This window comes from Cellulomonas sp. GbtcB1, assembly GCF_019091725.1.
In the GTDB taxonomy this organism is placed as follows: Bacteria; Actinomycetota; Actinomycetes; order Actinomycetales; family Cellulomonadaceae; genus Cellulomonas.
Genome location: NZ_JAGXJG010000034.1, coordinates 1 through 44100 on the forward strand (window position 1 = coordinate 1; position 44100 = coordinate 44100).

Here is a 44100-nt window from a genome sequence, read left to right on the forward strand (position 1 = left end):
CGGCGCGGCGGCGGCCGGGGCCGACGGCGCGGGGGCGGCGGGGGTCGCCGACGGAGCCGGCGCGGCGGCCGGGGCGTTGGCGGGCCGGCTCGCGGCGGGCTTCGCGCCGCCACCGGCGGGGTAGGTGTCCCGCAGCTTGCGGACCACCGGGGGCTCGATCGTCGAGGACGCCGAGCGCACGAACTCACCGAGCTCGTTCAGCTTGGTCATGAGGGACTTGCTGTCGACTCCGAGCTCCTTGGCGAGCTCGTAGACGCGGACCTTGGCCACATCTCTCCCTGTCTCGGTCCGCCCGGACAGGGTCGGACCGTCGTTAGTGCTGGGTACTCATCGCTGGGTACTCATCGGTGCGTGCTCATCGGGCAGCCATCGGCTCTTCGACCCGCTTTCCCTGTTCGACGGTGCACATGCCACCCCGGCGGGTTGCCCGGGCGGCGACGGTCCTCCTCACACGACCCCGAGGTGCTCCCGCACCGCGGACGTGTCCAGCGGCCCCGCGACACGCAGGGCCCGCGGGAACGCACGACGGCGCTCGGCGAGCTCGAGGCAGTGAGGATCGGGGTGCAGCCAGGCACCCCGGCCCGGCAGCGCCCGGCGCACGTCGACCACGACCGCGGGGTCTCCCGCGTCCGTCGTCGCCGCGACCACGCGCAGCAGGACCGACCTCGGACCGGCGTTCCGGCACCCCACGCACGTGCGCACCGGGCCCACGACGACCTCCGCAACGTCGTCCGCTGCGTGGGTGTCGGGGTGGCGCCTGCTCGGCGAGGAGAGCCGGGCCACCGGCCCAGCCGACCTCAGTCTAGCGCGCGACGTCACCCGACTCGACCGGCGGCGCTTCCGTCACCGTCGGCCGAGGGCGAACCCGCGGTCTCGGGCGTCCCCTCGTGGCCGCCGTCGGCGCCCTGCGCGTCGGACCGGATGTCGATGCGCCAGCCCGTCAGCTTCGCGGCGAGGCGGGCGTTCTGGCCCTCCTTGCCGATCGCGAGCGACAGCTGGTAGTCCGGCACGACGACGCGCGCGGCGCGGGCGGCCGGGTCCACGACCGTGACGGACAGCACGCGCGCCGGAGACAACGCGTGCGCGACCATCTCCGCCGGGTCGTCCGAGTGGTCGACGATGTCGATCTTCTCGCCGTGCAGCTCGGCCATCACGGCGCGCACGCGGGCACCGAGCGGGCCGATGCACGCGCCCTTCGCGCCGAGGCCCTGCACGCGGGACCGCACGGCCATCTTGGTGCGGTGCCCCGCCTCGCGCGCCAGCGCGGTGATCTCCACGTGGCCGTCGGCGATCTCCGGGACCTCGAGCTCGAACAGCTTGCGGACCAGGTTCGGGTGCGTGCGGGACAGCGTGATCTGCGGGCCCTTCGAGCCGCGCGACACGTCGAGCACCAGCGCGCGGATCCGCTCGCCGTGCACGTACTTCTCCGTCGGCACCTGCTCGTGCGCGGGCAGCACGGCCTCCGTGCCGCCCACGTCGACGAGCACGACGCGCGGGTCGCGACCCTGCTGGATGACGCCGCCGAGGACCTCGCCCTCCTTGCCGCGGAACTGTCCGAGCACCTGGTCGTCCTCGGCGTCGCGCAGCCGCTGCACGATCACCTGGCGCGCGGTCGCGGTCGCGATCCGCCCGAAGCCGGCCGGGGTGTCGTCGAACTCCGGGCCCAGCGAGGTGGTGGTCGGCGGGACCGCGGTCACCGTGCCGTCCTCGTCCTCCGCCGGCTCCGGGGCGTCCGGCGCGGGCACCACGGTGCGCTCGCGCGCCCACACGGTGACGTGGCCGGACCGGCGGTCGAGCTCGACCCGCGCGTCGGCGTGCGCGTCCGGCGTCCGGTGGTACGCGGACAGGAGCGCCTGCTCGATGGCCGAGACGAGCACGTCCAGGCTGATCTCGCGCTCGCGCTCGATGAGCCGCAGCGCCTGCATGTCGATGTCCACGATCAGTCCTCCCGGCCCTGCGGCCCGTCGGGGGCGGAGTCGCCGCCCCGTGCGTCGTCCTTGTCCCGGACCAGCTCCACCTCGACGCGGCCCTCGCGGACCCGCGCCAGGGGCAGCCGGACGGGCTCGCCGATCTTGGCCGGCCGGCCCTTGACGCCCGGCGTCTCGGGCGTCACGACCACCGCGTCCTCCGCGTCGGTCGCCCCGCGCTCGACGTCCACGAGGCGGCCGGTCAGCGACCCGCCGTCCTCCAGGCGGAGCACCACGAGGCGGCCGATGGCCCGCGCGTAGTGCCGACGGGCGACGAGCGGCGCGGTGGCCCCGCGGCTCGACACCTCGAGGGTGTACCGGTCGGGCAGGCCGTCCAGGTCGTCGAGCGCCGCGGAGACGGCGCGGGACACGTCGGCGACGCCGTCCAGGTCGACCTGCTCCTCGACGTCCTCGGGCGCGTCGAGCACGACACGCACCACGGCCTGGCCGCCCTCGCGGCCCAGCTCGACGTCCTCCAGCCACAGGCCGGCGGCGGTCACCACCGGCTCGATGGTCTCCCGGATGCGCTGCGCGCTGGCGGGCGCGGGCATGTTGACCTCCTGTGTCGGTCCTCGGCGGGGTGCGGCCTCGTCGCGCGCACGCCGACACCGGGGACGTCGACGCTGTGTGGTTGTCGGTCCTGCACGGTGGAGCGGCGCGCGGCGGACCGCGTGCTGCCACCAGGGTACTGACTCCCGGGCGCCGCACCCGCCGGACGGGGCCCGGACCGGGTGCGACGTGCGCGACACCGGCCCGGGTGGGGACCTCGGGTCCGGTGCGGGACCGGGTGGCCGTGGCAGGATCGCCCGCGATGCCCCGCACCGCCTCGCGCCGCCCGTCGCGCCCCGCACCGCACCCCGCGCCCGCCCGGTCTCGGCGCGCCCGCGCCCTCGCCGGGGTGCTCGCGCTCGGCACCGCGGCGCTGCTGGCGGGCTGCGGCCTGCGCCTCGAGACCGACCCGCCCGCCGAGCCGGTGCCGGACGCCACGGAGCAGGTGCGGCGGGACGCCGTGGACGACGCCCTCGCGCTCGCCGCGGCCGCCGAGGCCGCCACCGCGGGCGCCGACGAGGGCGTCGGGGCTGTGCTGGGCCTGGTCGCGTCGACGTCGGAGGTCCAGGTCGAGGCCCTGGGCGGGGTGTACGAGTCGGGGCTCGCCGAGGACCCCGACGCGACCCCCTCCCCCACGCCGTCCGCCACCGACCCGGCCGCCACGCCCGCCGACGTCCTGGCGCTGCTCGGCGGCGCCGCGTCCGAGGCCCGCGCCGACGCCCGCGCCACCGACGACCCGGGCCTGGCCCGGCTGCTCGCGTCCGTCGCCGCGTCCCGCGCCCAGCTGACCGACCGGCTCGCCGCCGCGCTCGGCACCGAGGCGCCCGCGGTCGACGCCGAGCCCGAGGGCGGCTTCACCGCCGGCGGGTCCGCGGACGGGTCGGGGTCGGGCGACGGGTCGGCGGCGCTGCCGTCGGCGTCCGCGTCCGGGTCGGCGACCCCCGCCCCCTCGCCCACCGCGACGGGCCCCGCCGACGCGCTCGGCGCGGACCTCGACCGCGCCGACGCCCTCGCGCTCGTGCTCGCGGAGGACCAGGCGGGCTACGGCTTCGAGGTCGCCGCCGCCCGGCTGTCCGACGACGCCCGTGCGCAGGCGCGGTCCGCCGCCGCCGCGCACCGGGCCGCGGCGACCACGTGGGCCGAGGCGGTCGGCGTCGCCGGCACCGCCGAGGACCCCCGCCGCGTGGCGTACGAGCTCGGCGGCGACCTGTCGTCCGCCGAGGCCGTGCGGACGTTCGCCGCCGGGCTGCTCACCGACCTGGCCGCGGTACACGCCGACGCCGTGCTCGACACCGGGGCGTCGACGGCCGACCGCACCGCGGCGGTCGACGGCCTGCGCACCTCGGCCGCGGAGTCGCTCTCCTGGGGCGCGACCCCGACGGCCCTCCCGGGCCTGCCGGCCGACGACCCCACGGCGTCCCCGACGCCGACCCCGCCCGCGGGCTGACCCCCGGGGTCGCGCTGTCCCGGCGGGCGTCGCGCAAGCGCGGCGCCTACGCCTTCCGGCCCCGCCACCGCAGATCGGCGTGGGCGGGGCCGGAAGGCGTAGGCCGCCGCCCGGAGTAGGCCGCGTCGCGCGCCCCGGGACGCCTCGCGCTTCACGCGGCGACGGCCCCGCCCCTGCCGTCGGCAGGGGCGGGGCCGTCGTGGCCGGCTCGTCACCGCGCCAGCAGCGCGTCCACCAGCTCCGCCACGCGGTCCGCGGCCTCGGCGACCGGGACCTGCTCGGCCTGCGGCCCGCCCTCGACGACCACGCGCGGCCGCACCTCGACCAGCCCGTCCGCGAGCCCGCGGCCCACGACGACGGTCAAGGGCACGCCCAGGAGCTCGGCGTCGGCGAACTTCACGCCGGGCGAGACCTTGAACCGGTCGTCGTACAGCACCTCGATGCCGCGCGCGTCCAGGGTCTGCGCCAGGGACTCCGCGGCCTCGAACACCGTGGCGTCCTTGCCGGTCGCGACGATCTGCACGTGCGCCGGGGCCACGCCCGCGGGCCAGGCGAGGCCGCGGTCGTCGTGGTTCGCCTCGGCCAGCGCCGCGAGCACCCGGGACACGCCGATGCCGTACGAGCCCATCGTGACGACCTGGGACTTGCCGTTCTGGTCGAGCACGGTCAGGCCGAGCGCCTGCGCGTACTTGCGGCCCAGCTGGAAGATGTGGCCGATCTCGATGCCGCGCGCGAGCTCCAGCGGGCCGGAGCCGTCGGGGGCCTCGTCGCCGGCGCGCACCTCGGCCGCCTCGACGGTGCCGTCCGCGGTGAAGTCGCGGCCGGCCACGAGGTCGAACACGTGCTTGCCGGGCTCGTTCGCGCCGGTGATCCAGCGGGTGCCGGGGACGACGCGCGGGTCCAGCAGGTACCGCACCGCGGTGCGGCCCTCGGCGTCGGCGGCCAGCCCCTCGCGGTTCGGGCCGAGCGCGAGCGGGCCGATGTAGCCCTTGACCAGCTCGGGGTGCGCGGCGAAGTCGGCCTCGACGGCCGGCTCGACCTCGGCCGGGGCCACGGCGGCCTCGAGGCGCTTGAGGTCGACCTCGCGGTCGCCGGGCAGGCCGACGACGAGCAGCTCGCGCTCGCCGGTCGGCTGCACCAGGGCGAGCACGACGTTCTTCAGCGTGTCCGAGGCCGCCCAGGGGCGGTCGGCGCGGGGGAACCGCTCGTTCGACACCGCGACCAGCGAGTCGATCGTCGGGGTGTCCGGGGTGTCCTCGACGTGCGCGGCGGGGGCGTCGTCGTACGGCAGGGCCGGCGGCGCGACCGTCGTGACGGCCTCGACGTTGGCCGCGTAGCCGCCCGGCGAGCGCACGAACGTGTCCTCGCCGATCGCCGTCGGGTTGAGGAACTCCTCGGACCGGGAGCCGCCCATCGCGCCGGACGTCGCCGCCACGATCACGTACTCCAGCCCGAGCCGCTCGAACACCCGCTGGTACGCGGCGCGCTGCGCGGCGTACGACGCGTCCAGCCCCGCGTCGTCCACGTCGAAGGAGTAGGCGTCCTTCATGATGAACTCGCGCCCGCGGATCAGGCCGGCCCGCGGGCGGGCCTCGTCGCGGTACTTGGTCTGGATCTGGAACAGCGTCAGCGGCAGGTCCTTGTACGACGAGTACAGGTCCTTGACCAGGAGCGTGAACATCTCCTCGTGCGTCGGCGCGAGCAGGTAGTCGTTCTCGCGGCGGTCCTGCAGCCGGAACAGGTTCGGGCCGTACTCGGTCCACCGGCCGGTCGCCTCGTAGGGCTCGCGCGGCAGCAGTGCCGGGAAGTGCACCTCCTGCGCGCCCGCGGCCGCCATCTCCTCGCGCACGACCTGCTCGACCTTGCCCAGCACCCGCAGGCCCAGCGGCAGCCAGGTGTAGATGCCCGGGGCGGCGCGGCGGATGTAGCCGGCGCGGACGAGCAGCTTGTGGCTGGCCACCTCCGCGTCGGCCGGGTCCTCGCGCAGGGTGCGGACGAAGAGCGTGGACAGGCGTAGCAGCATGGGCCGCAGCCTAGTGGGCGTGCCGGGTGTCGGACGCCTGGGCCACCATGGGTGGCATGCCCGAGCTGCCCGAGGTCGAGTCGCTGGCCGACTTCCTGCGCGAGCGCGCCGTGGGGCGCACCGTCGCGGGGGTCGAGGTCGGGGCGATCAGCGCCCTCAAGACGTTCCGCCCCGCGCCCACCGACCTCGCCGGCGGCACCGTCGTGTCCGCCGGCCGGCACGGCAAGTGGCTCGACCTCGGCGTCGCGCCGCCGGCCGCGGGCGGCGGCCTCGGCGAGCCCCTGCACCTGGTGTTCCACCTCGCGCGCGCGGGCTGGCTGCGCTGGTCCGAGCAGCTGCCCGCGACGCCGGTCCGCCCCGGGAAGTCGCCGCTCGCGCTGCGGGTCCGGCTGGACGACGGGTCGGGCTTCGACCTCACCGAGGCGGGCACGCGCAAGCGGCTCGCGGTGCACGTGGTCGCCGACCCGGCCGAGGTGCCGCAGGTCGCCACGCTCGGCGTCGAGCCGCTGTCCGAGGGGTTCACGCCCGAGCGGCTCGGGGAGCTCGTGGCCGCGCGCAACCAGCAGGTCAAGGGGCTGCTGCGCGACCAGGGCACGATCGCCGGCATCGGCAACGCCTACTCGGACGAGATCCTGCTCGTCGCCCGCACCAGCCCGTTCGCGCTCACCCGGTCGTTCGACGCCGACGCCGTCGCCCGGCTGCACGCCGCCACGGTCGGCGTGCTGCGGGAGGCCGTCGCGACCGCCGCCGGGCGGCCCGCCGCCGAGCTCAAGGACGCCAAGCGCCGTGGCATGCGGGTGCACGGCCGCACGGGCGAGCCCTGCCCCGGCTGGGACGGCGTCCCCTGCGGGGACACCGTGCACGAGGTGTCGTTCGCCGACTCGTCGCTGCAGTACTGCCCGACCTGCCAGACCGGCGGCAAGCCGCTGGCCGACCGGCGGATGTCCCGGCTGCTGCGCTGAGGCGGGCTTCACACGTCCCGCACAGGATCCCTCCGAGGGCTCTCCGCGCTCGCCGAGCGGCCCCCGCGCGACCCTCCCTAACGTGGGAGCCATGCCCGAGACCACGCCCAGGGGCGACCGCCCCGTCCGGCACAGCCGCGCCGTGCAGCGCCCCGCCCGGCACGTCCGCCGCGCCCGAGGGGGCGTCGGCCGCCGCGTCGCCCGCGTCGCCGCCGCGACCGCCGGCGTGCTCGCGCTGGGCGGCACCACCGGTGCCGTCGCGCTGTACGCCCAGGTGCAGGGCAGCATCGACGCCGCCGACGTGGACCAGTTCCTGGGCGACGACCGGCCGACGGCCCCCGCGGAGGAGGACCCCGTCGACGGCTACGCCGGTCGGCCGCTCAACATCCTGGTGATGGGTACCGACCTCCGGGACGGCGAGAACGCCGAGATCGCCGGCGACGTCGACGGCATGCGCTCGGACACCACGATGCTCGTGCACCTCTCGGCCGACCGGAGCCGGGTGGACGTCGTCTCGATCCCGCGCGACTCCCTGGTCGACATCCCGTCCTGCACGCTCGAGGACGGCAGCACCACCGACCCGCAGTCGGACGCGATGTTCAACGACGCGTTCCACATCGGCGGCGGCGACACCGAGAACCTCGCCGCGGCGGCGGCCTGCACGCGGCGCACCTTCGAGCAGAACAGCGGGCTGCGCACCGACGAGAGCATCGTCGTGAAGATGGACGGCGTCCGGGACGTCATCGACGCGCTCGGCGGCGTGCCCATGGACCTGCCGGAGGCGATGGACTCCCCCAAGGCCGGGCTGCACGTCCCCGCCGGCCCGCAGACCTTCGACGGCACCACCGCGCTGCAGTTCCTCCGCGCCCGCACCGGGACCGGCAACGGGCTCGAGATGGGCTCGGACCTGGCGCGCATCGAGCGGCAGCAGCAGCTCGTCGACGCGCTGGCCGCCCAGGTGCAGGGCGCGGGGCTGCTCTCCGACCCGACGACGCTCATGCCGGTGCTCACCTCCGTCACGCGGTCGCTGTCGATCAGCGAGGGCCTGGCGGACGTCCGCGACCTCGCCGGCCTGGCGCTGACGCTGCGCGACGTCGACCCGGCCACGCTGCAGCCGGTGACCGTGCCGGTCGCCGAGGCGCCGCAGGACCGGTACCGCGTGGTGTGGACGTCGCAGGCGCAGGACCTCTGGGACCGGCTGGCGGCCGACCAGCCGCTGACGGACGCGGCGGGCACCCCGACGGCGGGCGCGACCACGACCACCGGCGCCTGACGCCGGGCCGGGCGCCTAGAACAGCACCGTCGCGTACGTGCCCACACGGCGGAAGCCCACCGCGCGGTACGCCGCGAGCGCCCGCTCGTTGTAGTGGTTCGCGTACAGCGACACCGTCGGCGCCACGTCCCGCCGGGTCGCGGCCACCACCGCCGCCATCCCGGCCTCGGACAGCCGCTCGCCGCGCCGTGTGGGCTCGACCCAGACGCCCTGCACCTGGGCCACCCCGCCGGCGACGGCGCCCAGCTCGGCCTTGAAGACCACCTGCGGCGCCCCGTCCTCGCCGGGGTCGATCCGGACGAACGACCGGCCCTCGCGCACGAGCGAGCGCACCCGGGCCTCGTACGCCCCGCCGGTCCCGCCGATCGGCGAGTAGCCGACCTCCTCGGTGAACATCCGCACGCAGGCCGGCAGGACCAGGTCGTACTCCTCCGGCACCGAGCGCCGCACCGCAGGGTCGGGTGCGACCACCGGGTCGCCGTCGATCACCATCGACGGCTGCTCGGCGCGGACCTCCCGGACCACGCCCCACGCGGGCGCCAGCCGCTCCCAGAGCGGCAGCACCGCCTCGGCGTCCCCGACCACCGACGAGCACCGCCGCCCCTGGGCCCGGCCCATCGCCGCGAACGCGTCGAGCGCCGCCACCCGTACCGCGGGGTCCGGGACGACGGGCACCAGGTTGGCGCCGGCCCAGGCGAGCGCGACGAGCGCGCCGTCGACCTCGTACCCCCACAGCTGTCCGCCGGAGCGGCGCAGCCCGACGACCGCCGCCTGCTCGAGCCGGGTGGTCGCGAGCACCGCCGCCACCGGGTCCTGCGCGCACAGCGCGAGCGCGCGCGGCAGGTCCGCGTCGGCCAGCACCCGCGCACCGTCGGCGCCCGCCGGCGGCCGCCCCGCCGCCAGGTCCTCCCAGAGCCCCCGCACCGGCGTCAGCCCACCGTCACCACGGGGCCGCCGGGACCGTCGCCGGCCGGCTCCATGCCCTCGGCGATCCGCATCGCCTCGTCGATGAGCGTCTCGACGATCGCCGACTCCGGGACCGTGCGCACGACCTCGCCGCGCACGAAGATCTGCCCCTTGCCGTTGCCCGACGCCACGCCGAGGTCCGCCTCGCGCGCCTCGCCCGGGCCGTTCACCACGCAGCCCATCACGGCGACCCGCAGCGGCACCTCGAGGCCCTCCAGGCCGGCGGTGACGCGCTCGGCCAGCGTGTACACGTCCACCTGCGCGCGCCCGCACGACGGGCAGGACACGATCTCGAGCTTGCGCGGCCGGAGGTTCAGCGACTGGAGGATCTGGATCCCGACCTTGACCTCCTCGACCGGAGGCGCCGACAGCGAGACCCGGATCGTGTCGCCGATGCCCTTGCTCAGCAGCGCGCCGAAGGCCGTCGCCGACTTGATCGTGCCCTGGAACGCCGGGCCGGCCTCGGTCACGCCGAGGTGCAGCGGCCAGTCGCCGCGCTCGGACAGCAGCTCGTAGGCGCGCACCATCACGACCGGGTCGTTGTGCTTCACCGAGATCTTGAAGTCGTGGAAGTCGTGCTCCTCGAACAGCGACGCCTCCCACACGGCCGACTCGACCAGGGCCTCCGGCGTCGCCTTGCCATACTTCGCGAGCAGCCGCGGGTCGAGCGAGCCGGCGTTGACGCCGATCCGCAGCGACACCCCGGCGTCCTGCGCGGCGCGGGCGATCTCCTTGACCTGGTCGTCGAACTTCCGGATGTTGCCCGGGTTGACCCGCACCGCCGCGCAGCCGGCGTCGATCGCGGCGAACACGTATCGCGGCTGGAAGTGGATGTCGGCGACCACGGGGATCTGCGACTTGCGCGCGATCGCCGGCAGCGCGTCCGCGTCGTCCTGGGTCGGCACCGCCACGCGGACGATGTCGCAGCCCGCCGCGGTCAGCTCGGCGATCTGCTGAAGGGTCGCGTTCACGTCGGAGGTCAGGGTCGTCGTCATCGACTGCACGCTGACCGGGGCGTCGCCCCCGACCTCGACCTTGCCCACGCGGATCTTCCGGGTCGGGCGGCGCGGGGCCAGCACCGGCGGAGGAGCCTCCGGCATGCCCAGGCTGATGGGGGTGCTCACGGGGCCATCATCGCACCGCGGGGCCGCACCGCGCCCGAGCAGGGCCGGCCGGTCGCCGCTCAGCCGAACGTGATCGGCGCGACGATGTCCGCGTAGGCCAGGAGCAGGCCCATCCCGCCCAGGACGACGAACACCGCGAGCGCCACGGGCTGCAGCCGGGCGGCGTCCGCGGGCCGCGGCCGGGGCAGCTTCCGCAGCCGGGCGACCTGGCGCTTGAGGCCCTCCCAGAGCGCCGCCGCGACGTGCCCGCCGTCCAGCGGGACGAGCGGGATGAGGTTGAACACGAACAGCGCGATGTTCAGCGACGCGAGCAGGCTGAGCATCCCGGACACCCGCTCCGCGACCCCGACGCCCGTCGCGTCCGACGAGGCGACCTCGCCGGCCAGCCGCGCCACGCCGACCGGGCCGAGCACGCCCTCGGCGCTCCGCTCCCCGTCCCCGAACGCGCTCTCCGCGATGCCGACCAGGTTCGCCGGCAGCGTGACGACGGCCCGCATGGTCTGCCACACGGCGTCGCCGTTCAGCTCCACCACCTCGGACACCGGCTGCCGCTGCAGCTCCGTCCCGGGGCTCACGCCGAGGAACCCGACCGGGCGCGTCACCGGGTCGCCGTCGTCGTCGAGGACGGCCTGCCCGGCGTCGTCCGTCACCGGCCGCTCGGCGACCACCGGGGTCACCGTGAGCTCGACGCGCTCGCCGTCGCGCTCGACGACGACCGGCACGGCCTGGTCGCCCGAGCCGCGGATCAGGCCGCTGAGCTGGTCCCAGGACGTGATCGCCACGCCGTCGTACGACACCACGGTGTCGCCGGGCTGCAGGCCGGCCTCCGCGCCCGGGGCAGCAGGGTCGTCGGCCGAGCACTCCGTCGCGGTCGACCCCGCCGGGAGCACGCACTGGCTCACCGAGGACAGCGTCGTGCTCGCGCCCTGCACGCCGATGCCGACCAGCACGACCGCCAGCAGCACCACGGCGATGATCAGGTTCATCACCGGGCCGCCGAGCATGACCACGAGCTTCTTCGGCGTCGAGAGCCGGTAGAACGCCCGGTGGTCCTCCCCCGGGCGGATCTCCTCCGCGCTGGCCTCGCGGGCGTCGGCGGCGATCCGGCTGAAGAACCCGCGCACCGGCGGGTTCCCCACCGCGTCGGGCGTCGGGTACATGCCGATCAGGCGGACGTAGCCGCCGAGCGGGATGGCCTTGACCCCGTACTCCGTCTCGCCCTTCGTCCGGGACCACAGGGTCGGGCCGAAGCCGACCATGTACTGGCTCACGCGCACGCCGAACTTCTTGGCCGGCACCATGTGCCCGACCTCGTGCAGCGCGATGGACACGAGGATGCCCACCACGAGCACCACGACGCCGATCGCGTAGGCCATGCGGGGGTCTCCGTTCAGTGCGGCGACCCGCCGAGCGGGTCGGCTCGGCGGGGGTGGGACGAACCCCCATCCTGCCCCGGATTCCTGGGGGCGGGCTGGACGTCGGCCGTGCCGGGGTCCGCGTCGTGGTCCGGGTCGCCGTCGACGACGACTCGGTCCCGGCCCGCGCGCTTGGCCCGGTACATCAGCGCGTCGACGCGGCCGAGCGCGGCGGCCGGCTCCTCGCCCGCCCGCAGGGCGGTGACCCCGAGGCTCGCCGTCACGTCCACCGGCGCCTGCCCCCGCACCGCGCCCGGGACCGCCGCACGCAGCCGCTCGGCCAGCGCCCGCGCGTCGTCGGCCCCCGTCCCGGGCGCGACGACGAGGAACTCCTCGCCGCCCAGCCGGGCGACCAGGTCGCCGGACCGCACGTGCTGCTCCAGCGCCCGCGCCACCGCCACCAGCACGCGGTCGCCGACGGCGTGGCCGTGCACGTCGTTCACTGCCTTGAACCGGTCCAGGTCCAGGTAGACCAGCGCCACGTCCAGCCCCGACCCGACGACCCGCGCCTGGTACGCCAGCTCGTCCTCGAGCCGACGGCGGTTCGCCGCGCCGGTCAGCGGGTCGCGGTAGGCCATCTCCCGCATGGACGCCGCCTCCGCGCTGGCGTGCTCGGCGACCTGGAACGCCCGGGCGGCGTGCTCCTTCGTGCGGGACAGCACCCAGACCATCGCCGCCAGCACGGCCAGGTACACCGCGTACCGCGCCAGGTCGACCGCGTGCCCGCGCGCGTCGCCGTCGGACGGGCCGAGCGCGAGAGCGACCCAGCCGACCGCGAGCGTCGCGAGGACCACCGCGGCCGCGTGCAGCGCCGCGAACCGGGTCGGGAACACCAGGTAGCCGATCACCACGAACAGCGCGAGGCCCATGAACGTCGTCGGGAACAGCGCGTCCCAGCCCCCGCCCCCGGCCGAGCCCAGCCTGCTGCCCATCGTCACGAGCCACAGCGCGTCCAGCCCGAGCAGCACGACCCGCGACACCGGCACCGTGGCCGCGGGGCGCCGCAGCACCAGCCAGGCGAACAGCAGCACGACGACCAGCAGCACCGGCGACGCCGCCCGCAGCAGCACGTCGTCCCAGCGCAGCACCGCCACCGCGACGACCGACACCGCACCGAACAGCAGGCAGACCAGCAGCACCCGCCGGATGAGACCCAGCGTCGGGTCGCCGGACCGCCGGGCGACCGGCAGGTCCCGCGGCGGCGGTGCGGGTGCGGACATCGCTCCTCGTTCCGGGCGGCCCGGTGCTGCCGGGGAGGGACTCGTCGTGGCACGGTACCCCGCAGGTCGCGGGCCGGAGGGGTGCAGGGGCCCGGTCACCCGCCGGATCACCCGTCCGGCGACCGCCTTGCGCCGCCGGGGGCGAACCGTGACGATCGGTCCGACGCCCGACGACCCCGGGAGGTGGCGTGGAGGACGTGCACGAGGTGGGGCCCGGCCACGACGGCTCCGCCCTCGTCCTGCGGTGGAGCACCGGGGGCGACCCGTCGGCGCGGTCCCTGTGGTTCGACCAGGCCGAGGCGGTGGACCCCCGCCCGCCGCGCGAACCGCTCGACGGGGACACCACCGCCGACGTCGTCGTCGTGGGCGCGGGGCTCACCGGGCTGTGGACCGCGTACTACCTCCTCGAGGCGGACCCCGCCCTCGACGTCCTCGTGGTCGAGCGGGACGTCGCCGGGGCCGGGGCCAGCGGGCGGACCGGCGGCTGGTACGGCGCCGGACCCGCGTCCGCCGCCGCCCGGGTCGCCGCCGCGCACGGGCCCGAGGCGGCCCTCAGCGCGCGTGCCGCCCTGCGCGACGCGGTCGTCGAGGTGGGCGGCGTCGCCGCGGCCGAGCAGATCGACGCCGACGTGGCGGTCGGCGGCCTGCTCACCGTCGCGCGCACGCCCGCGCAGCTGGCGCGGATCACCGCCGACGCCCGGGCCGCCCGGGCCTGGGGCGACGAGGTGGACCTGCTCGGGCCGGACGACGTGGCCCGCCTCGTGCAGGCGCCCGGGGCGCTCGGCGGCGCCCTCGCGCCCGACGTGGGCCGGCTCCAGCCCGTGGCGCTCGTCCGGGGGCTCGTCGACGTGCTGACCGCGCACGGCGCCCGCGTCGCGGAGGGCACCCGGGCGCTGCGGCTCTCCCCCGGCGCCGTCGTCACGGACCAGGGCACGGTGCGCGCGCCCCTCGTCGTCCGGGCCACCGGCGACGGGGCCCCGGCGGGCGCCCGGCACGCCGTCGCCACCGCGCCGCTCGGCGAGGACGTGTGGGCGGCGCTGGGCCTGCGGCGCGGGGTCGTGCTCGCCGACGCCGGCCACCGACCCGTCCGGGCCCTGCGGACCGCCGACGACCGGCTCGTGCTCAGCCTGCGGAGCGCGCGCACCCCCGCCGCCCCGTCCGGCCAGGACCTCGCCGCCGTGCTGCGGCTGCAGCGGGCGCTGGCGGGGCTGCTGCCCCTCGGCGCCGAGGCGCCGACCACCCACGCGTGGGGCGCAGCGCTCGCCGGCGGGCCGCTGCCGGCGCTCGGGTTCGACGCCGACGCGGGGCTCGCCTGGGCGGACGGCGGCGGGGACGACGGCGTCGCCGCGGGGAACCTCGCGGGGCGGACGCTGGCGGAGCTGCTGACCGGGGGCGACGGGGCGCTGACGCGGCTGCCGTGGGTGGTGCGCGGTCCGGCGGGCCGCGGGACGGGCGGCCTCAGGTCGGGCGGCCTGGACGGCGCGGCCGCGCGGCGGCTCACGGACCGGGTCGCGGGGGCGCTCCGGGACGGCGCGGCAGCCCTGGCCGACCGGGAGGAGCGCGTCACGGGCCGCCCGAGCCGGCTCACCGGTCTCGCGGGCGAGGGCTGACCCGGCGCGCGCGACCCGGCGACCCCGCCGACCTGACAGCGCCACCCGCCCCGCCCGCCCGCACCGAGTTCGGTACCCCCAGCCGAGTTCGGTGGGCGCCGGCACCGAACTCGGGGAGAACCACCGAACCCGCCGCGCACCACCGAACTCGTCGCGCCCGCCCCGGCGACCGCCGGAGGTCAGGCCGCCGCGACCCGCTCCCGGGCGCGGGCGCGGGCCCAGTCCTCCGCCGCCTGCACGTCCGCGACGTCGCGCACCGGGCCGCCGTCGTGCGCGGCCAGCACCTCCTCCACGGTCTGCACGATGCCGAGGAACCCGAGCCGTCCGGCCAGGAACGCCGCGACGGCCTCCTCGTTGGCCGCGTTGTACACCGCCGGGTGCGTGGCCGACGCGGCGACCGCGGCCCGGGCGAGCGCCACGGCACCGAACGTGTCCTCGTCCAGCGGCTCGAACTCCCACCGGCCGGACCGCGTCCAGTCGACGGGCGCCGCGGCGTCCGGCAGCCGGTCCGGCCAGGCCAGCCCGAGGGCGATGGGCAGCCGCATGTCGGGCGGGGACGCCTGCGCGATCGTCGACCCGTCCGCGAACTCCACCATCGAGTGCACGACCGACTGCGGGTGCACGACCACCTGGATGTCGGCCACCGGCACGTCGAACAGCAGGTGCGCCTCGATGAGCTCGAGCCCCTTGTTGACCAGGGTCGCCGAGTTGATCGTGACGACCGGACCCATCGACCACGTCGGGTGCGCGAGCGCCTGCTCGGGGGTCACGTCGGCGAGCTCGGCCCGGGTGCGGCCGCGGAACGGGCCGCCGGACGCGGTGAGCACCAGCCGCCGGACCTCGGACCGCCGCCCGCCGCGCAGGCACTGCGCGATCGCGGAGTGCTCCGAGTCGACCGGGACCACCTGCCCGGGGCGCTGGACCGCTGCCCGCACGAGCGGCCCGCCGGCCACCAGCGACTCCTTGTTCGCCAGGGCCAGCACGCTGCCGGAGCCGAGCGCGGCCAGGGTGGGCCCGAGCCCGACGGACCCGGTGATTCCGTTGAGCACGACGTCGGCGCCGCGGGCGGCGAGCTGGGACGCCGCGTCCGGACCGGTCAGCACCTCGACGCCGACCTGGCGGAGCCCCGCCTCGGCGGAGGCGCGCACCACCTCCGCGAACACGGTCCCCGCGGCGTCCGGGTCGGCGACGGCGACCGTCTGCGCGCCGAGCGCCACCGCCTGCCGCGCCAGCGCGACGGGGTCCGAGCCCCCGGCGCTGATCCCGGTGACCCGGAACCGCTCCGGGTTCCGCGTGATGACGTCGGCGGCCTGGGTGCCGATCGATCCGGTGGAGCCGAGCAGGACGACGGTGCGCGCGTTCATCCGCCCCATCCTGCCCGAGCGGGACTCACTCCGCGGCGAGCAGCACGTCCACGGCGCGCTCCAGGAACGCGTCGACCGGTCCCTCGGCGTACGCGCGGGCGCCCTTGCGGCGGGTGAACACCGCGGAGCGCACCTCCTGCGCGGTCAGCGGCGCGTTGGTGTCGAAGTACGCGACGAGGCGGTCGCACAGCGCGTCGACCTCGGCCGCGTCGTACCCGGGCTGGCGGCCCTTCGGGTGCCCGAACCGCTCGCCCTCCGGGCGGGTCAGCCGGCCGTACAGCGAGCGCGCCTGCTCGGCGAGCGTCTCCATCCAGGCCTGGCGCCCGCGGTCGGCGATGAAGTCGGCGCGGGACCGCGCGACGAACGCGGCCTCGAGCCGGTCGAGCGCGGCGTCGACGGCGGTGGTGGAGTAGCCGTGCCGGACGAGGTCGAACGCGACGGTCCGCACGTCACGGCTGGACAGCGCGCCGGCGGGGCCCTGCTCGTAGACCGTCCGGGCGTGGGTGAAGAAGTCGTCGACCTCCTCGGGGTGGTACCCCGTCCGCATCCCGGTGACCCGCCGGAACATGGCGCCGCCGCTCATCAGTCCTCCTCAGCCGCCAGCTGGCCGCACGCACCGTCGATGTCGGACCCACGGGTGTCCCGGACGGTGGTCGGGATGCCGTGTGCGCGCAAGCGTGCCACGAACTCCTGCTCGACCGCGGGATCGCTCGCCGTCCACTTCGAACCGGGCGTCGGGTTCAGCGGGATGGGGTTGCAGTGCACCCAGCCGCGGCCCCGCCGGTTGAGCTCGGTGCCCAGCAGGTCGGCGCGCCACGCCTGGTCGTTGATGTCGCGCATCAGCGCGTACTCGATGGACACCCGCCGGCCGGTCGCCTGGAAGTACTCGTAGGCGGCGTCGATGGTCTCCGCGACGCTCCACCGGGTGTTGATCGGCACGAGCTCGTTGCGCAGCTCGTCGTCGGGGGCGTGCAGCGACAGCGCGAGCGTCACCGGGATGCCCTCCTTCGCGAGCTTGCGCATCGCGGGCACCAGGCCGACGGTCGAGACCGTGATGTTGCGGGCCGACATGCCCAGGCCGTCCGGGACCGGGGCGATCATGCGCCGCACCGTCTCCATGACGGTCTTGTAGTTCGCGAGCGGCTCGCCCATGCCCATGAACACGACGTTCGACAGCCGGGTGGGCCCGCCGGGGACCTCGCCCGCCTCGAGCGCGGCGGCCGCGGCGCGCACCTGCTCGACGACCTCGGCCGTCGACAGGTTGCGGGTCAGCCCGAGCTGGCCGGTGGCGCAGAACGGGCAGGCCATGCCGCAGCCCGCCTGGCTGGACACGCAGAGCGTGGACCGGTGCGCGTACCGCATGAGCACGGACTCGACCTTGGCGCCGTCGAACAGGTGCCACAGGGTCTTGACCGTGGTGCCGCCGTCGGCCTGCATGGTCCGCGCGGCGGTGAGCAGCTGCGGGAACAGGGCCTCCACCAGCTTGTCGCGGCTCGCGGCCGGCAGGTCGGTCATCGCGGCGGGGTCGACCGTCAGGTGGCTGAAGTAGTGCGTCGCGAGCTGCTTCGCGCGCAGCGGCTTCTCGCCGAGCGCGGTCACGGCCTCGACGCGCTCCTCGGGCGTCAGGTCGACGAAGTGCTTCGGCGGCTTGCCGCGGGCCCCGCGGGTCGGGGCCGACAGGTTGAGTGCGACGGGCGTGGCGCTCACGCGGTCCTCCTCGGGGGTGTCGTGGTCAGGGTGTCGGGTGGTGCTGGGTGCGGGCTGGGAGCCGGTCGGGCCCCGGCCGTGCGGCGTCAGGCGCCGGCGACGGGCTGGAGCGCCTCGAGCAGCAGGTAGACCACCGGGGCGGCCAGCAGCATCGAGTCGATCCGGTCCAGGATGCCGCCGTGGCCCGGCAGCAGGGTGCCCATGTCCTTGAGCTCGAGGTCGCGCTTGATGAGCGACTCCCCCAGGTCGCCCAGCGTCGCGACCGCGACGGTGGCCACGCCCAGCAGCGCGCCCACGGCGGGGTCCCCGTCGAACATGAGGTGCACGCCCAGGACGCCGACCACCGAGGCCAGCACGACCGAGCCGAGCAGGCCCTCCCAGGTCTTCTTGGGGCTGACCGACGGCGCCAGCGGGTGCCGGCCGATCAGCACGCCGACGACGTAGCCGCCGGTGTCGTTCGCGACGCAGAGCAGGATGAACAGCGCCACCCGCATCGCGCCGTCCTCGGCCGCCAGCATCAGCATGACGAAGCCGGCCATGAGCGGCAGGTACGCCGCCGCGAACACGCCCGACGTCGCGTCCCGCACCGCCCGCGGGCCGCTGCCGTCGAGCACCCGCCAGACGACGATGCCCCCGACGGTCAGCACGAACGCGACGAACAGGGCCTCCATCCCCGCGACGTACGCGGAGACGAGGATGCCGACGTCGCCGACGAGGAGCGGCAGCACGGGGATGTGCACGCCGCGCCGGGCGAACGCCTGCGCGAGCTCCCAGAGGCCGGCGCCCACCGCGGCGACCGCGATGAGCCCGAAGGCCTCGCGGCGGATGAACAGCGACGCCGCGACGAGGACCAGCAGCCCGAGGCCGACGGCGACGGCGACGGGCAGGTCACGCCCGGCACGCGAGGTGCCGGGCGCCGGGGCGACGGCGGGGTGGGACGACATCAGACCTCGAGCAGCTCGCTCTCCTTGGAGGAGAGGAGCTGGTCGACCAGGTCGACGTGCCGCTTCGTGACGGCCTCCAGCTCCTTCTCCGCGCGCACGACCTCGTCCTCGCCGGCCTCCCCGTCCTTGACCAGGCGGTCCAGCTCGTCCTTGGCGCGGCGGCGCACGTTGCGCACCGAGATGCGGGCGTCCTCGGCCTTGGTCTTGGCGAGCTTGACGAACTCCTTGCGACGCTCGGTGGTCAGCGCGGGCAGGGTCACGCGGATGACGTTGCCGTCGTTGGTCGGGTTCACGCCCAGGTCCGAGTCGCGCAGCGCCTTCTCGATCCCCTGCATCGACGACTTGTCGAACGGGGAGATGAGGATCGTGCGCGCCTCGGTGACGTTGAACGACGCCAGCTGCTGCAGCGGCGTCGGGCTGCCGTAGTAGTCGACCGTGATCTTGTTGAACATCGCCGCGTTGGCACGACCCGTGCGGATCGCGGCGAAGTCCTCCTTGGCGACCTCGACGGCCTTGTCCATCTTCTCCTCGGCCTCGAGGAGGATCTCGTCGATCACGGTTGCTCCTTCAGTCATGGTCGTGCTGGTGGCGTGCTGCCAGTCGGGGCGCCGGCGACGACGCGGTCAGTCCTCGGTGACCAGCGTCCCGATCTTCTCACCCCGGAGCACCCGGGTGACGTTGCCCGGCTCCTCCAGCCCGAACACCCGCATGCGCACGCCGTTGTCGCGGCACATCGACAGCGCGGTCGAGTCCATGACGCCGAGCTCCTGCACGATCGCCTCGGTGTACGTCAGGTGGTCGAGCTTCGTGGCCGTGGGGTCCGTGCGCGGGTCCGCGGTGTAGACCCCGTCGACGCCGTTCTTGCCCATGAGCACCTCGTCGCAGTGCGTCTCGAGGGCGCGCTGCACGCAGACGGTGTCGGTCGAGAAGTACGGCATGCCGGCGCCGGCGCCGAAGATCACGACGCGACCCTTCTCCATGTGCCGGATGGCGCGCAGCGGGATGTACGGCTCGGCGACCTGGCCCATCGTGATGGCGGTCTGCACGCGCGTGTCCACGCCGGCCTGCTCCAGGAAGTCCTGCAGCGCCAGGCAGTTCATGACCGTGCCCAGCATGCCCATGTAGTCCGCGCGGGCCCGGTCCAGGCCGTTCTGGGCCAGCTCGGCCCCGCGGAAGAAGTTGCCGCCGCCGCACACGATGGCGACCTGCACGCCGTCGGCGACCGCGGCCGCGATCTCGGCGGCCACGCGGCGCACCACGCCGGCGTCCAGGCCGATCGCCCCGCCCCCGAACGCCTCGCCCGACAGCTTCAGCAGCACCCGCCGCGGATCGGTCTCGGTCATGGGGTACCTCCAGGGTGTCGGCGGGGTGCTGCGGGGATCTCGCGCCGGTGGCCCCGGCCCATCAGGGCCGGGGCCACCGGGTGTGGCGTCGTCAGGCGCCGACGCGGAACCGCACGAAGCCGGTCACCGTGCCGCCGACCTCGGCGAGCACCTGGGCGATCGACTTCTTCGAGTCCTTCGCGAACGGCTGGTCCAGGAGGACGACGTCCTTGAAGTAGCCGGTCAGGCGGCCCTCGACGATCTTCGGCAGCGCGGCCTCGGGCTTGCCCTCGTTGCGGGCGGTCTCCTCGGCGATGCGGCGCTCGTTCTCGACCGTCTCGGCCGGGACCTCGTCGCGGGTCAGGTAGGCCGGCGAGAACGCGGCGATGTGCGTCGCGATGTCGCGGGCCACCTCGGCGCCCTTGGCGTCGGTCGCGATGAGCACGCCGACCTGCGGGGGGAGGTCCTTGTTCACCTTGTGCAGGTAGACCGAGACCTTCTCGCCGGCGACGCGGGCCACGCGGCGCACGACGACCTTCTCGCCGAGCACGGCGGCCGTCTCGTCGACGACCTCCTGCAGCGACTTGCCGTCGACGTCGGCCGAGAGCAGCGCGTCGGCGTCGCGGGCGCCGGAGGCGACCGCGGTGGCGAGCACCTTCTCCGACAGGGTGATGAACGTGGCGTTCTTGGCGACGAAGTCCGTCTCCGAGTTCACCTCGACGATCACGCCGACCTCGTCCTCGCCGTCGCCGGCGGTGACGACCTCGGCCGCGACCAGGCCGTCGGAGGCCGAGCGGCCCTCACGCTTGGAGACGCCCTTCAGGCCCTTGACGCGGATGATCTCGAGCGCCTTGTCGGCGTCGCCCTCCGCCTCCTCGAGCGCCTTCTTGACGTCCATCATGCCCGCGCCGGTCTTCTCGCGGAGCGCCTTGATGTCGGCCATGGAGTAGTTGGCCATCTGTTCCGTCCTTCTCGTCAGTACGTGCGATCGGCGGACCGGGTCACTTGGACTCGGCGTCGCCCTCGGACTCGGCGGCGGTCTCCGTGGCGGCGGCCTCGGCAGCGGCCTCGACGGCCGGAGCGGCGTCCTGACCCGGGGTGGCAGCACCCTCGGCGGCGCCGGCCTCGCCCGCGGCGGCCTCGTCGGCGGTCGCCTGCGTGGCGGCCAGCGACTCCTCGGCACCGGCCAGGAGCTCGCGCTCCCACTCGGCCAGCGGCTCGGACTCGGCCGACGCGGCCTCGGCGCCACCCTGGCGGCCCGAGTGGCGCTGCAGCGTGCCCTCGGCGGCCGCGTCCGCGATCACGCGGGTCAGCAGCTGCACGGCGCGGATCGCGTCGTCGTTGCCCGGGATCGGGTAGTCGACGACGTCCGGGTCGCAGTTGGTGTCGAGGATCGCGACGATCGGGATGCCCAGCTTGCGCGCCTCGTCGACGGCCAGGTGCTCCTTGTTGGTGTCGACGATCCACACCGCGGACGGGGTCCGGGTCATGTCGCGGATGCCGCCCAGCGTCTTCGCGAGCTTGTCCTTCTCGCGACGCATGATGAGGAGCTCCTTCTTCGTGTACGCGCTCCCCGCGACGTCGTCGAAGTCGATGAGCTCGAGCTCCTTGAGGCGCTGCAGGCGCTTGTTCACCGTCTGGAAGTTGGTGAGCATGCCGCCCAGCCAGCGCTGGTTGACGTAGGGCATCCCGACGCGGGCGGCCTGCTCGGCCACCGGCTCCTGGGCCTGCTTCTTCGTGCCGACGAACAGGATGGTGCCGCCGTGGGCGACCGTCTCCTTGACGAAGTCGTACGCGCGGTCGATGTAGGACAGCGACTGCTGCAGGTCGACGATGTAGATGCCGTTGCGCTCGGTGAAGATGAAGCGCTTCATCTTGGGGTTCCAGCGGCGGGTCTGGTGCCCGAAGTGGACACCGCTCTCGAGCAGCTGGCGCATGGTCACGACGGCCATGGTGGTCCTTCCGCGCGCCCGCGTCGGGGGCGCGCACAGTGATCGCGGGCCCGCCTCGGCTGGCCCGCTCGTCCGGTTGTCGGCGCCTCCCGGTCGGGATGCACCCCTGGCGCCACGCCCTTGCCGACACCGGGCCCCTGGGGGTCCCGGACCGCTGCCGGCGCCGGCCCTCCGCACGCACCTCTGCCGCCGGGGCGGTGGGGGTGTGTGCGTCGGTGATGACGCGCGATGTCGACCGGCACGTACCGGTCGCAGGAAGAAGTCTACCGGACGGGCACCAGGGCCCGGACCGGTGCGGGCACGCGACCGCGTGACGTGCGCGACGTCGCGCGACGGGGGCGTGGCGCGCAGGGGGCGGACGCCACCCGCGCCGGGCCTCGACCGGAGCGGTACCGCGCCCCGAGCGGGCACCGAACCCGCCACAGGGGCCACGACCGTGTCGCGTCCCCAAGCCGCCGGCGGGTGGCCCCGCGCGCGGGTCGCCGGTTCCCGGACGCTCGGGACGTGCCCGTCGCCCCTCTCCCCCGCCGCGTCCTCGCCGCCGTCGTGCTGCTTGCGCTCGTCGCCGCGCAGCTGCCGCTCGCCCGCGCCGTGCTCGGGCCGGGCCCGCCGCGAGGGGTCGGCGCGACCCACGCCGACGCGTGGCGGGCGCCGGTCGAGCCGGTCGCGGTCGTCGAGCCTTTCGACGGCCCGGCGGTGCCGTGGGCCGCGGGCCACCGCGGCGTCGACCTCGACGCGCCCGTCGGCACGCCCGTGCTGGCGCCGCGCGCCGGGGTGGTGGCGTTCGCCGGGGTCGTGGTCGACCGGCCCGTGCTGACGGTCAGGCACGACGACGGGCTGCGCAGCTCCGTCGAGCCGGTCACCGCGACCGTCGCGGTGGGCGACCGCGTGGCGGCGGGGTCGGTGGTCGGCACCGTCAGCTCCGACCGCAGCCACTGCGAGCCGGCCTGCCTGCACTGGGGCGTGCGCGACGGCGACGTCTACCTCGACCCGATGCTGCTGCTCCGGGGCGGGCCGGTCGTCCTGCTCGCCCGCGGCGGGTCAGCCGCGGTCGGCCTCCGTCAGCCGCGCGCGCAGGCGCAGCATCGCGGCGGTGTGCATCTGCGAGATGCGCGACTCCGTCACCCCGAGGACGCGACCGATCTCAGCCAGGGTCATGCCCTCGTAGTAGTAGAGGACCAGCACGAGCTTCTCCCGCTCGCCGAGCTGGTCGATCGCCCGGGCCAGCAGGAACTTCGTCTCCTGGGCCTCGAAGGAGTTCTCGGGGTCCGGCGTGCGGTCGTCGCCGAGGGTGTCGAGCAGCGACAGCCGGTCGCCGCGGTCCTCCCCCGCGCCGAGCAGCTCGTCCAGCGCCGCCACGTTCACCGTCGACAGCTGCGTGAACAGCGCCCGGAGCTCGCGGATGTCCATCTGCAGCCGCGCGGCCACCTCGGACTCGGTGGGGACCCGGTGCAGGCTGCTCTCGAGCTCGGAGTACGCGCGGTCCACCGCGCGGGCCTTGGTCCGCACCGAGCGCGGGATCCAGTCCATCGCGCGCAGCTCGTCGATGATCGCCCCGCGGATGCGGGCGCTCGCGTACGTCTCGAACTTGACCGACCGACCGGGCTCGTACTTCTCGATCGCGTCGATCAGGCCGAACATGCCGTAGGACACCAGGTCGGCCTGCTCGACCATCGCCGGCAGCCGCATGCCCACGCGACCGGCCACGGCGGTGACCAGCGGGGCGTAGTGCAGGATCAGCCGCTCGCGCACCAGGCGGTCGCCGCCCGCCTTGAACAGCTGCCAGTCCAGGGCGACCGGGTCCGCCCCCGCACCCGCGAGCGCCTCGAGGTCGTCCAGCTCCGGGTCGTCGACCGCGGTCAGCGTGACGACCGCCTCGAGGTCGACGTCCTCGAGCTCGGCCTCCGCGACCTCGGCGGCGACGGCGACCGCGCCGGCGGCGTCCAGCTCGAGCTCGTCGGTGCCCAGCGACTGCTGCCGCGGGATCACCCCGAGGGGCGCGGACGGCGCACCCGGCGCACGGCGCGACGAGGCAGCCAGCGGGACGGTGTCCTCAGCCGGAACTGACATGGGCCTCTCCATCTCGGACGTCATGCGCGGGGGTGAGCCTGCTCGAAGGACGCGCGGAGGCGGTCCGCGGTCACGTGGGTGTAGCGCTGGGTGGTGGCGAGGCTCGCGTGCCCCAGCACCTCTTGCACGCTGCGGAGGTCGGAGCCGCCCTCCAGCAGGTGCGTCGCGGCCGAGTGCCGGAGCGCGTGGGGGGCCACGTCGCTCACCCCGGCGGCGGCCGACACGTCGTGCACCGCCCGGCGCAGCTGGCGCTGGTCCGCACGGGCGCCGCGGCGGCCGAGCAGGAGCGCCGGGCCGGAGGTCTCCGTGGCGAGCGCCGGCCGGCCGCGGGCCAGCCAGGCCTCGACCGCCTCGACCGCCAGCTCCCCGACCGGGACGACGCGCTGCTTGTCGCCCTTGCCGGTGAGGCGCATCGTGCGCGTCGCCAGGTCCAGGTCGTCGACGTTCGCGCCGCACAGCTCGCCGACGCGCGCACCGGTCGCGTACAGCAGCTCGAGCGCCGCCCAGTCCCGCAGGTGCACCGGGTCGCCGTCGTCCGCCCGCACCCGGGCGGTGTCGAGCAGCGCGGCGGCCGCGCCCTGGTCGAGCACGGTCGGCAGGTGCGACGCCGGGCGGGCGCTCGCCAGACGCAGCGCCGGGTCCTGCGCGACGCGGCCGGTCCGCGCCGCCCAGGCGTAGAACGTGCGGGCGGCGGCGCCGCGCCGGGCCAGCGTGGCGCGGCTGCGCTCGGCGGTCGCCATCGAGGCGAGCCAGCCGCGCAGGACCGTGAGGTCGACGGCGAGCAGGTCGGCCACGCCCTGGCGCCGCGCGTACCCCGCGAGGTGCTCCAGGTCGCCGAGGTAGGCCCGCACGGTGTTGTCGGAGAGGCCGCGCTGGGTGCGCAGGTGGAGCGCGAACGCGTCGGTCACCGGGGATGTCCCCCGGCCCGGTCCCGCTGCAGCCCCCGTGTGCACGGCACTACGGTCACCTGTCACACCTCCGGGCGACAAGCGGTCTGTGGCGCGTTTCACCCACCCCTGTACGAATCACGGTCAAATGTCCGATTCCACGACGCAATTTCCTACCGTTCGGCAGCGGTTCCGGGGCGATCGCGTCCACCTGTCGGACACCGGGCGGCGGCCCGGGATGTGCGCCGGGTGGGTGAATGCGTTTTCCCACGCGCGAGATCGCCGGAGCGCAGCCGCGGCCTGCTGACGAGGGGCCGCACGGGTGAACCGCGGACGCCCCGAAGGCCGCGACCGCGAGAACGCACGCATCACCGACCGAATGTGTGGTTTTACTTCCCGGTCGCGCCCGCGCGGCTCGGCACGCCGGTGCGAGCACCACCGCTCCGTGCCGCGGCCGGACGGCGCACCGAGACGGCGCCACCCCACGGCGGGTCACCGCCCCGGCGCCAGCGCCCGGCCACCTCGCGGCCGCTCACCACCCCGGCGCCACCGCCCAGCCACCTCGATCGCGTCCCCCGCGAGCTCGAGCAGGCCGAGCGCCGCGATCGCCTCGCCCTCGCCGAGGCCGGCGCGCCGGGCGACCTCCGCCACGGTGCGGGCCCGCCGGCGGTCGAGCGCGTCCAGGGTGCGGGCTGCGGGGCTGTCCGACCGGTCGGCGGGACCCGGTGGCCGACCCGCGCCCGAGGGTTCCAACACCGACCCCGACCCCGACACCGACCCCGACCCCGACGCCACGCCGCCGTCCGCCTCGCCGCCCGGGTCGGGCGGGTCGATCAGCTCGACGACCTCCGCCGCGTCGGTCACGCACACGGCCGCCCCGTCCCGCAGCAGCCGGTGGCACCCGGCGGACGCGACGGACGTCACGGGGCCGGGCACGGCGCCGACGGGACGCAGCAGCTCGCCCGCGCGCGCGGCGGTGCTCAGCGCCCCGCTGCGCCACGCGGCCTCGACGACCACGGTCACCCTCGCGAGCGCCGCGATGACGCGGTTGCGCTGGAGGAACCGGGCGCGGCTCGGCGGCGTGCCGGGCGGGCTCTCGGCGACGAGGGCACCCCCGGCGTCGACGATCCGCTCCAGGACGGCGAGGTTGCCCGCCGGCGACGGGCGGTCGATGCCACCCGCGAGGAGGGCGACCGTCCGCCCACCCACCGCCAGGGCGCCGCGGTGGGCGGCGACGTCGACGCCGAACGCCCCGCCCGAGACCACGGTGACGCCGCGGTCGGCCAGCCCGGCGCCGAGGTCGCCCGCGACGCGCTCGCCGTAGGCCGTAGCCGCCCGGGCCCCGACGACGGCCGCCGACCGCGCCGCCGCGCCAGCGAGCTCGGGGTCGCCGCGGAGCCAGAGGCAGAGCGGCGCGGCGGGGCCGAGGTCGTCGAGCGCGCGCGGCCAGGCCGGGTCGCCCGGCACCAGGAGGGCACCGCCCCGCGCCGCGAGCTCGTCCAGCGCCGGTCGCGGGTCCAGGTCCGCCAGCCGCGGAGCCCACCGGGGAACCGCCCGTCCGAGCACGCGGTGGGTGCCCGCCGGCCAGGGGTCGGCGGCACCCGCACCGACCGGTCCGGGTCCCGCGCCGGTCTCGACCGAGGCGGGTGTCCCGGCGTCGGCGCGCGCCAGGTCGCGCAGCCGGCGCGCAGCCTCCGTCGGGGTCGCTGTCACCGCCCAGAGCGCCCAGGCGAGCGCCGCCGGGGCGCCCAGGGCCGCCACGACGGCACCCGCCGTGGTGTCGCCGGGCTCCGCGACGATGCTCCACGCGGCCCGTGCCCACGCCTCGCCGCCCCGCTCGGCGGCCGCACCCTCCCCCGCGCTCATGCCCCCTGCCCCCGGGTCCGCAGCGCGACGGCCCGTCCGACGTCGTCCGTCGAGGGGGCCGCGCGGCCCGCGAGGTCAGCGACGGTCCAGGCCAGGCGCAGCACCCGGTCGGCGCCGCGGAGCGTGAGCGTGCCCCGGTCGATCCCCCGGTCGACGAGACCGAGCAGCGCGCGGCCCGGTCCCAGCCGGTCACGAAGCACCCGCCCCGGCACGTCGCCGTTGAGCCGCCAGGGCGTCCCCGCCCACCGGCCGGCCTGGGCGGTCCGGGCGGCGGCCACGCGCGCGGCGACGGTGGCGGTGCTCTCCGCGGGTTCGCCGAGCTCGGCCCTCCGGACCGCGGGGACCTCGACCTGGACGTCGACGCGGTCGAGCAGCGGCCCGGAGATCTTGCCGAAGTACCGCCGCCGCTCGAGCGAGCGGCAGGTGCAGGCGATCCCGGTGCCGACGGCCCGCCCGCACGGGCAGGGGTTGGCCGCGAGGACGAGCTGGAACCGCGCCGGGTACCGGGCGGCGCCGGCCGCGCGGTGCACGACGACCTCGCCGTGCTCGAGCGGCTGCCGGAGCGTCTGCAGGACGGCCGTCGGGAACTCGGGGGCCTCGTCGAGGAACAGCACCCCGCGGTGCGCCCGGGATGCCGCGCCCGGCCGCGGCATCCCGGAGCCGCCGCCGACGATGCTGGCGGGCGTCGCGGTGTGGTGCGGGTCCTCGAAGGGCGGCCGGTGCAGCAGCCCGCCGTCGGGGTCGAACGTGCCGGCCACCGAGTGCACCGCGGTGACCTCGACGGCCTCGGCCTCGTCCAGGTCGGGCAGCAGCCCCGGCAGCCGGGAGGCCAGCATGGTCTTGCCCGCCCCGGGCGGCCCCACGAGCAGCAGGTGGTGCCCTCCGGCCGCGGCGATCTCGACGGCCGCACGGGCCTCGCCCTGCCCGAGCACGTCGGCGAGGTCCCCGGACGGCGTGCGGTGCGCCCCGCCGACCCGTGCGGGCGGGACGGCCGGCACGTCCGGGACGGCGACGGCCCCGCCGTACCGCCGGACGACCTCCGCGAGGCTGCGGCAGGCGACGACCCGCGCGCCCGGGACCAGGGCGGCCTCGGGCGCGTCGGCCTCCGGGACGACGACGTCGGGGTGCCCGGCGGCGACGGCGGCGGCGACGGCCGGCAGGACGCCCCGCACCGGGCGGAGGCGCCCGTCGAGGCCCAGCTCGCCGAGGTGCACGACGCCCGCGGCCCGCGGCGCCTCCAGGAGCTCGGCCGCGGCGAGCACGGCGACGGCGACCGCGAGGTCGAACCCCGGCCCCGACTTGGGCAGCGCGGCGGGCGACAGGTTGACCGTGATGCGGCGGTTCGGCCAGGTGAGGCCGGTCGACCCGACGGCCGCCCGCACGCGGTCCCGCGCCTCGGCGAGCGAGGCGTCCGGCAGCCCGACCAGCGCGAAGGCGGGCAGCGACGACGCGAGGTGCGCCTCGACCTCGACGAGGTGCCCGGTGAGCCCGACGAGCCCGACGGCCCGGGTGCGCCCGAGCGCCATCAGCCGATGCCCGTGAGGTGCTCGGCGCGGGGCGGGCGCCCGTCGCGCAGCTCGACGGCCACGAGGTCGAGCCGGATCGAGCCGGCATGCACGTCGTGCTCTGCGAGCCAGGCGCCGAGCAGCACGCGCAGCCGCTGCACCTTCCGCGGTGTCACGGCCTCGTGCGGCGTCCCGTAGGTCGCCGTCCGGCGCGTCTTCACCTCGACGCCGACGACGGCGTCCTCGTCGGGGTCGAGGGCCACCAGGTCGAGCTCGCCGCCCGGCCCGAACCAGTTCCGGTCGAGGACCGTCCAGCCCTCGTTCTCCAGCAGCCGCGCCGCCAGGTCCTCACCCAGCCGGCCCGTCTCGTTCCGCGTGCGCATCGGCACCACCTCCGGCACCGAGGCTGCCGGGGCCGGGAGGCGACCCGCCGCCCCGCCCCGGCGGTGCTGGGGACGACGCGCGCAGCCGCGCCTGTGGAGGACTCGGTGCCCGCCCCACGAGCGGGAGGGCTACCGCCCGAAGCCACCACCCGAGCCGAGATCCAGGTCGGCCTTGACCAGCTCCTCGACGTTGACGTCCTTGAACGTCACCACGCGCACCGACTTCACGAACCGCGCGGAGCGGTAGACGTCCCACACCCACGCGTCGGCGAGCGTCAGCTCGAAGTACACCTCGCCCGCGGCGGAGCGGACCTGCAGGTCCACGTGGTTCGCCAGGTAGAACCGACGCTCGGTCTCGACGACGTACGAGAAGAGGCCGACGGCATCGCGGTACTCGCGGTACAGCGCGAGCTCCATCTCGGTCTCGTAGTTCTCCAGGTCCTCGGCGCTCACCGACCCATCATCCCCCATCCGGGCACATCGGCCCGCAACCGGCGCACGCGCCGGGCCGCGACGTCAGCCCGCGACGTCGAGCGTCAGCGGCTCGCCGGCGAGCAGCGCGTCGTCGAGCGCGGCGGCGCCCGGCACGCCCGCGACGGCGTCCGCGCGCACCCCCGCGCCCGCCTCGACGCCCGGCAGCCGCCAGGACGTCCGGTGGTGCGGCGTGGGCCCGAGCCGGCGCAGGGCCGCCAGGTGCTCGGGCGCGGAGTAGCCCTTGTTCTCGGCCCACCCGTACTCGGGGTGGTCGTCGTGCAGCCGGGTCATGATCGCGTCGCGCTCGGTCTTCGCGAGGATGCTCGCGGCGGCGACGGCGGCGCACCGGAGGTCCGCCTTGACGATGGTCCGCACGGGCGGCACGACGTCGAGCACGGCCGGCGGCCCGATCAGCGCGTCCTGCGCCGGGGTCGTCACGTAGTCGTGGTTGCCGTCGAGCAGCAGGGCGCCCGGTGCGGTCTCGAGCCCCGCGAGGGCGCGGTGCGCGGCGAGGCGCAGGGCCGCGATGATGCCGTACGCGTCGATCTCGGCGGGCTCGGCGTGCCCGACCGACCAGCAGGCTGCCCAGCGGCGGATGAGCGGGGCGAGCCGCTCGCGCTCGGCGGAGCTCAGCAGCTTGGAGTCCCGAACGCCCTGCGGCACGGCGCGGCTCTCCGCGGTCACCACGACGACGCCGACGGTCACGGGGCCGCTGAGGCTGCCGCGCCCGACCTCGTCGGCGCACGCGAGGGCCGGGACGCCGTCCCGGATGATCTGGCGCTCCACCCGGAGCGTCGGCGCGGCCCGGTTCCAGGCGGTGCGCGCCCGTCCGGCGGCGGTCACGACGGGTCCGGGACGTCGGCGAACACGTCGCCCGGGTTGCGCAGCAGCCCGATCCGGTCGAGGGGCCACAGCTTGACGAACGCGGTGCCGACGACGTCGTCGATCGGCACGGAGCCGCCGCCGGGGTCGCCGAGGTGGAACCGCGAGTCCGCGGACTGCTGCCGGTTGTCGCCCATGACCCAGACGGACCCGGAGGGCACCACGACGTCGAACGCGATGTGGCTCGGGCTGGCGCCGGGCGCGAGGTACTCGGACTCGTCGACCGGCTCGCCGTTGACGGTGAGCGGCGAGCCGTCGCCCGTCGAGGCGACCCGGTCCCCGGGCAGGCCGATGACGCGCTTGATGAGGTGGTCCTCGGACTGCTGCGGCATGAGGCCGATCGCGATGAGGGCGTCCTGGACGACGTTCGTCTCCGGGACGGTCTGCTGGTCCAGCCAGCCGCCGGGGTCCGAGAACACGACGATGTCGCCCCGGTGGATGTCGAGCGGCCCGGGCGCGAGCTTGCTCACGAGCACGCGGTCGCCCTCGAGCAGCGTGTCGTGCATCGACGCGCTCGGGATGAAGAAGGCCTGCGCGAGGAACGTCTTGACCAGCCACGACAGCACGATCGCGCTGACGAGGATGATCGCGGTCTCCCGCAGGAAGGAGGTGACGGGTCCGCGCCGTCGCTCCTCGGACCTGCCGCCCGCCTCGTGGCCGGCAGGTGCTGCGTGCTGGTCCGTCACCGGATCACTCTCCCACGTCGTCGGACCCGCGCCCACACCCACGCGCCGGTGCGCACCGAACCTCCCCGGCACGACCGACGGGCGGCCACCCCCGTGAGGGGTGACCGCCCGTCGGCGTGCTGCGGAGGTCTCAGGCCTGCTTGGCCGGGACCGCGTCGCGCTTCTCCTTGATCTTGGCCTTCTTGCCGCGGAGGTTGCGCAGGTAGTACAGCTTCGCGCGACGGACGTCACCGCGGGTGAAGACCTCGATGGACTCCAGGGTCGGGGAGTGCACCGGGAAGGTGCGCTCGACGCCGACGCCGAACGAGACCTTGCGGACCGTGAAGGTCTCGCGGATGCCGTCGCCCTGGCGGGCGATCACGACGCCCTGGAAGACCTGGACGCGGGAGCGGTTGCCCTCGACGACCTTGACGTTCACCTTCAGCGTGTCGCCGGGGCGGAAGTCGGGGACGTCGGTGCGCAGCGAAGCCGCGTCGATCGAGTCGAGGATGTGGGACATCGTGTGTCGCTTTCCCGCCGTGCCACAGGTCACGCGCGTCATCGTCGGCGCCTGGGGCGCCGGGTGGCATGAGGTGCGGTGCGCGGCCGATCGCTCGGCGGGCCGTGGTCGCCTCCCCTGTGGCAGAGGCGGGGCCGTCGGGCACCGACCGTCAAGTGTGCCACAGGCGAGGCCCCGCGGTCGAAACCGGGCCGCTACTCCCCCGCCGGCACCGGCCCGTCGTCGCCCACGGCCCACCCGAGGTCGGTCAGCACCGCCCGGTCGGCCTTGTCGAGGTCGCCCGGCGCGAGCCGCGCGAGCAGGTCCGGCCGGCGCGCGGCGGTGCGGGTGAGCGCCTGGTCGCGGCGCCAGCGCTCGACGCGGCCGTGGTGCCCGGACAGCAGCACCTCGGGGACCTCGAGGTCCCGCCAGGCTGGCGGCTTCGTGTACACGGGGTACTCGAGCAGCCCCGCGGCGCCGTGCGACTCCTCGACGAGCGAGTGCGGGTTGCCGACGACGCCGGGCAGCAGCCGGACGACGGCCTCGACGAGCACCATCGCCGCGACCTCGCCGCCGTTGAGCACGTAGTCCCCGATGGAGTACTCGCTGACCCGCACGCCCGGCCTGGACGTGTAGTGCGCCGCGACCCGGGCGTCGATGCCCTCGTACCGCCCGCAGGCGATCACGAGGTGGGCGTCGGCGGCCCACGCCTCCGCGTGCCGCTGGGTGAGCGGGGCACCGGACGGGGTCGGCAGCAGCAGGTGGCTGCCCTCGGTCACCAGGTCGTCGAGGGCCGCGCCCCAGACGTCGGGCTTCATCACCATGCCGGCACCGCCGCCGAACGGGGTGTCGTCGACGGTGCGGTGCCGGTCGGTGGTCCAGTCGCGCAGGTCGTGCACGCGCAGGTCGACCAGGCCGCTCGTGCGGGCCTTGCCCACCAGGGACAGGCCGAGCGGGCTCAGGTAGTCCGGGAAGATCGAGACGATGTCGATGCGCACGTCAGTCGTCGTCCCCCGTCGCGTCGCCGCGCGTCTCGTCGCTGACCACGAGGTTCGCCGCGTCCGACGCCAGCAGCCCGCCGGGCGGGTCCAGCACGACCCGGCCTCCGGGGACGTCCACGACCGGCACGATCGCGCGCACGAACGGCACCAGCGTCCGCGCGCCGTCGGGCTCCCGCAGCACCAGGGCGTCCTGCGCCGGCAGGTGCTCCAGACCGACGACCTCGCCGAGCAGCCGGCCGTCGACGTGCTCGGCGCGCAGCCCGGCGAGCTCGTGCGGGTACCAGGCGTCCTCGTCGTCGTCGGCGGTGCTCGCGTCGTCCGCGACCTCCACGACCAGGTCGACGCCCCGCAGCGCCTCGGCCGCGGTGCGGTCGGGCGCCTCCGCGAACGTGACGTACCAGCGCCCCTGCTGCTCGCGGGTGCGCGCGACCGTCAGGGGGCCGCGGTCGGCGGGCTCCGTCGCGAGCACCGCACCGGCCGCGAGGCGCGCCGCGGGGTCGTCGGTGCGCACGTCGAGGGCGACCTCGCCGCGCAGGCCGTGCGCGCGGCCGATCCGGGCGACCGTCAGCAGCATGGGGTTCCTCTCGGGGGGTCCGGCTCCGGGCCGGACCAGCGTACGGGTGCGGGCACGACGCAGGCCCGGCCCCTGCTCGGGACCGGGCCTGTGCCGGTGTCTCACCGGCCGGCGCGAGGCCGACCGGGTGCGCGGCTCACCGCCGGGCGACGTCCACGACGTCCACGCGGACCGGACCCTCGGACGACAGCGCGCCGACGACGGTGCGCAGCGCGCGGGCGGTCCGGCCGCCGCGGCCGATGACCCGCCCGAGGTCGTCCGGGTGCACCCGGACCTCGAGCAGGTCGCCGCGGCGGAGCGTCCGGGCGTCGACCCGCACGTCGTCCGGGTGGTCGACGATGCCCCGGACCAGGTGCTCCAGCGCGTCGGCGAGCATCAGGCCTGCTCGTCCTCGGCCGGCGCCTCGTCGGCGGCCGGGGCCTCGGCGGCGGCGGCCTTCTTCTCGGACGCCTTGGCCTTGGCCTTCTCGGCGTCCGCGGCGACGGCGTCGACAGCGGCCTTCACGTCGGCCGGGGCGGCCTTGGTGCGCAGGGTGCCCTCGGCGCCCGGGAGGCCCTTGAACTTCTGCCAGTCGCCGGTGACCTTGAGGAGCGCCAGGACCTGCTCGGTCGGCTGGGCGCCGACGGACAGCCAGTACTGCGCGCGCTCCGAGGAGATGTCGATGAGCGACGGCTCCTCGGTCGGGTGGTACTTGCCGATCTCCTCGATGACGCGACCGTCACGCTTGGTGCGGGAGTCCGCGACGACGACGCGGTAGTACGGCGCCCGGATCTTGCCGAGACGCTTGAGGCGGATCTTGGTGGCCACGGTGTGGTCTTCTCCTGGATGTCTGCGAGGCGGCCGTCGCGGTTCGCACGTGGGGCATGCGGTCCGGTCCGGCCTGGAGGACACGGCATCGAGCGGGTAGAGGGGCCGCGCGCGCCGAGTACAGCAGGCCATTGTGCCAGACCGGCGCCGGTGCGGGCGACCCTGCGCGCGCGTGCCGCGGGTCACGCGGCTTCCCGCCCCGCGACCCCCACCGATTCTCGCGGAACCACTCGCCGAATCGGGCGGGCTGGCGAGAATCGGGAGGGACCCGGTCGCCCGAGCCCCGCCCGCCCGCGGGTCACCCGCGCCGGGTGCGTCGCCGCCGCCCGCGCGCTGCCACGATCGCGGCATGACCGCCGTGGACTGGGAGACGCGCGAGGTGGAGGTCGCCGGGCGCCCCGTCACGGTGCGGGTCGGCCCCGAGGTCCCGGCGTCCACGCCCCTGGTGCACGTGCACGGGTTCGCGGTGTCGGGCCGGTACCTGCTGCCGACGGCCGCCGCGCTGGCCGACCGCGGCACGACGTACGTCCCCGACCTGCCCGGCCACGGCGCGAGCCCCGGGCCGAGGCCGCCGCTGTCGATCCCGCACCTCGCGGACGCCCTGCTCGGCACCCTCGACGCGCTGGACCTGGACCGGGTGGTGCTGGTGGGCAACTCGATGGGCGGGCCGGTGAGCCTGGAGGCCGCGCACCGCGCGCCGGACCGGGTCGCGGGGATCGTGCTCGCCTCCCCCGCCGGCGGCGCGCACAACCAGCCGCTGGCGCGCGCCGTGGTCCAGCTGCTCCGCGACTCGGTCCGCGAGGACGTCCGGATGGGCCGGTACTCGCTGCCGGACTACGCGCACTACGGCGCGGTGCCGGCGCTGGCCGCGTTCCGGGAGATGGTGCAGTTCCCGTCGCTGGAGCGGCTGCTGCGCACCCCGGTGCCGACCCTCGCGGTGGTCGGGTCGCGCGACCCGCTGATGCCGCCGCCGCACCGGGTGCGGGAGCTCGCGCACCTCGGGCCGGGGCACCTCACCGTCGTGGTGATCCTGGGCGCCGCGCACGCGATGAACTACAGCCACCCCGAGGAGCTGGCGCACGCCGTGCGGTGCTGGCTCGACGGGCGGCCGATCACGGACGACCCCGCGGCGCACGCCCGGACCCGGGTGCTGCAGGTGGCCCAGGGCGACGCGCCCGCCTGAGCCGCGACCGGTGCGGCCCGCAGGCCCCACCGGGTCCCCGCGCCGCCCCGCTACGCCACCCGCGCCCCGCGCAGCACCACGGCCCGCGGCGCCGCGAGCACCTCGATGTCCTCCCGCGGGTCCGCGTCGTACACCACGAGGTCCGCGCTCTCCCCCTCGGCGAGCCCCGGCACCCCGAGCCACGCCCGGGTCCGCCACGACGCCGCCGCGACCACCTCGCGCGCCGGGAGCCCCGCCGCGACCAGCTCGGCCGCCTCGTCCGCGATCCGCCCGTGCCCGATCGTGCCGCCCGCGTCGGTGCCGACCAGGATCGGCACCCCGGCGTCGTGCAGGTCGCGGACGTGCGCGTACCGGCGCCCGTGCATCCGCCGCATCCGGGCCGCGTACACCGGGTACCTGTCGGCCCGCCCGGCGATCTCCCCGAACTGGGCCACCTGCAGCAGCGTCGCCGTCACCGGGATGCCGGCCGCCGCGATGCGGGCGATGTGCCGGTCCTCCGCGCCGGTCGCGTGCTCCAGGCAGTCGACGCCCGCGTCCAGCAGCCCGTCGAGCGCCTCGGCGGAGAAGGTGTGGGCCGTGACCCGGGCTCCCGCCTCGTGCGCGACCCGCACCGCGGACGCCAGCACGTCGTCCGGCCACAGCGGCCGCAGGTCGCCGTCGGCGCCGAGGCCCCGGTCGATCCAGTCGGCGACGAGCTTGACCCAGCCGTCGCCCCGCGCCGCCTCCTCGGCGACGGCGCCCGGCAGCGCGTCGGCGGACGCGAGCTCCCGCCCGTAGTGCCGCAGGTACCGCTTGGGCAGCGCGAGGTGCCGACCCGCGCGGATGAGCCGGGGCAGGTCCTCGCGGGCGTGCACCCACCCGGTGTCGGCGGGCGAGCCCGCGTCGCGGACCACCAGCACCCCGGCGTCCCGGTCGGCCACGGCTTGCGCCTCGGCGGTGGCCCGGTCGACGGCCCCCTCTCCGGCGAGCCCGATGTGGCAGTGCACGTCCACCAGGCCCGGGACCACCCACCCGTCGACCGACGTCCAGTCCCCGCCCGGCCGGTCGAACGTCAGCCGCCCGCCGATGACCCACGCCTCGCCGACGACCCGGTCGTCGTCCAGGACGACCGGGCCGGTCAGGTGCAGCACGTCCCCCATTCACGCCCCCTCGCGCGATCCGGGTCCGCGGCCGTCAGCGGCCGAGGAACTTCTGCAGGTCCTCGATGCTCGACGGGTCGAACGCGTCCTGCTGCTGCGGCGCGCCGCCGCCGATGCCGAACGCCGAGCCCTTCGCGGCGGGCGCGGCGGCCGGCGCGATGCCCGCGGCGCGGTCGGCGGCGGCCTTCTCCTGCTGCGCGCGCTTGGCCGGGTTGCCCGACTTGCCCTTCGCCTTCTTGGACGGGGCGACGCGGCCGCGGCCCTTCTTGCCGGTGCCCGGGAGGTTGCCCATCCCGGGGATCGGCATGCCGCCGCCCTTGGCCATCTGCTGCATCATCTTCTGCGCCCCGGCGAACCGCTCCAGCAGGCCGTTGACGTCGGACACCTCGACGCCGGAGCCGCGCGCGATGCGGGCGCGGCGGGACCCGTTGATGATCTTCGGGTTGTCGCGCTCGGCCGGGGTCATCGAGCGGATGATCGCCTCGACCCGGTCGACCTCGCGCTCGTCGAAGTTCTCGATGGCCTCGCGCATCTGCCCCATGCCGGGGAGCATGCCGAGCATCTTCTTCATCGAGCCCATGTTCTTCAGCTGCTGCATCTGCTGCAGGAAGTCCGCGAGCGTGAAGCCCTGGCCGGAGGCGAGCTTGCCCGCCATCTCCTCGGCCTGCTCGGCGTCGAACGCCCGCTCCGCCTGCTCGATGAGGGTGAGCACGTCACCCATGTCGAGGATGCGGGAGGCCATCCGGTCGGGGTGGAACACCTCGAAGTCGGTGAGCTTCTCACCGGTCGACGCGAACAGGATCGGCCGGCCGGTGACCGACGCGACCGACAGCGCGGCGCCGCCGCGGGCGTCGCCGTCGAGCTTGGACAGCACGACGCCGGTGAACCCGACGCCCTCCTGGAAGGCCGTGGCGGTGGCGACGGCGTCCTGGCCGATCATCGCGTCGATGACGAACAGGATCTCGTCCGGGCTCACGGCGTCGCGGATGTCCGCGGCCTGTCGCATGAGCTCGGCGTCCACGCCGAGGCGGCCGGCGGTGTCGACGATGAGCACGTCGTGCTGGCGCGCCCGCGCGGTCGCCAGGCCCTCGCGGGCGACGGCGACCGGGTCGGCGCCGGCGACGACGTCGAGCTCGCTGCCCTGGTTGCCCGGGTGCGGCGCGAACACCGGCACGCCGGCCCGCTCGCCGACGACCTGGAGCTGGGTGACTGCGTTGGGGCGCTGCAGGTCGGCCGCGACCAGCAGCGGCGTGTGGCCCTGCGACTTCAGGTGCAGCGCGAGCTTGCCGGCGAGCGTGGTCTTGCCCGCGCCCTGGAGGCCCGCGAGCAGGATGACGCTCGGCGGGTTCTTCGCGAGGTGCAGCGGCCGGTTCTGGCCGCCGAGGATCGACACCAGCTCGTCGTTGACGATCTTGACGACCTGCTGCGCCGGGTTGAGCGCGCCCGAGACCTCGGCGGAGAGCGCGCGCTCCCGCACGGCGCCGGTGAACTGCCGCACCACCGGGACGGCGACGTCGGCGTCCAGCAGGGCGCGGCGGATCTCGCGCACGGTGGCGTCGATGTCCGCCTCGGACAGCCGCCCCTTGGAGCGCAGGTTCTTGAAGGTCGACGTCAGTCGGTCGGACAGGGTGGCGAACACCGCGCGATCCTCACGCTCTCTCGGCGGTCAGGGACGTCCCAGGGTACCCGCCAGCCGGGCCGACGCCCGCGCCACGAGGTCGTCGACGAGCTGCGCGCGCCACGCCGTCCACGCGGTGGGTCCGGCGGACGACGCGTCGGCCTCGGTGAGGGCCCGGAGCAGGGCGAGCAGGTCGGGCCGGTGGTCGACCGCCGCGAGCAGCGCGTCGACCGTCGCCGGGTCGTCCGGGTCCGACCCGGTGGCGAGCTCGGACAGCGTCAGGTGCTGCCGCACCAGGCGCGCGACGTCGGCGGCGTCGTCCGGGCCGAACCCCATGCGGGCCACGACCGGACCCGCCAGCCGCGCGCCCTCGACGGAGTGGTCGCCCGCCCCCGCGCGCTTGCCGATGTCGTGCAGCAGCGCGGCGACCAGCAGCACCTCCGGCCGGTCGACGGTCCGGCGCAGCCCGGCGGCGCGCGCGGCGGCCTCGACGAGGTGCCGGTCGACGGTGTGCCGGTGGATGGGCGAGCGCTGGGGGCGGTTCCGCACGCCGGCCCACTCGGGGATCCAGGTGGTGACCACACCCGCGAGGTCGAGCGCCTCCCACACCGGCACCTGCGCCGGGCCGGTGGCGAGCAGCTGCACCAGGAGCGTCCGCGCGGCCTTCGGCCAGGGCTCGGGCAGCGGCGGCGTGCGCTCCAGGCTCGTGACGGTGATGGGCGACAGCGTGAGCCCGGTGCGGGCGGCGGTCGCGGCGGCGCGCAGCGACAGCAGCGGGTCGGCGGCGGGCTGGGCGTCGGCCGCGAGCACCAGCTCGCCGTCGTGCTCGACGAGGCCCTCGCCGACGGTCCGCAGCCGCGGGGCGGTGCGCCGGCCGCGGACCAGCACGGGGCGCCGCGCCGGGCGGGCCAGGGCCTGGCGCGCGTTCCGGGCGGTGCTGTCCAGCGCGTAGGACACGACGCGGCCGGCCTCGGCCAGGCCGGCCAGCAGGTCGTCGCGGTCCCCCACGCCCAGCAGCTCGGCGACCTCGTCCTGGTCGGCGAGCAGCAGCCGGTTCGTGTGCCGCCGGCTGACGGTCTGCACGGCGTCGCGCACGTCGAGCAGGTGCGCGTGCGCGCGGTCGACGGCGCCGTGCGGGCGGTCGGTGAGCCAGGTGGCGGCGAGCGCGGACAGCACGACCGCGTCCCGGATGCCGCCGCGGGCCTCCTTGAGGTCCGGCTCGATCAGGTACGCGAGCTCGCCGTGCCGCTCCGCGCGCTGCCGGGTGGACGCCAGCAGCTCGGGCAGCCGGCGCCGGGCGGCGGACCGCCAGTCCGCCAGCAGGGCGGACCGGGCCCGGTGGATGATGCCGGGGTCGCCCGCGACGGGGCGCAGGTCGAGCAGGCCCACCGCGGCGGGCAGGTCCTTCGACGCGACCTGCCGGCACTGGGCCAGCGACCGCACCGAGTGGTCGAGGTCCAGCCCGGCGTCCCAGATCGGGTACCAGAGCCGGTCCGCGAGCCCCGCGAGCTCCTCGGCCGAGTGACCCCGGCCGTCGTGCACTAGCAGCAGGTCGAGGTCGCTGGCCGGGCTCGCGTCGCCGCGGCCCACGCTGCCGACCGCACCGAGCCCGATGCCCGGCGTCTCGCGCCCCTCGGTGGCGTCCTCCCACAGCTCGGCCAGGCGCCGGAGCACCAGGTCCGAGACCGCCTGCCGGCGCGCGGCGCCGTCGCCGTCCGGGCCGGACAGCCGCGCCGCGAGGTCGAGCCGCTCGACCCGGAGGTCCCGCACCCCCACGTGCTGGGGGTGCGGGACCTCCGGGGTCTCGCCGCCGGCCGTGCCCCCTGACGACCGTTCGTCGATCATGCTCGGGCGGACCGCCCGGTCACAGGGCCTCGGGCCCGTGCTCGCCGGTGCGGACCCGGGCGACGTCCTCGACCGGGACGACCCAGACCTTGCCGTCGCCGATCTTGCCGGTCTGCGCTGCCTTCACGATGACCTCGACGACACCGGGGGTGTCCTCGTCCGTGACCAGCACGTCGATCTTGACCTTCGGGACCAGGTCGACCGTGTACTCGGCCCCCCGGTAGACCTCGGTGTGACCGCGCTGGCGGCCGTAGCCGCTGGCCTCGCTCACCGTCAGGCCGCGGATCCCCGCCGCCTCGAGGGCGGACTTCACGTCGTCGAGCCGATGCGGCTGGATGACCGCCGTCACGAGCTTCGTCATGCCTTCACCTCCGTCACCACGCGGGCGCCGCCCAGCGTCTCGTACCCCGTCTCACCGTGCACGGCCAGGTCGATCCCGCCGACCTCGGCCTCCTCGCTGACCCGCCAGCCCATCGTGGCCTTCAGGATGAACCCGATGACCGCGGTCACCGAGCCGGAGAAGATCAGCGCCAGCAGGGCGATGACCACCTGGACCACGAGCAGCTTGACGCCGTCGCCGAAGAACAGGCCACCCTCGGCGGCCAGGAAGCCGATGCCGATGGTGCCGACGAGGCCACCCACGAGGTGGACGCCGACCACGTCGAGCGAGTCGTCGAAGCCGAACCGGTACTTCAGGCCGACCGCGAGGGCGCACAGCGCACCGGCGACCACACCCAGGATGATGGCGGTGACCGGACGCAGGGCACCCGCGGCCGGGGTGATGGCGACCAGACCCGCGACGACGCCGGACGCGGCACCGAGCGAGGTGGCGTGGCCGTCGCGGATCTTCTCCGTGATGAGCCAGCCGATCATCGCGGCGGCGGTGGCGGCGGTGGTGTTCACCCAGGCGAGGCCCGCGGTGCCGTCGGCGGTGAACGCCGAGCCCGCGTTGAAGCCGAACCAGCCGAACCACAGCAGCGCGGCGCCGAGCATCACGAACGGCAGGTTGTGCGGCCGCATCGGCTCCTTGCCGAAGCCCTTGCGCCGGCCGACGATCAGCGCGAGCACCAGGCCCGCGATACCGGCGTTGATGTGCACGACGGTGCCGCCGGCGAAGTCGATCGGGGCGACCGTGGCCGCGCCGTCGGTGGTGCCGAAGAGCATCGCGGCGATGCCGTTCTCCGAGCCGGAGAGCGCGCCGCCGCCCCAGACCATGTGCGCCAGCGGGAAGTAGCTCAGCGTCGCGAACAGCGCGGTGAACGCGACCCAGGTGCCGAACTTCACGCGGTCGGCGATCGCGCCGGAGACCAGCGCGACGGTGATGATCGCGAACGTCACCTGGAAGGCGACGCCGACGATGACCGGCACGCCGTACCCGTCGATCAGGTACTCGCCGTTCTCGTCCCAGATCGCGCCCGACAGCCCGAACTGGTCGAACGGGTTGCCGAAGATCCCCGCGACGTCCGAGCCGTAGGACATCGACCAGCCCCAGAACACGTACACGACGGCGACGACCGCGATGCTGATGAACGACATCATCATCATGTTGAGCACGGACTTGCCGCGCACCATGCCGCCGTAGAAGAACGCCAGTCCCGGCGTCATGAGCAGCACCAGGGACGCTGACGTCAGCATCCAGGCTGTCGCTCCGGTGTCCAGATCCATGTGGAACGCCTCTCCCCTCGCCGGCCGGTCTGCCGGATCGGGGACCAGAGTCGTGCGCGGCCGTTTCGCGACGGCGCCACCGGTGTTACACCGGTGTGACGAGCGGTCCGCGCGCGTCAACATCGTGTTACGGGACGGCCCGCGTCTCAGGGGGCGGGACGCGGGCCGGTCGGCGGGGACGGGGCGCGGGCGCCCCGGGCGTCACCCCAGGATGCCGTCCACGAACTCCTCCGGGTCGAACGGCGCCAGGTCGTCCGGCCCCTCGCCGAGCCCGACGAGCTTCACCGGCACGCCCAGCTCGCGCTGCACGGCGACGACGATGCCGCCCTTGGCCGTGCCGTCGAGCTTGGTCAGCACGATGCCGGTCACGCCCGCGACCTCCGCAAACACGCGGGCCTGGTTCATGCCGTTCTGGCCGGTGGTGGCGTCGAGCACCAGCAGCACCTCGGACAGCGGCGCGGTGCGGGTGATGACCCGGGTGATCTTGCCGAGCTCGTCCATGAGGCCGGCCTTGTTCTGCAGGCGGCCGGCGGTGTCGACCAGGACCACGTCGACGCCCTCGGCCGCGCCCTCCCGGACCGCCGCGAACGCGACCGACGCCGGGTCGGCGCCGTCGCGGTCGGAGCGGACGGTGCGCACGCCGACGCGCGAGCCCCAGGTCTCGAGCTGGTCGGCGGCCGCGGCGCGGAACGTGTCGGCCGCGCCGAGCAGCACGGTGCGGCCGTCGGCGACGAGCACGCGGGAGAGCTTGCCCACGGTCGTGGTCTTGCCGGTGCCGTTGACGCCGACGACCAGGACGACCGCCGGGACGGTCACGCCGTCCTCCCCGGTCTGCGGGGCGGTCGACAGGGTCCGGTCGAGCGACGGGTCGACCAGCGCCAGCAGCTGCTCGCGGAGCAGGGCACGGACCTGGGCCGGGTCCTTCAGGCCCTGGACGCGGGCCCGGGTGCGGATCGACTCGACCAGGTCGGCGGACGGGCCGGCGCCGACGTCGGCGAGCAGGAGCGTCTCCTCGAGCTCGTCCCAGTCGTCCTCGGTCAGGTGGTCGCGGGACAGCACCTGGAGCATGCGGGCGCCGAGCGGCGAGCCGGAGCGGGCCAGGCGGTCCCGGAGCCGGGTGAGCCGGCCGGCCGTCGGGGCGGGGACCTCGAGCGCGGGGGCGGTCGCGGCGTCCTCGGGCGCCGGGGCGCCGGGCGCGGTCGGGGCCTCGGGGGCCGCGGCCTCCAGGGCCGGCCGCTCGAGCGTCGAGGTGCCCGTGCCGGAGCCCCCCGCGGGGCGCTCGTCGGTCCGGTCGCGGTCGCCCGCGTTCCGGCGCCGCTGGAGGACGGCCGCGCCGCCGCCGAGGATCGCCAGGGCCGGCACGCCGACGAGGAGCAGGTTCAGGAGGTCGTTCGAGTCCACCGGGACAGTCTGTCAGGCGGGCGGGCCGGGCGCGGCGCGGGTGCGGCGCCGGTCAGGCGTCGCCGCGCTGCGGCGGGACCGACGGCGGGGGCGTCGCAGGACCGGCGACGCTCGCGGCCGGGGTCGGCCGGGCGGCGGCGGGGTCCACGGTGACCCGCCGGACCGGCACGTGGCCGCTGCGGCGGGGCACGCGCCGCGCGTGCGCGGGCGGCGCCGGCGCGCGGTCCGGGTCAGCGACGGCGGGCGCGGGCACCCCGTCCTGGACGACCAGGCGCTCGGCCGGCTCCCCGGCACCGGCCCGCGGGTAGGGCAGGTGCCCGCGCAGCCGGACGGCGCGCTCCCCCGTGCGCTCGAGCATCTCCGCGAGCTCGTCGAGCTGCAGGTAGCCGTCGTCGGGCTGGGACGCCTCGGCGAACAGCTGGTCGAACGGGACGTCCACCGGCTCCGCCTCGTCGACGACCGGGGCCTCCGCGTCACGGTCCCGGCGCCGGCGCAGCCCGCTGCGGAGGTCGTCCCAGAAGGTGCGCAGGTCGGTCCCGCCGTCGCCCGCCGCGTTCGCCAGGACGATCACGCCGATGGCCGCGACGAGCGCCAGCCCGATCACCACGAGATAGCCGCCCATGGGGACGATTGTCCGCCGTCGACCCGGGAGCCGCGGGGACGGCGCCCGCATCGGCGGCGAACCCCCACGCGATCTTCACACCGTCAGGCGGGGACCTCGTCGCGGAGCCGCTGGGAGATGACCGTCGTGACGCCGTCGCCGCGCATCGTCACGCCGTACAGCGCGTCGGCGATCTCCATCGTCCGCTTCTGGTGCGTGACGACGATGAGCTGGGAGTCCTCCTGCAGCTCGCGGAAGATCTCCAGCAGCCGGCCTAGGTTCGCGTCGTCGAGCGCGGCCTCGACCTCGTCCATCACGTAGAACGGGCTCGGCCGGGCCTTGAAGATCGACACCAGCAGCGCGACCGCGGTGAGCGAGCGCTCGCCGCCGGACAGCAGGGACAGCCGCTTGACCTTCTTGCCGGCGGGCCGGGCCTCGACCTCGATGCCCGTCGTGAGCATGTCCGACGGGTCGGTCAGCACCAGCCGGCCCTCGCCGCCGGGGAACAGCCGCGGGAACACCCGGTCGAACTGCTCGGCGGTGTCGCGGTACGCGTCGGCGAACACCCGCTCGACGCGCTCGTCGATCTCCTTGACGATCTCCAGCAGGTCGGCGCGCGACTTCTTGAGGTCGGCGAGCTGCTCGACCAGGAACTTGTGCCGCTCCTCGAGCGCTGCGAACTCCTCCAGGGCCAGCGGGTTGACCCGGCCCAGCTGCGACAGCGCGCGCTCGGCCGCCTTCAGCCGCTTCTCCTGCTCGGCGCGGACGTACGGCACCTCGCGGGGGCCGGCGTCCTCGTCGTCGCCCGTCGCGGCCGCGGGCGGGGTGAGGAGCGGGACGGACCGGTGCGGGCCGAACTCCTCGACCAGCACCGTCGGGTCGATGCCGAGGTCCTCGACGGCACGGACCTGCAGCTGCTCGACCCGCAGCCGCTGCTCCGCGCGCAGCACCTCGTCCCGGTGTGCGGCGTCCGTCAGCCGGGCGACCTCGCGCTGGGTCTCGTCGACCCGCGACCGCACCGCGGACAGCGCGGTCTCCCGCTCGGCGCGCGCGGCCTCCGCGGCGTCCCGCTCGTCGGCCGCCCGCTGCAGCGCGTGCTCGATCGCGCCGAGCGCCTGCGTCGCGCCCAGGGCGACGGCGGTGGCGACGGCCGCCTGCCGGGCGCGGGCGCGCTCCCGCTCGGCGGCCCG

At 75.9% G+C, this 44100-nt stretch carries 43 protein-coding genes and 1 pseudogene; 6 read left to right on the top strand and 38 right to left on the bottom strand.

The window, feature by feature from the left end; translation table 11 throughout:
- From KVT14_RS12820 to rimP, 4 genes are all read right to left on the bottom strand, one after another.
- On the bottom strand, window positions 1-270 hold a 270-nt coding region (locus KVT14_RS12820), incomplete at its 3' end, for a translation initiation factor IF-2 N-terminal domain-containing protein (RefSeq protein WP_217616019.1).
- 177 nt (window positions 271-447) lie between these two features.
- Window positions 448-783: a YlxR family protein gene (locus tag KVT14_RS12825; RefSeq protein WP_308161058.1), complete on the bottom strand. Its 336-nt coding sequence runs from the start codon at window positions 781-783 to the stop codon at window positions 448-450.
- 32 nt (window positions 784-815) lie between these two features.
- Window positions 816-1937 (bottom strand): transcription termination factor NusA, encoded by a 1122-nt coding sequence (gene nusA / locus KVT14_RS12830; RefSeq protein WP_217616021.1) that lies wholly within the window; start codon window positions 1935-1937, stop codon window positions 816-818.
- Window positions 1938-1939: 2 nt separating this feature from the next.
- Window positions 1940-2518, bottom strand: coding sequence for a ribosome maturation factor RimP (gene rimP / locus KVT14_RS12835; protein ID WP_217616022.1), 579 nt, complete (start codon window positions 2516-2518; stop codon window positions 1940-1942).
- Window positions 2519-2778: 260 nt separating this feature from the next.
- On the opposite strand from rimP, the gene KVT14_RS12840 reads away from it, so the two are divergent.
- Window positions 2779-3963 (top strand): DUF4439 domain-containing protein, encoded by a 1185-nt coding sequence (locus KVT14_RS12840; protein WP_217616023.1) that lies wholly within the window; start codon window positions 2779-2781, stop codon window positions 3961-3963.
- Window positions 3964-4174: 211 nt separating this feature from the next.
- On the opposite strand, the gene KVT14_RS12845 is transcribed toward KVT14_RS12840, so the two are convergent.
- On the bottom strand, window positions 4175-5986 hold the full coding sequence (locus KVT14_RS12845; protein ID WP_217616024.1) for a proline--tRNA ligase: 1812 nt from the start codon (window positions 5984-5986) through the stop codon (window positions 4175-4177).
- 56 nt (window positions 5987-6042) lie between these two features.
- On the opposite strand from KVT14_RS12845, the gene KVT14_RS12850 reads away from it, so the two are divergent.
- Both KVT14_RS12850 and KVT14_RS12855 read left to right on the top strand, forming a co-directional pair.
- Window positions 6043-6948, top strand: a complete 906-nt coding sequence (locus KVT14_RS12850) for an Fpg/Nei family DNA glycosylase (RefSeq protein WP_217616025.1) — start codon at window positions 6043-6045, stop codon at window positions 6946-6948.
- Between the two features lie 91 nt (window positions 6949-7039).
- Window positions 7040-8221, top strand: coding sequence for an LCP family protein (locus KVT14_RS12855; RefSeq protein WP_217616026.1), 1182 nt, complete (start codon window positions 7040-7042; stop codon window positions 8219-8221).
- Window positions 8222-8236: 15 nt separating this feature from the next.
- Here the strand turns inward: KVT14_RS12855 and KVT14_RS12860 are convergent, their stop codons facing one another.
- The 4 genes from KVT14_RS12860 to KVT14_RS12875 form a co-directional block, all read right to left on the bottom strand.
- Window positions 8237-9145, bottom strand: a complete 909-nt coding sequence (locus KVT14_RS12860) for a DUF4081 domain-containing protein (protein WP_308161059.1) — start codon at window positions 9143-9145, stop codon at window positions 8237-8239.
- Window positions 9146-9150: 5 nt separating this feature from the next.
- Complete coding sequence (ispG, locus tag KVT14_RS12865; RefSeq protein WP_217616054.1) at window positions 9151-10287, bottom strand: flavodoxin-dependent (E)-4-hydroxy-3-methylbut-2-enyl-diphosphate synthase; 1137 nt, start codon at window positions 10285-10287, stop codon at window positions 9151-9153.
- Window positions 10288-10370: 83 nt separating this feature from the next.
- A complete protein-coding gene (locus tag KVT14_RS12870; RefSeq protein WP_217616027.1) occupies window positions 10371-11687 on the bottom strand; it encodes an RIP metalloprotease in 1317 nt (438 codons plus the stop codon).
- Window positions 11688-11701: 14 nt separating this feature from the next.
- Window positions 11702-12946 carry a diguanylate cyclase gene (locus tag KVT14_RS12875; protein ID WP_217616028.1) on the bottom strand — a complete coding sequence of 415 codons (1245 nt, stop codon included), beginning with the start codon at window positions 12944-12946 and terminating at the stop codon, window positions 11702-11704.
- Between the two features lie 188 nt (window positions 12947-13134).
- Between KVT14_RS12875 and KVT14_RS12880 the strand changes: the two genes are divergently transcribed.
- Window positions 13135-14556: an FAD-binding oxidoreductase gene (locus KVT14_RS12880; protein WP_217616029.1), complete on the top strand. Its 1422-nt coding sequence runs from the start codon at window positions 13135-13137 to the stop codon at window positions 14554-14556.
- 179 nt (window positions 14557-14735) lie between these two features.
- Here KVT14_RS12880 and dxr read toward each other — a convergent pair whose 3' ends face one another.
- The 8 genes from dxr to rpsB all read right to left on the bottom strand — a co-directional run bounded on the left by dxr (window position 14736) and on the right by rpsB (window position 21845).
- Window positions 14736-15920, bottom strand: coding sequence for a 1-deoxy-D-xylulose-5-phosphate reductoisomerase (dxr, locus tag KVT14_RS12885; protein WP_217616030.1), 1185 nt, complete (start codon window positions 15918-15920; stop codon window positions 14736-14738).
- 25 nt (window positions 15921-15945) lie between these two features.
- Entirely contained in the window at window positions 15946-16503 is a 558-nt protein-coding gene (locus KVT14_RS12890; protein ID WP_147793861.1) for a DivIVA domain-containing protein, read from the bottom strand.
- A complete protein-coding gene (gene rlmN, locus KVT14_RS12895) occupies window positions 16503-17627 on the bottom strand; it encodes a 23S rRNA (adenine(2503)-C(2))-methyltransferase RlmN (RefSeq protein WP_217616031.1) in 1125 nt (374 codons plus the stop codon). Before rlmN ends, KVT14_RS12890 begins: the two co-directional genes overlap by 1 nt.
- Window positions 17628-17713: 86 nt before the next feature.
- Complete coding sequence (locus KVT14_RS12900; protein WP_217616032.1) at window positions 17714-18571, bottom strand: phosphatidate cytidylyltransferase; 858 nt, start codon at window positions 18569-18571, stop codon at window positions 17714-17716.
- On the bottom strand, window positions 18571-19128 hold the full coding sequence (frr, locus tag KVT14_RS12905) for a ribosome recycling factor (RefSeq protein WP_217616033.1): 558 nt from the start codon (window positions 19126-19128) through the stop codon (window positions 18571-18573). Before frr ends, KVT14_RS12900 begins: the two co-directional genes overlap by 1 nt.
- 66 nt (window positions 19129-19194) lie before the next feature.
- Window positions 19195-19914, bottom strand: coding sequence for a UMP kinase (gene pyrH / locus KVT14_RS12910; RefSeq protein WP_217616034.1), 720 nt, complete (start codon window positions 19912-19914; stop codon window positions 19195-19197).
- 91 nt (window positions 19915-20005) lie between these two features.
- Window positions 20006-20851, bottom strand: a complete 846-nt coding sequence (gene tsf, locus KVT14_RS12915) for a translation elongation factor Ts (protein WP_217616035.1) — start codon at window positions 20849-20851, stop codon at window positions 20006-20008.
- 43 nt (window positions 20852-20894) lie between these two features.
- Complete coding sequence (gene rpsB, locus KVT14_RS12920) at window positions 20895-21845, bottom strand: 30S ribosomal protein S2 (RefSeq protein WP_217616036.1); 951 nt, start codon at window positions 21843-21845, stop codon at window positions 20895-20897.
- Window positions 21846-22073: 228 nt separating this feature from the next.
- Between rpsB and KVT14_RS12925 the strand changes: the two are divergent.
- Window positions 22074-22826: pseudogene (locus KVT14_RS12925) on the top strand (M23 family metallopeptidase); the annotation flags it as partial.
- Window positions 22827-22886: 60 nt separating this feature from the next.
- Here KVT14_RS12925 and whiG read toward each other — a convergent pair.
- From whiG to rpsP, 13 genes are all read right to left on the bottom strand, one after another.
- Complete coding sequence (gene whiG, locus KVT14_RS12930; RefSeq protein ID WP_217616037.1) at window positions 22887-23915, bottom strand: RNA polymerase sigma factor WhiG; 1029 nt, start codon at window positions 23913-23915, stop codon at window positions 22887-22889.
- Window positions 23916-23935: 20 nt separating this feature from the next.
- A complete protein-coding gene (locus tag KVT14_RS12935; protein WP_308161060.1) occupies window positions 23936-24823 on the bottom strand; it encodes a tyrosine recombinase XerC in 888 nt (295 codons plus the stop codon).
- A gap of 471 nt (window positions 24824-25294) precedes the next feature.
- Window positions 25295-26668: a DNA-processing protein DprA gene (gene dprA / locus KVT14_RS12940; protein WP_217616039.1), complete on the bottom strand. Its 1374-nt coding sequence runs from the start codon at window positions 26666-26668 to the stop codon at window positions 25295-25297.
- Window positions 26665-28194: a YifB family Mg chelatase-like AAA ATPase gene (locus KVT14_RS12945; protein ID WP_217616040.1), complete on the bottom strand. Its 1530-nt coding sequence runs from the start codon at window positions 28192-28194 to the stop codon at window positions 26665-26667. Before KVT14_RS12945 ends, dprA begins: the two co-directional genes overlap by 4 nt.
- Window positions 28194-28556: a YraN family protein gene (locus KVT14_RS12950; protein WP_217616041.1), complete on the bottom strand. Its 363-nt coding sequence runs from the start codon at window positions 28554-28556 to the stop codon at window positions 28194-28196. The genes KVT14_RS12945 and KVT14_RS12950 overlap by 1 nt, the downstream gene beginning before the upstream one ends.
- A gap of 129 nt (window positions 28557-28685) precedes the next feature.
- Window positions 28686-29009: a DUF2469 domain-containing protein gene (locus KVT14_RS12955; RefSeq protein ID WP_147793871.1), complete on the bottom strand. Its 324-nt coding sequence runs from the start codon at window positions 29007-29009 to the stop codon at window positions 28686-28688.
- Window positions 29010-29072: 63 nt separating this feature from the next.
- Window positions 29073-29873 (bottom strand): ribonuclease HII, encoded by an 801-nt coding sequence (locus KVT14_RS12960; protein ID WP_217616042.1) that lies wholly within the window; start codon window positions 29871-29873, stop codon window positions 29073-29075.
- Window positions 29870-30598 (bottom strand): signal peptidase I, encoded by a 729-nt coding sequence (gene lepB / locus KVT14_RS12965; protein WP_308161061.1) that lies wholly within the window; start codon window positions 30596-30598, stop codon window positions 29870-29872. The genes KVT14_RS12960 and lepB overlap by 4 nt, the downstream gene beginning before the upstream one ends.
- Before the next feature lie 130 nt (window positions 30599-30728).
- Window positions 30729-31097 carry a 50S ribosomal protein L19 gene (gene rplS / locus KVT14_RS12970; RefSeq protein ID WP_147793873.1) on the bottom strand — a complete coding sequence of 123 codons (369 nt, stop codon included), beginning with the start codon at window positions 31095-31097 and terminating at the stop codon, window positions 30729-30731.
- A 194-nt stretch (window positions 31098-31291) separates the two neighbouring features.
- Window positions 31292-32074, bottom strand: coding sequence for a tRNA (guanosine(37)-N1)-methyltransferase TrmD (trmD, locus tag KVT14_RS12975; protein WP_217616044.1), 783 nt, complete (start codon window positions 32072-32074; stop codon window positions 31292-31294).
- 1 nt (window position 32075) lies between these two features.
- On the bottom strand, window positions 32076-32651 hold the full coding sequence (gene rimM, locus KVT14_RS12980) for a ribosome maturation factor RimM (RefSeq protein WP_147793875.1): 576 nt from the start codon (window positions 32649-32651) through the stop codon (window positions 32076-32078).
- A gap of 136 nt (window positions 32652-32787) precedes the next feature.
- Window positions 32788-33027 carry an RNA-binding protein gene (locus KVT14_RS12985; RefSeq protein ID WP_147793876.1) on the bottom strand — a complete coding sequence of 80 codons (240 nt, stop codon included), beginning with the start codon at window positions 33025-33027 and terminating at the stop codon, window positions 32788-32790.
- Complete coding sequence (gene rpsP / locus KVT14_RS12990) at window positions 33027-33458, bottom strand: 30S ribosomal protein S16 (protein WP_147793877.1); 432 nt, start codon at window positions 33456-33458, stop codon at window positions 33027-33029. Before rpsP ends, KVT14_RS12985 begins: the two co-directional genes overlap by 1 nt.
- Before the next feature lie 349 nt (window positions 33459-33807).
- Between rpsP and KVT14_RS12995 the strand changes: the two genes are divergently transcribed.
- Window positions 33808-34641 carry an alpha/beta fold hydrolase gene (locus KVT14_RS12995; RefSeq protein WP_217616045.1) on the top strand — a complete coding sequence of 278 codons (834 nt, stop codon included), beginning with the start codon at window positions 33808-33810 and terminating at the stop codon, window positions 34639-34641.
- Between the two features lie 50 nt (window positions 34642-34691).
- Here the strand turns inward: KVT14_RS12995 and KVT14_RS13000 are convergent, their stop codons facing one another.
- The 8 genes from KVT14_RS13000 to KVT14_RS13035 form a co-directional block, all read right to left on the bottom strand.
- Window positions 34692-35780 carry an amidohydrolase family protein gene (locus KVT14_RS13000; RefSeq protein WP_217616046.1) on the bottom strand — a complete coding sequence of 363 codons (1089 nt, stop codon included), beginning with the start codon at window positions 35778-35780 and terminating at the stop codon, window positions 34692-34694.
- 34 nt (window positions 35781-35814) lie between these two features.
- On the bottom strand, window positions 35815-37419 hold the full coding sequence (ffh, locus tag KVT14_RS13005) for a signal recognition particle protein (RefSeq protein ID WP_217616047.1): 1605 nt from the start codon (window positions 37417-37419) through the stop codon (window positions 35815-35817).
- A 27-nt stretch (window positions 37420-37446) separates the two neighbouring features.
- Window positions 37447-39243 carry a [protein-PII] uridylyltransferase gene (locus KVT14_RS13010; protein ID WP_217616048.1) on the bottom strand — a complete coding sequence of 599 codons (1797 nt, stop codon included), beginning with the start codon at window positions 39241-39243 and terminating at the stop codon, window positions 37447-37449.
- Between the two features lie 19 nt (window positions 39244-39262).
- The gene (locus KVT14_RS13015; protein WP_147793882.1) at window positions 39263-39604 is read right to left on the bottom strand and encodes a P-II family nitrogen regulator; all 342 of its coding nucleotides are present in this window, start codon (window positions 39602-39604) and stop codon (window positions 39263-39265) included.
- Window positions 39601-40908, bottom strand: a complete 1308-nt coding sequence (locus tag KVT14_RS13020; protein WP_217616049.1) for an ammonium transporter — start codon at window positions 40906-40908, stop codon at window positions 39601-39603. Before KVT14_RS13020 ends, KVT14_RS13015 begins: the two co-directional genes overlap by 4 nt.
- A 201-nt stretch (window positions 40909-41109) precedes the next feature.
- Window positions 41110-42309 (bottom strand): signal recognition particle-docking protein FtsY, encoded by a 1200-nt coding sequence (gene ftsY / locus KVT14_RS13025; protein ID WP_217616050.1) that lies wholly within the window; start codon window positions 42307-42309, stop codon window positions 41110-41112.
- Window positions 42310-42361: 52 nt separating this feature from the next.
- Window positions 42362-42931 carry a hypothetical protein gene (locus KVT14_RS13030; RefSeq protein WP_217616051.1) on the bottom strand — a complete coding sequence of 190 codons (570 nt, stop codon included), beginning with the start codon at window positions 42929-42931 and terminating at the stop codon, window positions 42362-42364.
- A gap of 83 nt (window positions 42932-43014) precedes the next feature.
- Window positions 43015-44100, bottom strand: a 1086-nt coding sequence (locus KVT14_RS13035) for an AAA family ATPase (protein ID WP_217616052.1), incomplete at its 5' end; no start/stop codon positions are given.

Coding starts and splice junctions, on each gene's coding strand:
- rimP (WP_217616022.1), bottom strand. CDS start 2,518: ATGCCCGCGCCCGCCAGCGCGCAGCGCATCCGGGAGACCATCGAGCCG.
- KVT14_RS12840 (WP_217616023.1), top strand. CDS start 2,779: ATGCCCCGCACCGCCTCGCGCCGCCCGTCGCGCCCCGCACCGCACCCC.
- KVT14_RS12845 (WP_217616024.1), bottom strand. CDS start 5,986: ATGCTGCTACGCCTGTCCACGCTCTTCGTCCGCACCCTGCGCGAGGAC.
- KVT14_RS12850 (WP_217616025.1), top strand. CDS start 6,043: ATGCCCGAGCTGCCCGAGGTCGAGTCGCTGGCCGACTTCCTGCGCGAG.
- KVT14_RS12855 (WP_217616026.1), top strand. CDS start 7,040: ATGCCCGAGACCACGCCCAGGGGCGACCGCCCCGTCCGGCACAGCCGC.
- ispG (WP_217616054.1), bottom strand. CDS start 10,287: ATGCCGGAGGCTCCTCCGCCGGTGCTGGCCCCGCGCCGCCCGACCCGG.
- KVT14_RS12870 (WP_217616027.1), bottom strand. CDS start 11,687: ATGGCCTACGCGATCGGCGTCGTGGTGCTCGTGGTGGGCATCCTCGTG.
- KVT14_RS12875 (WP_217616028.1), bottom strand. CDS start 12,946: ATGTCCGCACCCGCACCGCCGCCGCGGGACCTGCCGGTCGCCCGGCGG.
- dxr (WP_217616030.1), bottom strand. CDS start 15,920: ATGAACGCGCGCACCGTCGTCCTGCTCGGCTCCACCGGATCGATCGGC.
- KVT14_RS12890 (WP_147793861.1), bottom strand. CDS start 16,503: ATGAGCGGCGGCGCCATGTTCCGGCGGGTCACCGGGATGCGGACGGGG.
- KVT14_RS12900 (WP_217616032.1), bottom strand. CDS start 18,571: ATGTCGTCCCACCCCGCCGTCGCCCCGGCGCCCGGCACCTCGCGTGCC.
- pyrH (WP_217616034.1), bottom strand. CDS start 19,914: ATGACCGAGACCGATCCGCGGCGGGTGCTGCTGAAGCTGTCGGGCGAG.
- tsf (WP_217616035.1), bottom strand. CDS start 20,851: ATGGCCAACTACTCCATGGCCGACATCAAGGCGCTCCGCGAGAAGACC.
- rpsB (WP_217616036.1), bottom strand. CDS start 21,845: ATGGCCGTCGTGACCATGCGCCAGCTGCTCGAGAGCGGTGTCCACTTC.
- whiG (WP_217616037.1), bottom strand. CDS start 23,915: ATGTCAGTTCCGGCTGAGGACACCGTCCCGCTGGCTGCCTCGTCGCGC.
- dprA (WP_217616039.1), bottom strand. CDS start 26,668: ATGAGCGCGGGGGAGGGTGCGGCCGCCGAGCGGGGCGGCGAGGCGTGG.
- KVT14_RS12945 (WP_217616040.1), bottom strand. CDS start 28,194: ATGGCGCTCGGGCGCACCCGGGCCGTCGGGCTCGTCGGGCTCACCGGG.
- KVT14_RS12950 (WP_217616041.1), bottom strand. CDS start 28,556: ATGCGCACGCGGAACGAGACGGGCCGGCTGGGTGAGGACCTGGCGGCG.
- rplS (WP_147793873.1), bottom strand. CDS start 31,097: ATGTCCCACATCCTCGACTCGATCGACGCGGCTTCGCTGCGCACCGAC.
- rimM (WP_147793875.1), bottom strand. CDS start 32,651: ATGCTGCTGACGGTCGCCCGGATCGGCCGCGCGCACGGCCTGCGCGGC.
- KVT14_RS12985 (WP_147793876.1), bottom strand. CDS start 33,027: ATGCTCGCCGACGCGCTGGAGCACCTGGTCCGGGGCATCGTCGACCAC.
- KVT14_RS12995 (WP_217616045.1), top strand. CDS start 33,808: ATGACCGCCGTGGACTGGGAGACGCGCGAGGTGGAGGTCGCCGGGCGC.
- KVT14_RS13000 (WP_217616046.1), bottom strand. CDS start 35,780: ATGGGGGACGTGCTGCACCTGACCGGCCCGGTCGTCCTGGACGACGAC.
- KVT14_RS13010 (WP_217616048.1), bottom strand. CDS start 39,243: ATGATCGACGAACGGTCGTCAGGGGGCACGGCCGGCGGCGAGACCCCG.
- KVT14_RS13015 (WP_147793882.1), bottom strand. CDS start 39,604: ATGACGAAGCTCGTGACGGCGGTCATCCAGCCGCATCGGCTCGACGAC.
- KVT14_RS13020 (WP_217616049.1), bottom strand. CDS start 40,908: ATGGATCTGGACACCGGAGCGACAGCCTGGATGCTGACGTCAGCGTCC.
- KVT14_RS13030 (WP_217616051.1), bottom strand. CDS start 42,931: ATGGGCGGCTATCTCGTGGTGATCGGGCTGGCGCTCGTCGCGGCCATC.